Source organism: Bacillus sp. NP157 (assembly GCA_018889975.1).
Lineage (GTDB): Bacteria > Pseudomonadota > Gammaproteobacteria > Xanthomonadales > Rhodanobacteraceae > Luteibacter.
On sequence record CP076546.1, the window covers coordinates 169,007 to 226,677 of the forward strand.

The window sequence follows — 57,671 nt, forward strand, 5'->3', positions numbered from 1 at the left end:
TGGCATGGGTCGTGCTTGAAGTGTCGGTAAGACGAATACGCGTTGGAAAACCGTCATGACCACGATCGACGTCAACAGCCTCCTGCTCCAGATGCGCCGCATCAGCGCGCAGACCGAAATGCCCGCCATCCGCGGCGTGGGCGAAACCGCCCCCGCGCAGAAGGGCGCGTTCGGTGACCTGCTCAAGCAGTCGATCGACGGCGTCAACGAAACACAGGCGAAGGCCGGCCAGCTGTCCACGGCCTTCGAGCGCGGCGACCCGGGCGTGGACCTTGCCCAGGTGATGATCCAGGGCCAGAAAGCCGACCTCTCGTTCCGCGCGATGACCGAAGTGCGCAACAAGATGGTCGATGCGTACAAAGAAATCATGAACATGTCGATCTGATCGACCTGACACGAATCACAGGACTGAACACCGACCATGGCTGATAACGGCGTTGCCAATACGGACAGCAGCACGGCCTCGCGCATGCACTCGCTGAAGTCGCTGTCGCAGACGCCTGCGGCGCGCCAGCTGATGATGCTCGCGGGCATCGCAGGCGCCGTCGCCATCGGCATCGCCGCGGTGATGTGGTCGCGTGCACCGAACTACGGCCTGCTCTATGGTGGCCTGGAACAGAAGGACGCAGCCGCCGTGACCCAGGCGCTGCAGACCCAGAACGAACCGTACACGCTGAGCAACGACGGCAGCTCGATCTTCGTGCCGGTGGCCGACGTGGCCGCGGTGCGCCTGAAGCTGGCGGGGCAGGGCTTGCCGCAGGGCACGGCCAACGCACAGCCGCAGTCCGATTCGCCGTTCGGCATGAGCGATATGGCCGAGCGTTCGCGCTACCAGTCCGCACTCGAAGCCGATCTCGGCAACACCATCGCCGGCCTGCAGTCGGTGCGTGCCGCACGCGTCCACCTTGCGCTGCCGAAGCCGTCCGCCTTCATCCGCGACAACAAGCCGGCCAGTGCGTCGGTCGTCGTCACGCTTTACCCGGGTCGCACGCTCGACCAGGGCCAGGTCGCCGCCATCGTCCACCTGATCGCCGCCAGCGTGCCGGAGCTCGACACGCGCCAGGTCTCGGTGATCGACCAGACCGGCAACCTGCTGACCCAGAACGATCCGGATAGCCCGGCCGCCATCGGCGACAACCGCCTGCGCCTGTCCAACCGCATCGAAGCCACCTACACGCAGCGCGTGGAAGACCTGCTCTCGCCGCTCGTCGGCGCCGGCAAGGTGCGCGCACAGGTGTTCGCCGACCTCGACTTCTCGTCCACCGAGAAGGCCAGCGAAACCTTCAACCACGACAACCCGGCGCTGCGCAGCGAGCAGACCAGCAGCGACACGCGTACCGATCCGGCCACCAACGGTGGCGTCCCGGGCGCGCTGAGCAACCAGCCGCCGAACGCGGGTGGCAACGCCACCGCCGCCAACCCGGCCGCCGGCAAGCCGGCCACGCCGGGCCAGGCGACCACGACGCAGACTGCGCAGAATCCGTCGCAGCAGACCCAGAGCGCCACGCGTAACTACGAACTCGACCGCACCGTCAGCCATGTCACCGACCCGGCCGGCAAGGTCGCGCGCCTCAGCGTCGCCGTCGTCGTCGACAACAAGACGGTCGCTGACAAGGACGGCAAGACCAAGAGCGTGCCGTTCACCAGCGAAGAGCTGCAGCGCCTGACCGAACTGACCAAGAACGCCGTCGGCTTCAGTGCCGCGCGTGGCGACAGCGTCAGCGTGATCAACGAGGCGTTCCACGGCGTGACCGCCGAGGACGCCCCGGAAAGCCCGGCATTCTGGGAGCGTCCGGGCATGCTCGACCTGATCAAGCAGGGGCTGGGCGTGATGGTCGCGCTGATCGTCGGCTTCTTCGTCCTCCGGCCAATGCTCAAGGGCCTGCTCAAGCCGGCCCCCTCGATGCAGCAGGGCATGGCCCTGGCCGGCCCGATGCCGACCGTGTCGGTGATGGTCGACGACAACGACATGACCCCGGATCGCGTCCATACGTCGTCCCAGCCGCAGCTCGGTTCGCCGGCGCTGCTGGCTTACGAACAGAAGGTCGGCCTTGCCAAGCGCATGGCTGCCGAGAATCCGAAACAGGTGGCGCAGGTCGTGAAGAGCTGGGTATCCGACGATGGCGGCTGAGCAGAAAGAAGCCCTGACGGGCGCGCAGAAAGCGGCCATCCTGCTGCTCACCCTGGGTGAGGAAGATGCCGCGTCGATCCTGAAGCACCTCGGCGCACGCGACGTGCAGGCCGTGGGCACGGCCATGGCCCAGCTGAAGAACGTCTCGAAGGAGCAGGTCGAGACGGTGCTGACCAAGCTGCAGGAAGATGTCGGTCAACACACCGCCATCGGCGTGGGCACCGAGGACTACATCCGCCGCATCCTGGTCAACGCACTGGGCGAGAACAAGGCCGGTGGCCTGATCGACCGGATCCTGCTGGGTCGCAGCAGCAAGGGCCTCGAGTCGCTGAAGTGGATGGAAAGCCGTGCCATCGGCGAGATGATCGGCCAGGAACACCCGCAGATCATCGCGCTGGTGCTGGCCCATCTCGAGCCGGACCAGGCCGCCGAAGTCATCGGTTACCTGCCGGCGCGCACGCGCAGCGACGTGGTCATGCGCATCGCCACGCTCGACGGCGTGCAGCCGCATGCCCTGAACGAGCTCGACGAAATCATGGAGCGCCAGTTCTCCGGCAACTCAAGCAAGCTCAAGTCGGCGACCGTGGGTGGCCTGAAGGCCGCGGCCGACATCCTCAACGCGATGGAAACCGCACGCGAAGCCGAGCTGATGGGCACCATCCGCGGCATCGACGCGGGCCTGGGCGAGCGCATCGAAGAATTGATGTTCGTGTTCGACGATCTTGCCGAACTCGACGACCGCAGCATGCAGGTGCTGCTGCGCGAAGTGCCGTCGGCACGCCTGATCACCGCACTGAAGGGTGCCGACGCGGCGATCCGCGAGAAGATTTTCGCCAACATGTCCAAGCGTGCGGCCGACATGCTGCGCGACGACCTGGAAGTGAAGGGTCCGGTCCGCCTCTCCGAGGTGGATGCGGCGCAGAAGGAAGTGCTGGCTACCGCGCGCCGCCTGGCTGACGCGGGCCAGATCAATCTCGCCGGTGGCGGGGAAGAATTCGTCTGATGAGCCTCACCTCGATCCTTGCCCGCGAGCGCGCCGACCAGTACCAGCGTTGGGAACTGCCCGTCGTGGGCGGCGTCGACCACGTGCAGGCCGACGAGGCCGAAGCCGACGACGTGCCGCATCGGCCCACCGTGGCCGAGCTGGAAGCGATCGAACGCCAGGCCCGCGAAGAAGGTTTCAATGCGGGCATGAACGAAGGCCGGGCGATGGCTAAACGCGAGCTCGCAGCGCAGGTGGCGCGGCTGGACGCGTTGTTTGCCGCCGTGGAGCGTCCGTTCGCCGAACTCGACAACGACGTGGCCGGCGATCTCGCGATGCTGGCGACGCTGATCGCCGAGCGCGTGCTCGGCTATGACATCGCCACCCGTCCGGAGCAGATCCTGGACGTGGTGCGCCAGGCCGTGGACGCCTTGCCGGCGGCTTCGCGCCATTTGAAAATCCATCTGAATCCCGCCGATGCCGCGCTGGTTCGCGAGCATCGTTCGGGGCAGGATCACGAAGGCACCGTCGTCGACGACGCATCGCTGGAACGCGGCGACGTGCGCCTGGAAAGCGAGCACTCGCGCCTCGACGCGCGCGTCCGCACCCGCCTTGCGGCGGTCGTCGACAGCGTGCTGCAGGGGCAGGGCGCCGTCGATGCCGACGATGCCGGTGAGCCCGACGCCTCGTGAACGCGGATTCGCACAAGGCGGCGCGTGACGCGCACTGGCGCGACACCCTGGCGGTACAGCGCGCCAACGTCGAGCGCGTGCGTCCCCTGCAGGCCGAAGGCAAGTTGCGCCGCGTAGTCGGCCTTACGCTCGAAGCCGTTGGCTGCGAAGCGCCAGTCGGCTCGCGCTGCATGGTGGCCGGCGCCGACGGCAAACAGCTTGAGACCGAGGTCGTCGGCTTTTCCGACGGCCGCCTGTTGCTGATGCCTACCGGCGAAATGCACGGTGTGTTGCCGAATGCCCGGGTCACCCCGGTTGCTTCGGTGTCGGGCGTTCCCGTCGGCGACGCCCTGCTCGGCCGCGTGATCGGTCCGGACGGCGTGCCACTCGATGGCATGGGCCCGCTGCTCACCCGCGACCGTGCACCGCTGCGTCGCGATCCGATCAACCCGATGCTGCGCCAGCCGATCGACACCCCGCTCGATACCGGCGTGCGCGCCATCAATTCCCTGCTCACCGTGGGTCGCGGCCAGCGCATCGGCCTGTTCGCGGGCTCCGGCGTCGGCAAGTCGACGCTGATGGGCATGATGACCCGCTTCACCAATGCGGATGTCGTCGTCGTCGGCCTGATCGGTGAGCGCGGCCGCGAAGTGAAGGAATTCGTCGACCACACGCTGGGCGAAGAGGGCCGTCGCCGCGCCGTGGTCATCGCCGCACCGGCCGACGCGCCGCCGTTGTCGCGCCTGCGTGGTGCGCAGGTCGCCACGGCCGTGGCCGAACATTTCCGCGACCAGGGCAAGCGCGTCCTGCTGCTGATGGATTCGCTGACCCGCTACGCCCAGGCCCAGCGTGAGATCGCGCTGGCCATCGGCGAGCCGCCGGCCACGAAGGGTTATCCGCCGTCCGTATTCGCGATGCTGCCGGCCCTGGTCGAGCGCGCCGGCAACGATGCCGAAGGCCGCGGTTCGATTACCGCCTTCTACACCGTGCTGACCGAGGGTGACGATTACCGCCATGACCCGATCGCCGATGCGGCGCGTGCCATCCTCGATGGCCACATCGTGCTGTCGCGCGACCTGGCCGAGGCCGGGCATTACCCGGCGATCGACATCGAAGCGTCGATCAGCCGCGTCATGCACTCGGTGGTCAGCAAGGAGCACATGCGTTCCGCGCAGCGTTTCCGCCAGGTCTATTCGGCGTATCGCCAGCAGCGTGACCTGATTGCCGTGGGCGCCTACCAGAAGGGTAGCGATCCGCGTACCGACGAAGCGATTGCGCTGTACCCGAAGCTGTCGGCCTTCCTCCAGCAGGAAACGGATACGCCGGTCTTCCTCGACGAAGCGGAAGCCGGCCTGGCTGACGCGGCGAAGGCCGGCTGATGCCGTCCCGCGCCGATCGCCTGCAGCCGGTGGTGGACCTCGCGGCCGACAAGGCCGAGGAGGCCACCCGTGCGCTGGCCACGCACCAGCGTGCCGTGGTCGAGGCCGGGCACCAGCTCGACGAGCTGCGCCGCTATCGCAACGAATACGCCGAGATGCCCAACGGCATCAGCGTGGCCGAATTGCTCAATCGCCAGCAGTTCCTGCAGAAGGTCGACATGGCCATCGTGCAGCAGCTGGGCGAAGTGCAGCGCCGCGAGCGCGCGCTGGAGCGTGCCCGCACGGATTGGGCGGATGCACGTGGCCGCGCGAAAGCACTGGATTCCGTGACCGCGAAATACCGCGAACAGGAACGCAAATCGCAGGATCGGCGCGAGCAGGAGCAGGCCGACGAGCGCTCGCAATACCGTCGTACACCAAGGCACGAGGCTTAGGGGCTTTCACCCATGTCGCGCGCCGGTCGAAACCATCGAGTCCATGCCATGAATAACGCTTCGCTTCTCCTCAATGCAGCCCGCCCGGCTACGAAGGCGGCCACGCCCGAGCCGGCCTCGGGCGGCCATGACGACACGCGCTCGACGCAGTTCAGCACGGCGATGGATGCCGCGCACGCCACGGCACGCCACGCCAGCAGCGCGTCGAAAGATTCGGCGCCGACGATGTCGGCGCGCCCGGTAGCGAAGAAGCCTGAGGGCGTCGCGCACACGCACGACACCACCCACGGCAAGGCGAAGGCGGCGGACGACACCTCGTCGTCCTCGTCGACGGCGTCCGGCAGCGCATCCGCCTCGTCGGATACCGGCGCGGATGCGAAGGACGATGCCACGGCCAAAGCGAAGGACGCCGACCAGGATGCCGGCAAGGCTGGCGCGAGCCAGGGCGACGATACGTCGCTGGCTGCGTCAGTGCTTGCGCTGATCGGCGTGCCGACCGCGGTGACCCAGGTTGCCGCGAAGGCGCTTGGCGCGGCGAAGGATGCACTTACCGGACAGACCGGCGATGCCGTCGGCGGCCTCGCCGCGGCGAAGGACGCCGGGCTGAACGCACTTGGCCTCAATGCCACGGCGTCGACCGACACTGCGGCACCCACAACGGGCCTCGGCTCGCCGTTCGCCGCGCTGCTCGCCACGCCGGCGGCGGGCGATGGCAAGGACCGTACGGCCGGCGTCGACCTCGGCAGTACCAGCCCGATGCCGTTCGCCCACGCACAGCTGCAAGGCCAGGACGGCACGACGATGCAATTGCAGTCCACCCAGGCGGCGACCTCGCCGCAGTTCGCCCAGGAGCTGGGCGAGCAGATCGCGTGGATGGGGTCGGCGGCCGGATCGGTCAAGGAAGCGCGTATCAAGCTGCACCCGGAAGAACTGGGCAGCATGGACGTGCGCGTAAGCATGGACGGCGGCAAGGTCAACGTGGCCATCATGGCCCAGCACCCCGCCGCGGTTCACGCCGTGCAGCAGACCTTGTCCAACCTCGACAGCATGCTGGCCCACCACGGCCTCTCGCTGGGCCAGGCTTCGGTGAACCAGGGGAATGCGCAGCAGAACGGCAGCGGCCAGGCCCAGGGCCAAACCGGGCAGGGCAGCGATGCCGACGCCGGCAGCGACGCCGTGGCCACCGTGGCGACCTCGTCCGTGTCGCGCGGCCTGCTCAACGAAGTCGCCTGATCGCCTTGACCGGACGCGTGACGTACTGACGTCACGCGTCAATTTTCCGCCTGTCGCGTCATAAGCCGCCCAAGGCCGGAAACCGCTTGAAACAAGGGCTCTGAAACGTCGATTGCCACCGTGCGAGATGGCACGCCGCTTGCAACAATACCAGCGGGGCCCGCGTGGGCCAGACCATTCCGCATCCGCATTACAGAGGTTCCACCTGCATGGCCACCGCGAAGAACGAAGCCGCCGAAGGCGCCCCGAAGAAGAAAGGCAAGGGCAAGCTGCTGCTGATCATCGCCGTGCTCGTGCTGGCCGCCGGTGGTGGCGGTGCCTTTTTCCTGCTCAAGGGCAAGCATCCGAAGAGCGCCGAACAGGCCGCCGCGGAAGCCGCCAAGGCCAAGCCGGCCGTTTACCTGCAGCTGGACCCGGCGTTCGTCGTTAACTTCCAGGACGAGACCGCGCTGCGGTTCCTCCAGGTGGGCGTCAACGTGATGTCGCACGATCCGGAGGCGATCACCGCCGCCAAGGAAGCCGATCCGGAGATCCGCAATGCCCTGCTCATGCTGTTTTCGGCGCAGGACGTGAAGTCGCTGTCCGACGTGCAGGGCAAGCAGAAGCTGCAGGCCGCGGCCCTGGCCGAGGTGCAGCGCGTGCTGAAGGAAAAGATCGGCCGTCCGGGCGTCGACGCCCTGTATTTCACCAGCTTCATCATGCAGTGACGGGAGCCGTCCGGCCATGAGCGACATTCTCACCCAGGAAGAAATCGACGCCCTGCTCGCAGGCGTGGAAGGCGGCTCGGTGGAAACCGAGATCGAGCCCCCGCCGCTGCCGGGCTCCGTGCTGGACTATGACTTCACCCAGCAGGACCGCATCGTCCGCGGCCGCCTGCCGACGCTGGAGATGGTCAACGACCGCTTTGCCCGTTATTTCCGCGCCAACCTGTTCAACGTGCTGCGCAAGTCCTGCGAAGTGTCGGTGCTCGGCGTGAAGATGACCAAGTTCAACGAGTACGTCCATTCGCTGGCCGTGCCGAGCAACCTGAACCTGATCCGGATCAAGCCCTTGCGCGGCACCGCGCTGATGGTCTTCGAGCCGCGCCTGGTGTTCACGGTGATCGACAATTTCTTCGGGGGCGACGGCCGTTTCCATGCCCGCATCGAAGGCCGGGATTTCACCCCGACGGAAAACCGGGTCATCCAGATCGTGCTGGCCGAGGCGTTCTCGTCCATGGCCGAAGCCTGGGCGCCGGTGCTGAAGATGCAGTTCGAGTTCCTGAACTCGGAGATCAATCCGCAGTTCGCCAATATCGTCAGCCCAACGGAAACCGTGGTGGTCTCGCGCTTCCACGTCGAGCTCGATGGCGGCGGTGGGGAAATCCACCTGACCCTGCCGTATTCCATGGTCGAGCCGATCCGTGAACTGCTCGACGCCGGCGTGCAGAGCGACCGGGCCGAGCGTGACGAGCGCTGGATCCAGAACCTGCACGAGGAAATCCTCGACGCGGAAGTGGAAGTCACCTCCATGCTCGCCGAGGCGCGCCTGACCATCGGCGACTTCCTGCACCTGCGCAAGGGTGACGTCATCCCGATCAACCTGCCCGACCTGGCCACGGTGTTCGCCGAAGACGTGCCCATTTTCCGCGGACGCATGGCCAACGCCGCCGGCAACAAGGCCGTGCAGTTCGAAGGCCACATGCGCCGCCCGTCGCTCCGCCAGGCCCCGCCACCCCCCGTCCTCACCGAACCCGTGTAGGAGCGCGCCCGCGCGCGATTGGGGGGGGCAGGGGGCCACCACCCACCCGGTACTATCAACCGGGTGCTCTGAACCCGGTACTCTCAACCCGGTACTCTCAACCCGGTACTCGATACGCTCTTTCGCATTCCCCAATCGCGCGCAGGCGCGCTCCTACACGGTTCACGTCCAGCGGCCGGGGATGCCCACGTTCCGGCCAATGCCCCGCGCGCTCTTGCCGCCTTTGCGCATGTACCGTAGTGACGTCAACTGACCGCCGCGGTGACTAACTGCCGTCGAGCGTCAGCTTTCCGTCCAGGCCACCTGGAACGCCCTGGCCGCACCTCGCAAGCCCCCGGCTAACCCACGGAAAAACCTTCGAAAAACGTTCTTCCGTCGCCTGCCAAAAGCATGGCACGCCGTTTGCTTCACTGGATCGTCATCCCAGTAACGCTTCCGGACCCTTCGCCATGAACGAACCCACCATCCTCGAACCCGTCGACGGCGCCGCCGATCTCACCAAGTCCATGGGCCTGGGTAGCGACGTGAACCTCGACGTCATCCTCGACGTGCCGGTCACCATGGCCATGGAAGTGGGCCGGACCAAGATCAGCATCCGCAACCTCCTGCAGCTCAACCAGGGCTCGGTGGTGGAACTGGATCGCGCCGCCGGCGAGCCGCTCGACGTCTTCGTCAACGGCACCCTGGTCGCCCATGGCGAAGTCGTGGTGATCAACGAGAAGTTCGGCATCCGCCTGACCGACGTGATCAGCCCGGCCGAACGCGTCCGCAAGCTTCGTTGAGGCCTCCCATGCGCCGTATCGCCGCTGCCCTCGTGGGTGGCTTCCTCCCCTGTGCCTTGCTGGCGGCCCCGGTGGCCGCGCCGATCGCTGCCCCGGCAGTGGATTCCGGCGCGGAAATCGTCCGCGTGCTGGTCAGCCTGTTCGGCGTCGTTGCGCTGATCTTCTTCGTCGGCTGGCTCAGCCGCCGCGCCCAGGCGCGGATCCGCCCCGGTGGCCGGAAGATCCGCATCATCGAATCGCTGCCGGTCGGCATCAAGGAGAAGGTCATGCTGATCGAGGTGGGCGGCAAGCAGTTGCTGGTAGGCGCATCGCCCACCGGCGGCCTGCGCACGCTGCACGTCCTCGACACCCCGGTGCAGGACGACGGCACGCCGTCGGACGGCCCGGCGCTGCGCGGTTTTCGCGACATCCTTTCCCAGTGGAAGCGTCCATGAAGTACCTGAAGTGGGCCGTCTTCCTGGCCTTGCTGCTCAGCCCCTTCGCGGTGTTCGCCGCGGAGCCGCCGGGCATTCCCCTGGTGAACGTGCAGCCGGGTAGCAACGGCGGCCAGCAGTGGTCGCTGTCGATCCAGATGCTGGCGCTGATGACCGCGCTGACGGTGCTGCCGGCCATCCTGCTGATGATGACCTCGTTCACCCGGATCATCATCGTGCTGGGCTTCCTGCGGCAGGCGCTGGGCACCAACAGCACGCCGCCGAACCAGGTCATCCTCGGCCTGTCGCTGTTCCTCACCCTGTTCGTCATGTCGCCTGTGTTGAACAAGGCCTACGACGCCGGGCTCAAGCCCTACATGGACGGCCAGATGAGCGTGCAGGACGCACTGCCGGCCGCCGCCGCGCCGTTCAAGCACTTCATGCTCGAGCAGACCCGCGAGCCCGATTTGCAGCTGTTCACCAAGCTGGCCGGCGAGCAGCCGTACGCCGACCGCGACGCCGTGCCTTACCGCGTCGCGCTGCCCGCGTTCGTCACCAGTGAGCTCAAGACCGCCTTCCAGATGGGCTTCCTGCTGTTCATCCCGTTCCTGATCATCGACCTTGTCGTCGCCTCCGTGCTGATGTCCATGGGCATGATGATGGTCTCGCCGATGATCATCTCCCTGCCGTTCAAGATCATGCTGTTCGTGCTGGTCGACGGGTGGACCCTGCTGCTGGGTACGCTGGCCGGGAGCTTCTACCAATGACGCCCGAATCGGTCATCGGCTTCGGCCAGCAGGCCCTGCACATCGCCATGCTGATCGGTGCGCCGTTGCTGCTCACCGCGCTGGCGGTAGGCCTGATCGTCGGCATGATCCAGGCCGCGACGCAGATCAACGAACAGACCCTCAGCTTCATCCCGAAGCTGATCTGCATGGCCCTGGTCGCGATCATCACCGGCCCGTGGATGCTGCGCACCATGGTCGACTTCACCCGCTCGCTCATCGAATCGCTGCCCCAGGCCGTGCGCTGATGCCACTCGACCTCGGCCAGCTCGAGGGTTGGGTCGGCAGCGCCTGCTGGGCGCTCGCCCGCATCACCGGCCTGATGCTCGTGGCGCCCGTGCTGGGCGCCACGGTCATTCCCGTGCGCATCCGGCTGGCCCTCACCATCATGCTGACCGTGGTGCTGGCGCCGCTGGCGCCGCTCGACGTGCGCCCGCTGTCGGCCCAGGGCATCGCTACGATGGCCCAGCAGGTGCTGGTCGGCGCGGCGATCGGTTTCATCCTGAAGCTGGTCTTCGAAGCCGTGTCGTTCGGCGGCCAGTTCGTATCCCAGGCGATGAGCCTGGGCTTCGCCGAAGTGGTCAACCCCGGCGTCGGCGGCACCACGCCGGTGCTCAGCCAGTTCTACACGATGCTGGTGACCCTGCTGTTCCTCACCCTGAATGGCCACCTGCAGCTGATCGACCTGCTGGCCGAGAGCTTCCGCAGCCTGCCGGTGGGCGGCGAGGGCATCGGCACCAACGGCATCTGGGGCGTGCTGACCTTTGCCAGCCACCTGTTCGCCGGCGCCGTGCGCGTCGCCTTGCCGGCGCTGACCGCCCTGCTGGTGGTCAACCTCGGGTTCGGCGCCATCAGCCGCTCCGCGCCGTCGATGAACCTGTTCGCGGTCGGCTTCCCGATCACCATCTGCCTCGGCATGGTCGCGGTGTGGCTGGCCCTGCGCGGCCTGCCGAGCGCCTTCGACTCGCTCTCCACGGATGCATGGCAAGCCATGCGCCAGCTCATCGGGAGGTAGGCCATGAGCGAGGAGAGCGACAAGGAAGACCGCACCGAATCACCTAGTGACAAACGCCTTCGCGAAGCCCGTGAAAAGGGCGACCTGCCGCGTTCGCGCGACCTGTCGACCGCCGTGGTGGTGTTCGCCGGCGTGGCCATGCTGATCGCCTCGCGCGAGCAGATCGCCCTGCATGCCGCCAACATCATGCACGTGGGGCTCAGCTACGGCCGCGAAGACCTGTTCGCCGCCAACGGCCTCAGCCGTGCGCTGATGACCGCCGTGCTGGAAGCCCTGCGCATGCTCGGCCCGGTGTTCGCCGTGACCATGGCCGCCGCCGTGGCCGCGCCGGCGCTGATGGGCGGCCTGAACTTCTCCTTCGAGGCGCTGGTGCCGAAGTTCGACCGGCTGAACCCGATCCAGGGCTTCTCGCGGCTGGTCTCGAAGAACGGCCTGGTCGAGCTGGGCAAGTCCATCCTGAAGCTGCTGCTGATCGGCGCCGCCCTGGTCTGGTACCTGCGCAAGAGCACCAACGAGATGTACGCGGTCGGATCCGGCCCGGTGAAGGAGGGCATCGCCCACGCCTTTGGCATGTTCGGCAGCGCCTCGCTTATCTTCGCCCTGGCGCTGGGCGCGATCGGCCTGATCGATGCGCCGTGGCAGAAGTACAGCTTCACCACGAAGATGAAGATGACCAAGCAGGAAGTGAAGGACGAGCACAAGGAAAGCGAGGGCTCGCCGGAGCTGAAGTCAAAAATCCGCCAGATGCAGCACCAGATGGCACGCCGCCGGATGATGGAAGACGTGCCCACGGCGGACGTCATCGTCGCCAACCCCACGCACTTCTCGGTGGCGCTGAAATACGACGAAAACCGCATGGGAGCGCCGCGCGTGGTGGCCAAGGGCATGGACGTCATCGCCCTGCAGATCCGCCAGCTGGGCACCGAATCGAAGGTTCCCGTGGTGGAAGCGGCCCCGTTGGCACGAGCCTTGTATCACTCGACGGAAATCGGACGCGAAATCCCCTCGGCCCTGTACGTGGCCGTGGCCCAGATCCTGGCCTACGTGTTCCGACTCAAGCAGGCGATCGCCACCGGCGACCTCCCGCCCGACATGCCCCGGCAAGAGATCGACCCGGAGCTGATGGGCCCCTACCGCATGGATAAGTGACTTAGATGGCAGCCTCGACCAACCTGATGGGCACCTTCCGGCAGATCGGCCGTCGCGGCGTCGCGGCCCCGGTGGCGATGCTGATCATGCTCGGCATGATGATGCTGCCGCTGCCGCCCTTCATGCTGGACCTGCTGTTCACGTTCAACATCGCGCTGTCGCTGGTGATCCTGCTGGCCACCATGTACGTGATGCGCCCGCTGGAGCTGGCCTCGTTCCCGACCGTGGTGCTGTTCGCCACCCTGCTGCGCCTGGCGCTGAACATCGCCTCCACCCGCGTCGTCCTGCTGCACGGCCACAATGGCCCGGGCGCGGCCGGCAAGGTGATCGAGGCGTTCGCCGAATTCGTCATCGGCGGCAACTTCGCCGTCGGCTTCGTGGTGTTCGCGATCCTCACCATCATCAACTTCGTGGTGGTGACCAAGGGCGCCACCCGCGTGTCCGAAGTCACCGCACGCTTCACCCTCGATGCCATGCCCGGCAAGCAGATGGCGATCGACGCCGACCTCAATGCCGGCCTGCTCACCCAGGAACAGGCCCGCGAGCGTCGCCAGGAAGTCCGCGAGGAAGCCGACTTCTACGGTTCGATGGACGGTGCCTCGAAGTTCGTCCGCGGCGACGCCACCGCCGGCATCCTCATCCTCGTCATCAACATGCTGGGTGGCTTCTTCATCGGCATGTTCCAGCACGGCCTGTCGGCCGGCGAAGCCGCGCGCACCTACACGCTGCTGACCATCGGTGACGGCCTGGTCGCCCAGGTCCCCGGCCTGATGCTGTCGATCGCCACCGCGGTGATCGTCACCCGCGTGTCCAAGTCGCAGGAGATGGGCAAGCAGGTGTTCGGCCAGCTGTTCGGCCAGCCGAAGGCGCTGGCCGTGGCCGCCGCCGTGCTCGGCACCATGGGCCTGATCCCGGGCATGCCGAACATCCCGTTCCTGCTGCTGGCCGGCATCGCCGGCTTCGGCGCCTACAAGCTGCACCTTCGCAAGCAGGCACCGGCCCCGGCCGCCGGCATGCCGGGCGCGCCGGGCACCGACCTGGCTGCGATGGAAGCGGCGCCGCCCGCCGAACGCCTCGAGCTGTCGTGGGAGGACGTGGCCCAGGTCGACACCGTCGGCCTCGAAGTCGGCTATCGCCTGATCCCGCTGGTGGACAAGGCGCAGGGTGGCGAGCTGATGGCCCGGATCAAGTCGGTGCGCCGCAAGCTGTCGCAGGAACTCGGCTTCCTGGTCCCGTCGGTGCACATCCGCGACAACCTCGACCTCGCTCCGCATGGCTATCGCATTTCGCTGATGGGCGTGCCCATGGGCGAGGCGGAAATCCACACCGAGCGCATGCTCGCGATCGACCCGGGCCGCGTGCACGGCACCATCAACGGCATCGCCACGCGCGACCCGGCCTTCGGCCTGGACGCGGTGTGGATCGAACCGGGCCTGCGCGAACACGCACAGACGCTGGGCTACACCGTGGTCGATCCGGCCACCGTCATCGCCACGCACCTGTCGCACATCCTGCAGAACCACGCCCACGAGCTCATCGGCCACCAGGACGTCCAGCAGCTGCTCGACCGGCTGGCCCAGCAGACCCCGAAGCTGGTCGAAGACCTGGTGCCCAAGCGCCTGTCGCTCGGCGCCGTGGTCAAGGTGTTGCAGAACCTGCTCGCCGAGCGCGTGCCCATCCGCAACTTCCGCGGCATCGTGGAATCGCTGGCCGAGCATGCCGGCCAGAGCCAGGATCCGGGCGTGCTCGCCGCCGCCGTGCGCGTCACCCTGGGTCGCCAGATCGTCCAGGAAATCGCCGGCCTCGGCAGCGAAGTGCCTGTCATTACTTTGGCGCCGGAACTGGAACAGATCTTGCTCCAATCCCTGCAGGGTGGTGGTCCCGCTGGCGCGGCCGTTGAGCCGGGCCTGGCGGATCGCCTGCAGAAGAGTGTCGGCGATGCGGCACGACGCCAGGAAGCAGCCGGTGAACCGGCCGTGCTGCTCGTTTCGCCGGCACTTCGTCCATGGTTGTCGCGCTTCACGCGTCATGTGGCCCAGAACCTGCATGTACTTGCGTACAACGAGGTTCCGGACAACCGCCGCGTCAAGCTGGTGACGGCCCTCGGGCGATAGGCACAAGACGATTAAGACAGGATCGAACGCATGAAAATCAAACGATTCGTTGCTTCCGACATGCGCCAGGCCATGCGCCAGGTGCGCGATGAGCAGGGTCCGGACGCCGTGATCCTGTCCACGCGTCGGATGGACGACGGCATCGAGATCATCGCCGCGCTCGATTACGACGAGGCGCTGGTCCGCGAAGCCGGGTTCGCGTTCGAACCGCCGGCGGAAGACGACAAGGCCACCGCGATCCGCGCTACCCGCGACCACCGCGAAGCCGAGCGCGTCGCCCGCATCGACCAGGCCCGCGCCGCGACGGCCGCCGCCGTGGAGCGCGCCGCCCGCGGCACCCCGGCGCAGGCTGGCAACACCAACACCAATGCGCCGCAGCGCCAGTCGTCCGCCGCGCTGGCCGCCAGCGTTGCCGACGTGGTGCGCGCCGCCACCGTGAACCCGGTGCAGGACAACACCGCGGTGAACGGCATGCGTGCCGAGATCAATAACCTGCGCGAGATGCTGGAAGTGCAGCTCTCCGCGCTGGCCTGGAACCAGATGGATCGCGAGCAGCCGCTGCGTGCCCGCGTGCTGCGCGAAGTCACCCGCCTGGGCATCGATGGCGACGTGGCCCGTGCGCTGTGCGCCGAACTGCCGGCGGGGATGACCGCCGAGCAGGCGCGTTACCTGCCGCTGGGCATCCTCTCGCGCAACATCCGCACCACCGGCCGCAACTTCGACACCGTCGGCGGTGGCATCGTCGCCTTCGTCGGCACCACCGGCGTCGGCAAGACCACCTCGATCGCCAAGCTGGCCGCGCGTGCGGTGCTGCGCCACGGCGCCAACAACGTGGCGCTGATCAGCGCCGACCAGTACCGCATCGGTGCCGGTGCCCAGCTCGAACATTACGGCCGCCTGCTCGGCGTGCGCGTCTACAACGCCCACGACGCCCAGGGCCTGCGCAACGTGCTGATGCAGCTGCGCGGCAAGCACACGGTGTTGATCGACACGGCCGGCCTCGCCGGCAACGACCCGAAGCTGGAGCAGCAGTTCGAAACGCTGCGCGCCATGGCCGACGTGCGCGTCTGCCTGGTGCTGGCGGCGAACGCCCAGGCCCAGGCCATCGACAACGCGGTGCGCGCCTATGCACCGCTGAAGCCGCAGAGCGCCATCCTTACCAAGCTCGACGAAGCGCCGCTCCTGGGTGGCGCGCTGTCGGCACTGATCCGGCATGGACTGCCGCTGGACTACACCACGGATGGCCAGCGCGTGCCCGAGGACATCGCCTCCGCCGACGCGCGCAAGCTGGTCTGCCTCGCAGCCCAGATGCTCAAGCAGCGTAACGACGAGCCGGATGACGCCATACTTGCCGATCGCTTCGGCTTCGCGGCATCCCCGGCATTGGCCTGATCCAGCAGAACCCGACGAACGTGACCCCGGCAAACGCATCCGCAACTTCTTTCACGGCAGTGAACTCCTTCATGACCACACACGTCGACAACTCCCAGGCCGCCGGTCTCAACTGGATCGCCGACCGTCGTCCCACCCGTAGCATCGCCGTCGCAGGCGGCAAGGGCGGCGTGGGCAAGACCACGGTGGCCGTGAACCTCGGCATGGCGCTCGCGATGGGTGGCCGCGACGTGCTGCTGCTGGACGCCGACCTCGGCATGGCCAACATCGACGTGCTGCTCGGCCTGCAGCCCACGCGCCACCTCGGCCACATGCTGGAAGGTGCCTGCGGCATCGAAGACGTGGTGTTGCCCTCGGCCCACGGCCTCAAGGTGATCCCGGCCACGTCCGGCACGCGCCGCATGGCCCAGCTGCCGAACATCGAACACGCCGCGATCATCCGCGCGTTCGACGAATACCCGCTGGCCCCCGAATACCTCATCGTCGACACCGCCGCCGGCATCTCCGACAGCGTGACGATGTTCGCGGCCGCCTCCGACGAGGTGGTGGTCGTGGTCTGCGACGAACCCGCCTCGCTCACCGACGCCTACGCGCTGATCAAGGTGATGTCGCGCGAGTTCGCGGTCAACCGCTTCCGGATCGTGGCCAACATGGTCCGCCATGCACAGGAAGGCCGCCAGCTGTTCGAAAAACTCTCGCGGGTGACGAACCGGTTCCTCGACGTCTCCCTCGATTTCATGGGCATGGTGCCGCACGACGAGTACCTGCGCCAGGCGATCCGCCGCCAGTCGGCGGTGGTCGATGCCTGGCCGAGCAGCCGTTCGGCGGTGGGATTCAAGAATCTGGCCAGGTCGGTCGATACATGGGGGGAACCCGAACCCCGTGGACAGGGTCGCATCGGCTTTTTTGCCGGGCGTGAGCACGTGGGGGGAGGGCTGCCGTTGTGAGTGTCGCGAGCGAATACCTTGAAATCACTAAGGTTCCGGCCGATCAACTGGTAAGAACGCACGCGCCGCTGGTGCGCCGGATCGCCTATCACCTGATGGGCCGCCTGCCGCCCAGCGTCGATGCAAACGACCTGATGCAGGCCGGCATGATCGGTTTGCTTGAGGCGGCAAGGAATTATTCGCCGACTCGCGCGGCCAGCTTCGAAACCTATGCGGGCATCCGCATTCGTGGCGCCATGCTGGACGAGCTGCGCAAGACGGACTGGACACCGAGGTCGGTGCACAGGAAGTTGCGCGAGGTGGCGGAAGTAACGAGGCAGATCGAGAACGAAACCGGCGGCGACGCCAACGACGTGGAAGTGATGAAGCGTCTTGGCATCGATGCCATGGAGTACAACCAGATCCTGGCGGACGCGGCGAGTGCGCGGTTGCTGAGCCTGACGGCGCCCGAAGGCGACGAAGGTTCCGCCATCGATGTCGCCGATCCGGATGCCGCGGGTCCGGAAGGGCTCTTCGAACAGGCCGGCCTGCGCGGTGCGCTTGCCGAGTCCATCGATGGCCTGCCGGAGCGCGAAAAGCTGGTGATGTCGCTGTACTACGATGAAGAACTCAACCTGAAGGAAATCGGTGCGGTGTTGGGGGTTAGCGAATCGCGCGTGTGCCAGATCCATGGCCAGGCCCTGATCCGCCTCCGCGCGCGCATGTCGGGTTGGAAAGACAAACACTAAGAACGACGCGGCTGTAAGGCGGAGAAAGCTTTGGACAAGAACATGAAAATCCTGGTGGTGGACGATTTCTCCACCATGCGGCGCATCGTCCGCAACCTGCTGGTCGAGCTGGGTTTCACCAACACGCTCATCCAGGAGGCCGAGGACGGCAATGCCGCGCTGGCGCTGTTGCGCGCGCAGCCGATCGACCTGGTGGTGACCGACTGGAACATGCCGAACATGACCGGCATCGAGCTGTTGCGCGCCATCCGCGCCGACGCCGCCCTGAAGTCGTTGCCCGTGCTGATGGTGACGGCCGAGAACAACCGCGACCAGATCATCGCCGCCGCGCAGAGCGGCGTGAACGGCTACGTGGTGAAGCCGTTCACGGCGGTCACGCTGAAGGAAAAGCTCGACAAGATCTTTGAACGACTCGCCGCGGCCGCGGGCTAAGGGACTGAGCATGAACATGACGATTACCGCCGGCCACGAGGTCGCTCCCGAGTTGCGCGAGCTGTTCGACGCTGACGACAGCACCGCGTTCGAACAGGCGCTGGACCGACTCATCCGCAGCCGTGAACAGCACCTGTTCATGGCCTTGGGCCACCTTGCGCGCGACCTGCACGAATCCGCCCGCCGCCTCGCGGTCGATATCTCCAGCGATGGCATCCCGGGCAACATGGGCGACGCCCGCAAGCACCTGCGCGACGTGCTCGAAATGAGCGCGCAGGCCGCCCATCGCACGCTGGACTTCAGCGAACGCCTGCGTCCGCAGGCGCAGGCGCTGGCGAAGCAGGCCGACGAGCTGCTCGTGCTCGACCAGGCCGATCCGGGCTTTGGCTCCAACGCGACGGCGCTGGCCGTGCGCGTGGGCGACTTTGCGCAGAACTGCGACATCGGCCTGGGTGAAATGGTCGAGGCGCAGTCCTGGCAGGACCTGTCCGGCCAGCGCGTGGCCAAGGTCGAGGCCTTCATGGCCAAGGTCGAATCTTCGCTGGTGGAGCTGGTTCGCCTCACGGGTTCGCTGGCGGGTGCGAACGCGCCGGTCGCGGACAAGGTCAGCCAGGACGAAGTGGATCGCCTCCTTAGCGAATTCGGCTTCTGAGGCCGGAATGAGCGTCGAGCTGGACAACGAGCTGCTCAACGTCTTCCTGATCGAAGCGCGCGAACTGCTGGAGACCCTGGGCGAACAGCTCGTGGACCTCGAAGCGTCGCCGGAAGACGTCGAGCTCCTGAACGCGGTGTTCCGTGCGTTCCATACCGTAAAGGGCGGTGCGGGCTTCCTTGGCCTGAACGCCATGGTGGAACTCTGCCACCGCGCGGAAGACTTGCTCAACGAAGCGCGCAATGGCGCGCTGCTCCTCAATGCGGCCCTGATGGACGCGTTGCTGGAGTCGCTCGACCTGCTCAACGACATGATGCGCGCGGCCGATGCCGGCGTTCCGATCGAGCCCGCGCCGCGTTCGCTGCTCGATCGCCTGCTGATCCCCGGCCGTGCCGCGTCGGTCGCACCGGTGGCGCTTGCCGTGCCGGTGCGCGCGTCGGCCGCGGCAGCGGCCCCGGCGGCGCCGAGCGCACCGGCGAAGCCGTACGACCCGATCGAAGACGAATTCGAGGCCATGCTCGACGCGGCGCGCGCCGACCGTGAGCCCACGCCCGCCTCCAACGGCACCATCTCCGACGACGAATTCGAAGCCCTGCTGGATTCGCTGTACGGCACGGGTGCGCCCGGTGCCGACGCGGCGGGCGACGAGCCGGCGGATGGCATGGACCTCAATGCGGCCTCGCTGGCCAGTACGCCCGCGCCGGCCACCGCCGCGCCGGCCGACACCAGCATCAGCGACGACGAATTCGAAGCCCTGCTCGACCAGCTCTACGGCACCGGCGCCCCCGGCGCCACCACCACTGCCCCTGTAGGAGCGGCCCCGGCCGCGACCGCAGCCGCGACACCGTCTGCACCATTACCGGCACCGTCGCCGACCGCACCCCCGGCACCACTTAAAAGCGCCACCCCCAAACCCGCCACCCCCAACGACAAGCGCCAGCCCAGCGCTGCCGCCGACGCCACCGTTCGCGTCGACACGCATCGCCTGGACAGCCTCGTCGATGCCGCGGGCGAACTGGTACTGGTACGCAACCGTCTTACCAACCTCGCGCCGCGCGGTACCAACGACCCGATGGAACGCGCCATCGGTGAACTGGAGCGCGTGGCGGAAGACCTGCAGAACGCCGTGCTGCGCATGCGCATGCAGCCGGTCGGCAAGCTGTTCTCGCGATTCCCGCGCATCGTGCGCGACCTCGCCCGCCAGCTTGGCAAAGAGATCGAACTGGTTACCGAAGGCGAAGACACCGACATCGACCGCAGCGTGGTCGAGGCACTCGCCGATCCGCTGGTGCACCTGCTGCGCAATGCCGTCGACCATGGCATCGAGATGCCGGACGTGCGTGCGCGCGATGCGAAGCCACGCGTCGGCACCGTGCGCCTGGCCGCGGGCCAGTTCGGCGACCGCATCGTCATCACCGTCACCGACGACGGCAAGGGCATGGACCCGGAAGTCCTGCGTCGCAAAGCCGTCGAAAAGGGCCTGATGGACGAAGAGCAGGCCGCTCGGCTGGACGAGCGCGAGTGCTACGAAATCGTCTTCCGCCCGGGGTTCTCCACGGCCAGCGAGGTCTCCGACATCTCCGGCCGCGGCGTCGGCATGGACGTGGTGAAGACAAAGATCGTCGAACTGGGTGGTACCCTGTCGATCGATTCGCGAGTCGGCCACGGCAGCACGGTGCGTTTGTCGGTGCCGCTGACGCTGGCGATCCTGCGCGTGCTCATGGTGCGCGTGGGCAACCGTTTGCTGAGTCTTCCGATGTCCAACGTCGCCGAAGTATTCGAGCTTTCGCCCGGCCAGGTGCAGGAACTGGACGGCCGCATCGTGGCGTCGCATCGCCAGCGCGCGCTGCCGCTTGCCGACCTCGGCAACTGGGCCGGCGCGCAGGGCAGGGGCGGACACGTGGTGGTCGTGCAGATCGGCCACCAGACACTGGGCTGCCTCGTCGACGAAGTGCTCGGCCGCGAAGATGTCATGGCCAAGCCGCTCGGCCCCTTCCTCAAGGACGTGCCTGGCGTTGCCGGCGCCACCATCACCGGTGACGGCCGCATTTCGCTCGTGCTCGACCTTGCCGGCCTGGCCGATGACAGCGGGCAGGTGTTGCCCAGCCTGAGGATGGCTGTCTGACATGGATATCGTGAGCGTCGTCGGCACGATCCTGGCCTTCCTGGTCATTATCGTGGGGACCATCCTCAAGGGCTCGAGCCTCGACGCCCTGTGGAACCCGGCCGCCTTCGTCATCGTGTTCCTCGGCACCTTCGCCGCCTTGCTCGTACAGACCCCCGGCCCCGTGCTCAAGCGCGCGTGGGCCATGTTGCCGTGGGTGTACCGGCCACCCGACATCGAATCGGAAAACCTGGTCAGCCGCATCGTCGGCTGGAGTGAAATCTCTCGCCGGACGGGCCTGCTGGGCCTCGAGCCGGCGATCGAGCGTGAGCAGGATCCGTTTATCCGCAAGGGCCTGCAGCTGCTCGTCGACGGCACCGAGCCCGACGCGATGCGCTCGGTGCTGGAAGTGGAAGTATTTACCCGCGAGCACAGCGACATCGAAGCCGCCAAGGTGTTCGAGAACGCCGGTGCGTACTCGCCGACCATGGGCATCATCGGCGCCGTGATGGGCCTGATGGCCGTGATGCAGAACCTCGCCGATCCGAGCAAGCTCGGCCATGGGATCGCCGCGGCGTTCGTCGCCACGATCTACGGCATCGGCCTGGCCAACCTGCTGGCGCTGCCGATGGCAGCGCGCCTGAAGGGCCTGGCCCGGCAGCGTTCGCAGATGCGCGAGATCCTCGTCGAAGGCCTGGTCTCGATTGCGCAGGGCGACAACCCGCGGCATATCGAAAGCAAGCTGCAGGGGTTCCTGCCGTGAAGCGCCGCCATCACGAAGAGCATATCAACCACGAACGCTGGGCGATCCCCTACGGCGACCTCATCACATTGCTGCTGGCGCTGTTCGTGGTGATGTACGCCGTATCCGCGGTGAACGAAACCAAGTTCAGGGTCATGGCGGCATCGATCAACGAAGCCTTCAATGGCACCGGCAAGGTGATCGAGCCGGTGCAGGCCACCGCGCCTGCCGTGCAGGTGCCGCTGCCGAACCAGTCGCGCGCGCCATCGGCCAGCCCGATCGCGAAGATCGACGTGCCGCTGCCGCCACGCAACCTGCCGTTGCCTGGCCACGAAGGCGCTGCTGCCGAGGCCCAGCCGGGCGACAAGAAGCAGTCGGCACCGGCCGACAACGCCACCGTGGGCAAGGTTGAGCAGCCGAACCTCAGCCAGATTTCCGACGAAGTGCAGCGTGCGATGAAGCCGCTGATCGACAAGAGCCTGGTCAGCGTCCGCCAGACGCCCGACTGGCTCGAGATCGAAGTGCGTACCGACATCCTGTTCCCGGTCGGCGTGGCGAAGCTGCAGCCTGCCGCCGAAGACGTGCTGCGCAAGCTCGCCGGCATCCTCGCGCCGTTCCCGAACGGGATGCGCGTCGAGGGCTATACCGACAACACACCCATCGCCACGGCGACGTTCCCGTCGAACTGGGAACTGTCCGCCGCGCGTGCCGCCACGGTGGCCCGCCTGATCACCGAACAAGGCGTGGATCCCCACCGCGTCGGGATCATGGGCTGGGGCGAATTCCGCCCAGTGGTCGCGAATACGTCGGACGATGGTCGTAACCGAAACCGCCGCGTGGTGATCGTGGTGATGAGTGACAAGGCCGCGCCGGACACACCGGGTGCGGCCCTCGCTCGCTTCCAGCCGGATGGAGGAAACCGCTGATGCGCGTCTGGGCGATTTCAAACCAGAAGGGTGGCGTGGGCAAGACCACGACCGCGGTGTCGCTCGGCAGCCTGCTTGCCGCGAGCGGCAAGCGCACCTTGCTGGTCGACATGGATCCGCATGCATCGCTGTCGGGTTACATCGGCGTCGAAGCCGGCGCGCACGGCAGTGTCTACGATCTGTTCGGACTCGGCGCGACGCCACTGCCTGTGCGTACCCTGGTCCACGCCACGGCGTGGGACCGGCTCAGCGTGCTGCCGGCCTCGGCGGCGATGATCACGCTGGATCGCCAGCTCGGCACGCGACCGGGCATGGGCCTGGTGCTCACCCAGGCGCTCGCCGACCTCGCGCCCGACTTCGACCATGTCTTGCTCGACTGCCCGCCGACGCTCGGCGTGCTGATGGTCAACGCGCTGGCGGCGAGCGATCGCCTGCTGGTGCCGACCCAGACCGAAGCGCTCGCGCTGGCTGGCCTGGAACGCATGCTGCGCAGCCTGTCGATGATCGAGCGTTCGCGTGGCAAGCCGATGCCGCGGACGATCGTGCCGACGCTGTTCGATGCACGGACGCACGCATCGCGCGCCTGCCTCGACCAGCTGCGCGAGAAATACGGCGACGACGTCAGCCAGGCGGTGATCCCGACCGACACGCAGATTCGCGAAGCCAGCGCGGCGGGCGTACCGCTCGCATCGTGGCCCGCGGCCCGTCGCGGTGGTCTTGCCTATCGGCAGTTGCTCGAAGAGTTGCTGGAGAAATCCAGCCCGACCGTCGAGGATGCGGCCGCGTGATCGGCAACATGAACGAGGCCGAGCAGATCGTCGCGGGTTACCTCGCGGAACTGCTCACGCCCGCACCGGTCACCGTCGAGCCGGTGCCGGCCGAGGTCAAGGTGGTTACGATCGAATCGTGGCGTAACGTGGCGCCGTCGCCCGAGCCTGCACCGGCCGAGCGCGCACCGCGCTACCTGCTGTGCGTCGCGGCGGGGGTCAAGGTCGCCGTGCCGATGGCCGACGTGACCCACATGCTGCCGATGCCGCCGCTCAGCCCGCCGCACCATGCCAACCCCATTTGCCTCGGACGCTGGCGCCATCCCAGCGGCGAAGCGCGCGTGGCCGACCTGGCCGCGATCCTTTCGCCCGACATGGCCGGCGCGCATGCACCGACGCTGGTGCTGCTCGGTGACCGGCGTTGGGCCCTGGCCTGCGAGGTCACAGACGAGCCAGTCGAAATCGACATGGCCGGCGTGCAATGGCGCGCCGGCGCGGCGACCCGGCCCTGGCTTGCCGGCATGTCGCGCGAACCCCGTTGCGGCGTGATCGGCACGGCAGAACTTATCCATTGGCTGGAACAGGAGCTCGGCGCGTGACCGATCCACAACGCGAGGGCCGTGATCTGTGGCTCGGTTTCACCCTGAAAGGACAGCGCTACGCGGTGTCGCTTGCCACCGTGCGCGAAGTGATCCGCCCGGGTGACATCACGCCCGTGCCTGGCGCACCCAGCGACGTGCTCGGCATCGTCAACCTGCGTGGGCAGATCGTGCCCGTGCTGGACGGTCGCCGCCGCTTTGGCCTGGAAGGCGAGGTCAGCGCCAGCGAAGCCGACATGCAGCGCGTGATCGTGTTCGACGACGCCGGCACCACGGTCGGCCTGCGCATCGACGTCATCGGCGACATGCTCCAGTTCGACCCCTCCGACGTGGCCCCGCCACCGCCCGGCCGCGCCACCCGCCGCGACGACCCCGTCAGCGGCGTCATCACCCGCGACGACAGCTTCATCGCCCTCGTCGACGTCCCCCGTCTCTGCCGCGCCTGACCAACTGCCCCGTGTAGGAGCGCGCCCGCGCGCGACCCCCTCCGATCGCAATACCCGCAATACCCGCAATACCCGCAATACCCACCCCACCCAAGATTCCTAACCGCCCCCCAAATGCGCTACCGTGACCCGGCCTCAACCGGAGCCCCGCCCGCATGACCGCCGACGCCCTTGGCTACGTCCTCATCGCACTAGCCGTCCTCAACCTCGTCGGCCTCCTGCTCGTGTTCAAGCGCCTCGGCAACACCCCCGCGCCCGTTCCAGCCGCCGCCCCCGAAGCCGCCGCCAGCGAACCAGCCGCCTCGCCGCTCGCACCCGCCATCGAACCCGACCAGCTCGCCGGCATGCTGCGCCGCCTCGAGAACCGCCTCGGCGACATCGAAGACCAGGTTCGCCGTGGCCCCAACGTCGCGCTGTCGTCCGAGCCCGGTGGCACCAGCGACCGATCGCTCGCACTGGCACAGCGCCTCGCACGCCAGGGCGCTTCGCCGAAAGACATCGCCGAGACCTGCGGCATTTCGTTGACCGAGGCCGAACTGCTGCATCGGTTGCACTCGGGGCGCTGATCGGCCGGGCAGGGAGATCGCGCGCAGGCGCACTCCTACACTGGGCGGGGTGAACGGATTTTGCGACGCGGGTCACATGTTCGTTCGGTCGCAGGAAAACTCAGAATTCTTCTATTCCAGGGCCATCGCGCCCACCGCTAACGTCTGCACCCCCTCACGCGGAGTGCTACATGACGACAACATCAGGCGGGTTTTTCCAACGCACATCCTGGTCGCTCCCATGGCGATCGCTGGCGCTGGTTGCGTGCTGCACGGTGCCTCAACTGGCAAACGCGACGCAGCAGATCGACGTCCAGCTCAGCTCACCCTACCTCTACGACAAACAGCGCGCCTCGATCATCCACGTGGAAATCGCGAACGTGGGAGACGAAGACGTCTCGCTCCTTCTGTGGGACACCCCCTTCGCCAAGGCCGCAGGCAGGCTTCCCAAGCCCCTGTTCGACGTTACCGATATCCACGGGAAGGAGCTTCGTTATGCCGGTCGCTGGGTAAATATAGGGCGCTTACATCTCGACGACTTTGTCGTGCTCCATCCGGGCGAGCGTCGCTCGGGCGATGTAGATCTGCGTCCTGAATATGACTTCGGCAACGGCGGCGCGTTCGCCGTGCGCTACACGCTTCCCCTCGGTCGTGAGCCTGATCCCAGCAACGTGACTCCGGAGCAGTATGCAGCCTTCCGGCGCAATACCCTGAGCGAAGTAACGTCGAACGAAACGCTGATTCTCATCGATGGTCCCGTTATCCGGTCCGCTGCTGTCAACGATAACGAGTGCCGCCAAGACCAACTCGATGTCATCTACTCGGCGAAGAGCCTCGCCTTTCAACGCACCTACGACGCGTCGGCTTACATGCACAGCCGCTACCCGTACGTAAAAGGCAGCGACGGTAAATACCACACCGTATTCGAGCCCCATCCACGCTACGAGCGTTGGTTCGGCTCACACGGCGAAGGTCCCGTACCAGGTGATGAAGATTGGAAGGACAGCGACAATGGACATGCGTACATAGCGCTAGACCGAATCTGGAGTCGCATGCTCGGTGGCGGCGGTAGTCAGTTCAAACCGCAGTGTGGATGTCCCGGATATCCCCCCAATTCAACCGCATGGGCGGAGGAGGATTCTCGTTACACCGTCCATTTCTGCGATCTCTTTTTCAAGTTGCCAGAGAAGGGCTGGCCTGCGTCTCGAATGGGTGTCGTAGCCCATGAATTTTCGCATTTCACCGATGGATATAGCGCGAAAGACTACGAATACGGAGTGCGAGACGTCGAAGAGCTGGCGAAAAAAGATCGATGGAAAACTGTCCGCAATGCAGACTCGTTTGAGTTCTTCATCATGGACACTACGCCGTACGACGAGCCGCAGCCTGACGCAGGAACACAGCAGGCATCGGACGCGGGAGTGGAGGCAGAGTCACCGGCTCTGGATTAACCAGGTCATTTCTTTCAGGGGATCCTCAGTCACGTGAGGATCCCTAATTCATTCAAGGTGCCGCGGCTGGACTACGGCCAAACGGAGTCGCTCACACGCGGTAGAGGGCGGCTTACCGCTCAGTTCGTCGTTGTTGCGTAAGCAAGAAGCTCCGAATCCTTCCATTTCGAAGAACATGTTTCGAAAGTAAGGTATGCACCCATCCAGGGAAGGCGACATGAGTAACGTGCCAAGAATTTTTTCGATCCACGGCTTGCTGATTAACGCTTTTCGGGCGGTCGTCGTGGTGGCATTCTGCACCGTGCCGCACATGGCGCACGCCGGCCAGCGGCTCGACGTACGAATCAGCTCACCGTATCTCCACGACAGGCAGCGTGCGTCGATCATCCACGTTGAATTAGCCAACGTTGGTGACGAGGATATCTCGATCTTCTTGTGGGAGACCCCGTTCGTACAGATCCCTAAAGGTCTGGCCCGGCCCTTGTTCGACATCACCGACAGCGTCGGAAAGAGGGTTGACTACATAGGCCGATCCGTCAGCGTCAAAAGGGTCGACCTGACGTCGTTCATTACGTTGCATCCCGGCGAGATCCGTTCGCGGGACGTCGACCTTCGCCACGAATACGACTTCGGCAACGGCGGCGCTTTCGCTGTCCGCTACACGGTGCGCCTGACGCACGAGCCCGACCTCGACGTGGTCGGGCCGGAGGCGTTCGCGGCGTTTCACCGAAACACCCTTGAGGAAGCCACGTCCAACGAAACCATCATCCTCATCGACGGCCCCGTCGCACGCCCCGCGCCCCCACCCCTGTAGGAGCGCGCCCGCGCGCGACCCAGTCCCGCCGCAGGCCAGCCCCAGCGCCGCCTACCGCTCCAGCCGATAATTCAAACTGGCCCGGCTGAAGTCCGTCGCGTTCTGCGCTTCGAAGTTCCAGCGATGGCTGAACAGATAGCGCAGCGTAATCACCTGGCCCGGATCGAACAGGCCGACGCCGTAGCTCAGGTACAGGCGCGGCGAGAGGTATTTGCCGACGGTGAAGGCCGACGTGCCGCCGAGCGCATCGTTGTTGCTCACGCCGATGTCGTCCACGCCGATGCGCGAACCGACGCTCTTGGCCAGCAAGTCACCCGCCGCCGATCCGAGCGCCTGCGCGGCCGCGCCCACCATGTTGCCTTCGCCACCCTTCACCTGCGACAGCGGCTTGCCGGTGACGAGGTAGGAGAGGGCGTCGGACTGCTCCATCACCGGGTTGGAGAACACGGTGAGGATCGGACGGCGTGCGGTGCCGGACACATACAGGCCGACCTTCTGACCGTCGTCGATGGTCGCGTTCGGATTGAGCGTACGCGCTGCACGAATATTGATGGCGGGATTGTCGATCGGAGTGCTGGCGAACAACAGCTGGCCCGATTCGATCTTCAGGTCCTGCCCGTAGGCCTTGTAGGTACCGTCGACGCCGATCTGGCCCTGGCCCGTCGTCGCGCGGCCGGGCCGCTCGCGTACGTCGAGCTGGCCGGTGATGCGACCGTCGATGCCGAAGCCGACCAGATGGACCTTCTGGCCGAGGTCCACGCGGATGTCCGCGCTGATCGGCGAGGCTTCGGCGGCGGCTTCCTGCGCCTTGTCGTCGACGACGACGACATCGGACGAGGCCTTGGTGGCGCCCGCGCCCGGGAGCTTCTCGACGTTCACGTCGGCGAGGTCGATGCCGACCTTGCCGGTGACGTTCATGCCCTTCGCGTCCTGCACGATGGTGAGGTCGGGCGAGACGATCGCCTTGGCGGCCGGGATGTCGACCGCCGTGAACTTCGAGCCCTGGATGCCCAGGCGCATCTGCGCACCGGCGCCAAGCGCCGCGGTGCCCTTGATCCCCAGCGTGCCCTCGCCCGAGGCGATGGTGCCGTCGACCGCGTAGTTGGTGGCATCGGTGGTGCTGACGCTGAAGCGGCCGTCGTGCAGTTTCAGTCCAGCGCTCGGCACTTCGCCAGCGAAGCCAGCGACCACGGCCTGGCCAGTGATCGCCGGCGTCGCCACGGTGCCACCGAGGTTGAAGCTGGCATCGAGGCCGCCCTTCACCGAGGCCAGCTCGGTGGTGAACAGCTCGATCACCGACAGGTTCTTCAGGTGCAGTGCGATGTTGCCGCCCAGTGCCTGCTGGGCACCGGTGACCGATACGTTGCCGGCAAGCGTGCCGCCATCGTTGAGCGACGCGTTGACCGTCACGCGCTGGCTATCCGGTGCCAGCTGCGCATTCACCGCCAGGTTGTCGTACACCAGCAGCGGCTGGTCGCTGCGGTCCGGGTAGACCACGCTGCCATGCGGCGAGGCCAGGCTAGCCTGGCCGGAAAGCGCGCCGGCTGCCGTGCGTCGCACGCTGCCGTCGCCTTCGATGAAACCGTCCGCGCGCATCGGCGTGTTGCCGGCTTCCGCCGCCGTCATGAGCAGCGACAGCGGCACGCGACGCAGCCGGTAATTCGCATCGAGGTTGCCGGCCTTGTCCTGCTTCGCCGCGACGCAGAGCAGGGGATCGCCCGCGGTGAGGCAAAGGTCGCTCATGCTCGCGGCGCCATCCTTGAAGGCAAGCTGGCTGGCGTTCTGCAGGCGCCAGCGCGGCAGGCCCTGGAAATCGATATTTAGCGAGGACAGCGTGCCGTTCCACCCGTTGTCCTTGTACGAGCCCGACAGCTGCAGGTCCGTGCTGAGCGGCTTGCCCTTCGCGTCGATCGATAGCTGGTGGCGCTCCTGCGTGCCGTTGGCGTTGACGGCGATGCGCTCGAAAACCATGCCACCGGCGTTGGCGCCCGTGGCCACCACGTCGAACTTGCCACCCGGCGCGCTGACATCCGGGATGTCGGCATTGACGGTCAGGGCATCCACTTTCTGCCCCGCATAGACGATCGCGTTGCCGCGCAGGTCGGCTTTCACGGCGAGTTTGGGTACGTTGCCCTTCGCATTGATCGTGCCCTGCAGGCGACCGCCGGCATCCGGCAACCAGTCACCGAGCGAGGCGATGGCCAGCTTCAGCTGCGCGTCGTTCGACGTATCGCCCTTCGCATCGAGGCTGATGGTGCTGCCGCCCGAGGCGAGGTCCAGCGTACCGTTCACCACCTGGCGTGGCTTGAGCTCGAGCTTGCCGTTGCCGCGTAGCGGACGCTGGCGCAGCGTGCCATCGAGCTTACGCAGCTCCAGGGTGCCGAGCGGCTCGTCGTTGACGAGGCGGCCCTCGGTGGAAAGGTCGAGGTTGAGCGCGCCGCCCCACGCGGCCAGCAGCTGGCCGGGATCGAAGCGATCGCCCTTCATGTCGAGCTTCCAGGCGATGCCCGGCTTCAGCGTGACTGTGCCGCTGGCGGCGAGCACGCCGTTCGGCTGTTTCAGTTCAAGCGTGTGGATGTCGATGACGTCGGGTTTGCCGTTGACGTCCAGGGTGAACTTGCCGAGGTGGTCGGGCGGGCCGATGTCGACGTCGCCCAGCGCGTGGTAACTCTCGTCGCCGCCCTGGAAGCTCAGCTTACCGTTGCTGGCGAGCACCTGGCCGGCGACGTCCTCGGGCACGACCACGTCTTTCCAGGCCAGCGACAGGTCGGCGGTGAGCGGGTTGGCCGCGATCTCGACGGTGCCCTTCGCGGTCAGCGAACCCTTCACCTGCGGCGAGCCGACGGTGAGCTCGTTGAGGGTCAGGCGCTTGTAGTCGTGGTCGAACGCGGCGTCGATCGGCGCCAGGTGCACGCGGTAATCGTTGAGGTCGACGTCGCCATCGAGCTTCGCGCCGTAGCGGTCGCCCGAGCCCTTCAGCGCGAGGCCGAGCGCGATGAGGCTGCTGTCGCCGATCAGCGGTTTCGGGTTGAACGCGGGCGCATCGATCGAGCCGGTCCACGCGTAATCGCCGCTCTGCACGAGGTTGGCGTCGACCTGGGCCACGAAGGGCAGGCGCAGCCGGACGATGGTGTGGGCCTTCGCGCCATCGCTATGCGCCTCGAGGTCGCCCGCGTACTCCACCTCGCCGACCTTCCACTGGAAGCTGGCCTTGCCGTCGCCCATGTAGCCCTTGCCCACGGCAAGGTTGCCGGCGAGGTCGGCCTGGCCATCCGGTGCGCGCAACGCGAGCTTGCCCACGGCGATGCCCTTGCCGGTCCACGAGGCGGCGAGGTCGAGCGAGTTCGACTCGAACAACGGCTGGCCGGCCTGGCTTACCTTCACGTGGCCGATCTTCGCATCGTCGATCACGATGTCGAGCGGCGGCTTCAGCGTGAACGGTTCGGAGGGCTCGTTGGTGTCGGGCTGGCTGGGCGGCAACGCCACGTCGACGTCGCCGACGACGAGGCTGTAGACGTGCGCCGACTTGTGCAGCAAGGCGCCGAACGAAAAATCGACGTGCGCCTTCGCCACGCGCACGTCCATGCCCTTGCCGTCCTTGTAACGCACGCCGGCGAGGTCGAGCGGGCCGGCGAGGCGGCCCTCGGCACGGTCGACGGTGAGCGCGTTGTCCGTGAAACCCTGGGCGCGGGTGAGGGCGAAGCGCAGGCCCGCGGCGGTACCGACCAGCCACCAGACGCCGAGCGCCACGATCAACACCAGGGCGCCGAGCGCGATGCCGGTACGGATCAACCACTTCATGCCGGCGCTCCTCACAGGTCGGGCCCGATGACGACATGCAGGTGGATGCCATGTTCGGTCTTGTCGTGGACCGGCACGGCGACGTCGACGCGGATCATGCCCACCGGCGACAGCCAGCGCACGCCCAGGCCGGTGCCGATCTTCGGCTTGTAATCCGTGCCGGCGAACGCGTTGCCGGCGTCGACGAACGCGGCCATGCCCCAGTTGCGGGTGAAGTAGTGCTCGACCTCGGTGCTGCCCACGAGCAGGTTCTCGCCACCGACCACGCGGCCGTAGGCGTTGCGCGGGCCGATGCTTTCGAAGTCGTAGCCGCGCACGCTGCGGTCGCCACCGGCGAAGAAGCGCAGCTGAGGCGGCAGGGCGCTGAAGTCGTCGGTCCAGGTCTTGCCCGCCGTGCCGCGCAGGATCAGGCGATCGCGGCCCCAGAACGACTGGATCCATTTCGCGTCGGCCATCACGGTCGAGAACCGCGCGTCCGACAAGAGCGTGCCCACCGTGCTGCGCGCGGTCATGGTCAGCGACCAGCCGCTGCGTACGAAGGTGGGGTTGTCGCCCTTTTTCTTGCTGAGCGTGATCTCGGGATAGAGCAGGGTGCTACGGCCGTGCTCGAGGCCCTCGGCGTTGTCGCCTTCGCCGCCGCGCTTGCCGACGGTGAAGGTGCCGGTGAGGGCGTTCATGCCGATGGTGCGGGTCCAGCCGTGCCACAGGCGGGTTTCGTTGGCGACCAGCTGCAGCGTGCGCGACTTCGAGGTGACGGTGTTCGCGTCACGGTAGTTCGCGCCGAAGTTGAAGCTGCGCTGGTTCGGGCCCGGCATGGGGATCTGGTACAGCGTCGACAGCGTTTTCAGGCGCTGCGCCACCACCAGCTCGTTCTTCCACTTGTGCCCGCGGTCGTTGATCCAGCGCTTCTCGATGCCACCGCGCAGGCCGGGGCCGGTGTCGGTGCCGAAGAACGGCCCGCCGGTGTAGATGGTGCGCTTGGCCGGCGCGAGTTCCACGTTGATATCGACGGTGCCGTCCTTCGCGTTGTCGGTATCCGGGATGACGTTGACCACGGCGAAGTAGTCCGCGCCGTTCAACGCCTGCTGCAGCTGGAGCAACTGGTCCTGGGCGAAGTAATCGCCGCTCTTGAAGGGCAGGTAGCGATCGAGGAAGCCGTCGCGGAACTGCGAGTTCTTGAAATTGACGTGGCCGTAGCGGAAACGCTGGCCAGCCTCCCACTTCAGCTCGACCGTGGCGCTGTGCTCGGCGCGGTTCACTTCCACGCGATGGGTCACCAGCTTGGCGTCGAGGAAGCCCGTGGCGGTCAGGGCGCCGCTCACCGCATCGCGCGCGGCGTCGTACTGGCCGTCGTTCATCGGCTTGTCTTTCATGTTCTGCACGCCGCGCAGCGCACGGCGCACGGCCGGCACCTTGCCTGCGTCGCCTTCGAGCGAGACGTTCACCGTCTTCACCGTGACCGGCGTGCCGGGCACCACGTGCAACGTCACCTGCCAGTTATTGCCCACCTGCTTCAGGTCGCCGGTGGCGGTGGCCTCGTAGTAGCCATAGGGGCGCAGCGCGGCCTGGACCTGGTCGGGCGCATTGGCGTAAAGGCGGCGCACCTGCGCGTCGGTAACGTCGCGCGCGGTGTACTGGCTGAGCTCGACGCCCGCGACGACCGCGTTCTTCAGGTTTTCGTCCACGCCGTCCACGTTCAGGACGACGCCCGCGTGCGCGGCGGCAGGGAAGAAGAACCACGGCAGAAGCAGCAGTCCATGGCGTCTTGTGAGGCGCATGAGCGTCCTTCAGGTCGTGGTCCAGGGCCATGCGGGCGGCATGGCTGCCCGTAGAGCGCAATCCGGGCGCTCCGCATGGGCCGTAACTTACCGCGAGGTGGCGTGTAGGTCGAGCGAACGGCTCGACAAAAGTGAACGAGGCGTCAGCCTGCCTCGTCACCCGACTGGTGCGCGATCCATGCGCCGACCATGGCCGACACGTACGGAATCGACTGCGCGGCCAGGATGAACATCCATAGCGTGCTCTCGACATACTGAGTGCCGTAGTGCGTGGCCATGCCGATGATCGCAAGCAACAGCGCGACCGCCATGAGCACTTCCTCACGAACGGGCGAGAAAGCGGCGAAACCGCTGCCACCCATGCGCCGGCTCTTGGCGGTCACCACGAAGGCGGTCTTCTCGCGGGTCAGGCCATGCAGGATGCCGCGCGCGATGGCGTGCGAAAGGCCCATGCTGGCCACCGACGCCATCAGCGTGTCGTACCAGCTACACGGTACGCGTGCGCGGTAGAGCACCACGCCGAAGATGGCCTTGGCGAAGAAGAACCCGATCACCGGGATCATGAACAGCTGCATGGGCAGGTTGAAGTAGTCCGGCGCGGCGATCATGCCGGCGGTCCACAACAGGCCCATCATCGTGAAGATGTAATGCAGCGCGTCGGCAAACCAGCTGAACCAGCCGGTGAGGAAGTGGAAGCGCTGTCCCGCGGTGAGCGGTCCCTTGCGCGTCATCCAGTGCCAGCGCCCCTTGAGGATCTGCATCGCGCCGAAGGCCCAGCGGTAACGCTGGCTCTTGTACGCCTTGAAGTCGGCCGGGGTGAGGCCCTTGCCCATCAGTTCGTCGACGTAGACCAGCTCGTAGCCGGCGTGCATCAGGCGCAGGCCGAGCTCGGCGTCCTCGCAGATCGTCCATTCCGACCAGCCGCCCGTGCCTTCCAGCGCCGAGCGACGGACCATGGTCATGGTGCCGTGCTGGATGATCGCGTTGCGTTCGTTGCGGTGGTGCATGCCGATGCGGAAGAAGCCGTCGTACTCCCATGCCGTCATGCGGCGGAAGCGGTTCTTCTCGAATTCGCGATGGGCCTGCGGGCACTGCACCACGGCCACTTTGGCGTCGTGGAAATAGCCGGTCAGCGTGGACAGCCAGTCTTCGCGCACGGCGTAGTCGGCATCGATGACGGCGACCACGTCGGCACGTTCGTCGGTGACGGTCAGGCCGAAGTTCAGCGCGCCTGCCTTGTAGCCGGGCCACGGCTCCAGGTGGAAGAAGCGGAACTTCGCGCCTAGCTTTTCGCAATATTCTTCGACCGGCTTCCACACCGCCGGATCCTTGGTGTTGTTGTCGAGCACCAGGACTTCGAAGTTCTCGTAATCGAGCGCGGCCAGCGAATCCAGGGTGAGCTGGACCATTTCCGGCGGCTCGTTGTGGCAGGCCAGGTGGATCGACACGAACGGCTGTCGCTCCACCGGGTCGGGCGGCAGCATGCCGGCGTAGCGCACCCATTCGCGCCGCCACAGCACCTCGGTGAACTCGAAGCCGTTGATCAGCAGGATGCCGAGGATGGCGATCTGTGCCGGGAACAACAGGATCAGCATGGCCCAGTCGAAGGGGCCGAGGTAGAAGTTGAAGGGCAGGGTGGCCGACCAGACGATCAGGCCGCAGGCGAGCTGCACCAGCGCCATGAAGAACAGGAGGCCGCCAAGCTTGAAGCGGCGGAACGCGATGCCGAACCACAGCATGGGGATGAAGGCGAGCGCCGAGGCGGCGATGGCCTTCCACGGCCAGTGCACGTCCTCGGTGACCGGGCCGGTGAAGGGGAACTTCAGCTGGCGGTCCGCGTTGAACATGCCCCAGTAGGCGCCGGTGCGGCCCTCGCCGAGGTTTTCCTTCCACGGCTGGTCGATCGCTTCCAGCACGTAGTAGTCGTCGATGCCGTTCCGCTTGGCCTCGTTGAAGAACGAGCGCAGGAAGATGGCTTCGTTGGACACGCTGGGATAGGCCGCCTTGAAGCGGTCGCCGTTGGACGGCCAGCCGATTTCGCCGACGACGATGTGCTTGCCCGGGAATCGCGCGGCCAGGCTCTGGTAGCTGCCGATGGCGTCGCCCACGCCCGCACGGGCGGTGATGCCGTTCCAGTAAGGGAACAGATGGACGGTGATGAAGTCGACGTGGTTGGCCAGTTCCGGGTTCTGCATCCAGACGTGGAACGGCTCGGCCACCGAGACCGGCTGCTGCACGGCGGCGCGCACGCGGTCGAGGTAGCCCATGACCTGCTCGGGCTTGAGGTCGCCGCGGAACAGCACTTCGTTGCCGACGATGACCCGGGTGATGGTTTTCGGATAGCGCCGGGCCTGGGCGATCAGCGCATCGATCTCGCGCTCGTTGTTGTCCAGGCGGGTGTCGATCAGCGCGCCGGCCATCAGGTCCAGGCCTTCCTTGTCGGCAAGGCGGGCCACCTGCGGGTTTTCCAGCATCGAGTAGGTGCGGATACGCGGCGAGTAGCGCTTGATCAGGCGCAGGTCGCTGTCGATCTCCGGATCCGTGGAGACGTCGCCTTTCATCGGGTTCTGGTAGCGCTGGTAGGCCGTGAAGGCGAAACCGGGCACCGGGGCCTTCCAGTCGTCAGGTCCGTTGGGCAGGTTGGCAACCAGCCACAGGCCGATGTTCAGGCCGGCGACGGCGATCGCCAGGATCACCGCGACAAGGATGGGATGCTTTCGGTCGGTCGTGCTGGTAGCGCTCAAAACATTCCCCGGACCGATTGGCCCCCAAGTGGCATCAATGTGAGGTAACCCGGGGAGCTTAACGAACGGTGGGGTATGGCTCAACGCCGGGCTGAACGGCTGGTCAGGCTGGCGACAGAGAAAAGCGGGAGTTGGGGGGTGGGAAGTGGGCGCGTAGCGTCGCGCACCGGGCTTGCGCCCTCACTTCCCACCCCCAACCCCCGCTTTCACACGCTTCTAACTATCAGCGCAGCAGCGAGCGCAGCATCCAGGCGGTCTTCTCGTGCTCCTTCAGGCGGCCCGTGACCATGTCCGCGCTGCCTTCGTCGCCGGCTTCGTCGGCGGCCTTTATCACTTCGCGCGACGTGGCCGCGGCGATTTCATGGCCTTCGACCAGTTGGGCGACCATGTCCTTCCAGTCCGGCACGCCGGATTCTTCCTTGATCGAGGTCAGCTTGGCGAACTGGCTGTAGGAGCCCGGGGCGAACACGTCGAGGATGCGGATGCGCTCGGCGATCTCATCGGCGGCGGTCCACAGCTCGTTGTATTGCACCTCGAACATGTTGTGCAGGCTGTTGAACTGCGGGCCGGTGATGTTCCAGTGGAAGCTGTGCGTCTTCAGGTACAGCGAATAGGTGTCCGCGAGCAGCTTGGACAGCTGCTTTGCAACCGCTTCGCGGTCTTTCTTGGCGATACCGATGTCGATGGCCATGCTGCGACTCTCCTTGGTTTAGCGTTCTGGGATGGAATGTTAACGAGCGCCGGCGTGGGCGTGAAATGAAACGTTCCGATCCCGATGATAGGCACACGCTATCATTGGCGTTCCCATGAGTACCCCGACAACCCCAGCTCGCCATCCACCTGCCGATCCACGCCTGAAAGAGCTGCGTGACGCCCTCTCGCGCGTATCCAGCCGCGATTTCGGCCGCCTGCTCGGCCGCTGGCGCAACCTGTCGCGCAAGCCCGACACCGGCCGCATCGATGCCCTGGCCCAGGACATCGCCACCTCGATGGCCCGGCGTGCCGCGCGTGCCGCGGCCAAGCCGGCGATCTCGGTGGACGCCTCCCTGCCGATCGCCGCACGCGCCGACGACATCATCAAGCTGATCCGCGAGAACCAGGTCGTGGTGCTGGCCGGTGAAACCGGCTCGGGCAAGACCACCCAGTTGCCGAAGCTATGCCTGGCCGCGGGCCGCGGCGAAGCCGGCCTGGTCGGCTGCACCCAGCCGCGCCGGCTGGCGGCACGTTCCGTGGCCGCGCGCGTCGCCGAGGAGCTTGGCACCCCGCTGGGCGACAAGGTCGGTTTCCAGGTGCGTTTCAGCGAGAAGGTCTCCGACCAGGCACTGGTCAAGTTCATGACCGACGGCATCCTGCTGGCCGAAACCCAGTCCGACCCGTGGCTGTCGGCATACGACACGATCATCATCGACGAGGCCCACGAACGCAGCCTCAACATCGATTTCCTGCTCGGTTACCTGAAGCGGCTGTGCGAGCGCCGTCCCGACCTGAAGGTGATCGTCACCTCGGCGACCATCGATACCGAACGCTTCGCGGCCCATTTCGGCGATGCGCCGGTGGTCGAGGTGGAAGGGCGTACCTATCCGGTCGAGGTGCGCTATCGCCCGCCGGGCGAGCGGGGCGAAGGCAACGTGTCGCAGCAGGTGGCCGATGTCATGGACGAGATCACCCGCGAGGATCCGCGCGGCGACGTGCTGGTCTTCCTCCCGGGCGAGCGCGAAATCCGCGACACCCACCTACTGCTCTCGCGCAAGCAGTACCGGGAGACCGAAGTGCTGGCGCTGTACGCCCGCCTGTCGGCGAGCGAGCAGGACCGCGTCTTCCGGCCCGGCCCGAAGCGGCGCATCGTGCTGGCCACCAACGTGGCGGAAACCTCGCTGACGGTGCCGCGCATCCGCTACGTGGTCGATCCCGGAACCGCGCGGGTCAAGCGCTACAGCCAGCGCGGACAGCTCGAACGCCTGCACATCGAGCCGATCTCGCAGGCCGCCGCCAACCAGCGCAAGGGTCGCTGCGGCCGCGTCGGCCCTGGCATCTGCTATCGCCTGTACGAAGAGCAGGATTTCAACCTGCGGCCCGAGTTCACCGACCCCGAGTTGCTGCGTTCGTCGCTGGCCAACGTCATCCTGCGCATGCTGGCGCTGGACCTGGGCGAGGTGGAGGACTTCCCGTTCCTCGAAGCGCCGGATCCGCGCGTCGTCGCCGATGGCTACCGGCGCCTGGCCGAGATCGGCGCGATCGGCGACGACCGCCGCCTGACCGAGATCGGCCGCACGGTCGCGCGCCTGCCGATCGACGTACAGCTGGCGCGCATGCTGGTGGAAGCGCGCCGCCTCGGCAGCCTTGCCGACCTGACGACCATCGTCGCGTTCCTGTCGATCCAGGATCCGCGCGAGCGGCCACCCGAGGCCCGCGGCCAGGCCGACGCGGCACACGCGCAGTTCGCGGATCCGAGGTCCGACTTCGTCGGTGTCATCAACCTGTGGAAGGCACACCTTGCCGCCGCGGAAGAGCTCACCTCGTCCAAATTGCGCGACTGGTGCTCGCGTCACTTCCTCAGCTTCATGCGCATGCGCGAATGGCGCGAGCTGCACCGCCAGCTGGTGCTGGTCATCCGCGAACTCGGCTGGCGCGACGCCCCCGCCGCTCCCGCTGCCCCTGTAGGAGCGCGCCCTGCGCGCGATGCCGCGACCGCGGCACCCGCCTCACACACGCTCAACCCCGACGCCCACTTCGAGGCGATCCACCGCAGCCTGCTTGCCGGCCTGCCTACCCAGGTCGGCCACAAGGACGAGAAGGGCATCTTCCGCGGTACCCGCGAGCGGCGCTTCCAGGTCTTTCCCGGCTCCGCGCTGGCCAAGGCCCCGCCGGCGTGGATCTTCGCGGCGCAGATCCTCGATATCGGCGGCCGCGTGTGGGCGATGATGAATGCCCGCGTCGACCCCGCATGGATCGAGTCCCAAGCCATCCACCTGGTGCGCGCCACGGCGCGCGATGCCCACTGGTCGCGCAAGCGCGGCACGGTGGTGGCTTACGAACAGGTCACCCTGTTCGGCCTGGTGCTGGTCGAGCGCCGCCCCGTGACCTTCCACAAGCAGGATCCGCGGCTGGCCCACGAGATCTTCCTGCGCGAGGCGCTGGTCCGCGGTGAACTGGACAGCCGCGCCGACTTTGTTCGTGCGAACACGCGCGTGCTGGAGCAGGCCCACGACATCGAGGCGAAGCAGCGTCGTGCCGGGCTGTTGCGTTCGGATGACGAACTGGCCGCCTTCTTCGAAGGCAAGCTGCCCGAATCGATCGCCGATACCCGTGCCCTCGACGCCTGGTATCGCAAGGCCGCGCCGGGCGAGCAGGCTGCGCTGCGCTGGACGCTGGCCGACGTGATGGACACTGGCGCCGGCCTGGATCCCAAGGCCTTCCCGGCCTCGCTCGACATCGGCCAGCATCGCTATCGGCTGGAATACCGCTTCGTGCCCGGCGATCCCGCCGACGGCGTCACCCTCAACGTCCCGCTGGCCTTCCTCAATGCGGTGCCGTCGGCACGTGGCGAATGGCTGGTGGGTGGCCTGTTGGCCGACAAGGTGGCCGAGCTCATCCGTGGCCTGCCCAAGCCGCTGCGCCGCAACTTCGTCCCCGCACCGGACTTCGCGCGTGCGTTCGCCGAGGCCGAAAGCGCGCGCGATGAGCCCCTGGCGAAGGCGCTGGCGGCGTTCCTCAAGCGAACCACCGGCGTCGATGTCGATGCCGGTGCCTTCGCCGGGATCGAGCTGCCGGTGCATTTGCAGATGCGCTACCGCGTGCACGACGAAAACGGCCGCACGGTAGCCGAGGGCCGCGACCTGGCTGCGATCCGTGCCCAATGGGAAGGCAAGGCGCGCGAGGCGTTCTCGCGCAAGACCGACATCGAGCTGACCCGCGAAGACATCCTCACCTGGGATTTCGAATCGATCCCGCGCGAGGTCCAGTCGGAAGCCGGCCTGAAGGCGTATCCGGCGCTGGTCGATCTCGGCGAAGCGGTGGCCCTGCGCGTGTTCGAACGCGCCGACGAAGCTGCGCTAGCCCACGTCGGCGGCGTCGAGCGGTTGCTGCGGGGTGCGCTGGCGCCCGAGTTCAAGCGTGCGCGCCGCCAGTTGCCGATCAGCAATTCGCTGTCGCTCAAGTACGCGCCGCTCGGCAGCGTTGATGGCCTACGCGACGACCTGGTCGAAGGTGGCTTCGACGACCTGCTGGCCGACGCATCGCTCAATGTGCGCACACTGGCTGACTTCGAGCACCTCAAGGGCGAGATGGGCCGTGCGCTGTTCGGCGCCGCCATGGCGCGGCAGAAGCTGGCCGAGCCGATCATCGAGGCCCAGGCCGAACTCAAGCCGTGGATGGAGCCGCCCCTGATGGGCTTCGCCAAGGCCAGCTACGACGACCTGCGCGAACAGCTGGCCGGCCTGATGCAGCCGGGCTTCCTGCGCGAGCTGCCGCTGTCGCGGCTGGCGCACATCCCGCGATACCTCAAGGCGATGCGCCTGCGCGCGGAGCGCCTGCGCCAGGATCCGCAGCGTGACCAGTCGCGTATGCTGCAGGTGCTGCCGTATTGGCGCGCCCTGCTCAATGCAGGTGGCACCGCGCTGGATGCGACGGCCTGGGCCGAACTGCGCTGGCTGGCCGAGGAATGGCGCGTTTCGCTGTTCGCCCAGGAATTGAAGACGGCCGAGCCGGTTTCGGCCAAGCGCCTGGCCAGGGCGCTGGAATCCGCACAGGCAAGCACCGCATGAAGACGCCGCCACCCAGCGCAGGGCCCGAAAGCGCGCCGGACACCGCCCCGCGGCTGACGCTCACCGAGCGCGCTCGCGAGGCCTGCGCCGCGCTGCCCGCGACCGCGCGCGGCGAAGCGGAAACCATCATCGAGCTGCTCCGCCAACTCGGCTGCGACGACGAAACCTGCGCTTCGGCGCTGTGGTACACGCTGGCGCGCGGCGTGCCCGGCGGTGCCGACGAAGCCTCGCGCACGTGGCCCGCCTCGCTGAAGCGGCTGGTCGACGGGCAGGCCGAAGCGGAGAAAGTCTGGGCGCTGCATGCGCAACGTGGGCCTGCCACGGGTTCGGAAGGCCTGCGCCGGCTGTTGCTGGCGATCATCCGCGACCTGCGCGTGGTCTTCGTGTTGCTGGCCCGCCAGCTCGCCACCATGCGCACGGCGATGGCCTTGCCCGATGCCGAGCGCCGCGAACTGGCCCAGCTCACCGCCGACATCCATGCGCCGCTGGCGAACCGGCTGGGTATCTGGCAGCTCAAGTGGGAGCTGGAAGACCTCGCCTTCCGCTACCTCGAACCCGATACCTACCGGCGCATCGCACGCTTGCTCGACGAGCGGCGCACCGACCGCGAGCGTTTCATCGCCACCAGCCTCGCCGAATTGCACGCGGTGCTGGACGGCGCGGGCATCCCGGCCGACCTTGCCGGCCGGCCCAAGCACATCTTCTCCATCTGGAAGAAGATGAAGAAGAAGGGGCTGGAGTTCTCCGATCTCTACGATATCCGCGCCGTGCGCATCCTCGTCGACAACGTCGCGGATTGTTATGCGGCGCTGGGCCTGGTCCACAGCCTCTGGCCGCACCTGCCCGGCGAGTTCGACGATTACGTCGCGCGGCCGAAGGGCAACGGCTATCGCTCGCTGCATACCGCCGTGATCGGCCCGGAAGGCAAGACGCTGGAAGTGCAGATCCGCACCCATGAGATGCATCGCGCCAACGAGCTGGGCGTGGCCGCGCACTGGCGATACAAGGAAGGCGGCGGCGCGGACGCGGAATTCGAGGCGAAGATCGCCTGGATGCGCAAGTTGCTCGAACCGCGCGGCGAAGACGATGCCGAGCTCGTCGCGGGCTTCGAAACGGAGTTGATGGAAGACCGCGTGTACGTGCTTTCGCCCAAGGGCGAAGTGATCGACATGCCGCGCGGTGCGACCGTGCTGGATTTCGCGTACCACATCCATACCGAGGTGGGGCATCGCTGCCGCGGTGCGAAGCTCAACGGCCGCATCGTGCCGTTGACCACGCATCCGCGCAGCGGCGATCGTGTCGAGATCCTCACCACCAAGGTGTCCGAGCCGAGCCGCGACTGGCTGTCCGCGCATCATGGCTACCTGGTGACCTCGCGTGCGAAGGAGAAGGTGCGGGCGTGGTTCCGCCGCGAAGCGCACGAGGCGAACATCATCGCCGGCAAGGCGACGCTGGAGAAGGAGCTGCGCCGGCTGGCGGTGGACGACGTGGATCTCGCGGCGCTGGCCACGCATTTCCGCCTGAAGGGCACTGAGGATCTGTTCGTGACGGTGGCGCTGGGCGAGATTTCGCTTGGCCAGATCGCCCGTCACCTGCAGCAGCCGGACGAGCCGGCGTTCACCCAGTCCACCGCGCCGGTCGGTTCGCGCGCGGCGCAGCACGACCGGGGTGCGCTGTCGATCGAGGGCATCGGCAACCTGCTGACCACGCTGGCGCGTTGCTGCCAGCCGTTGCCGGGCGATCCGGTGCGCGGGTTCATTACGCGTGGCCGTGGCGTGTCGGTGCACCGCGCGGATTGCCCGGCGCTGTCGCGGCTGGCGCGGAAGGATCCGGACCGGGTGATCGAGGTGAGCTGGGGCAGGGTGGAGGTGCAGAACTACGAGGTGGATATCGAGCTGCGTGGTTACGACCGGAAGGGTTTGCAGAAGGACGTGGCGACGACGATCAATAACATCGGGCCGCATATCGTGGCCTCGTCGAGCCGGGTGAATACGCGGACGAGCGAGGTGGACATGCGGTTTACCCTGCGTGTCCGCGATTACGAGCAGCTGTCGATGTTGCTGGGTCGCCTCTCGGCGTTGCCAAACGTGACCGACGCCCGCCGCCTCGGCGGCCGCTGAAGCGGTTGCCGCTGGCGCGGCCATGCCGGGCGGCCTCCGGCCGAACCCCCGCCCTGTAGGAGCGCGCCTGCGCGCGATTGCCGTCCGCGCGGCGCTCGGGCTCGGTCGCAGGACAGCCCTCGGTGCCTACCCTCGCTGCTCAGACAGGTCCTCCGCGCTCGATAAGGTTGGCCGCAGCCGCGGCCCATGTACTTATTGCCCTACGGGCGCTCGCTTGTGCGGAACTCGCCTCGAGGGTAGGCACCGAGGGCTCTCTTCATCCGTGTCGCGAGCTGGGTGGGACGGCCACCACCGGCATCCCCGACGCAGCGATGGCTCGTGTAGGAGCGCGCCTGCGCGCGACCGGGTGCGCAATCGGGACATGGCTGTTGGTCCGCAGGCACCGGGGCAGGGTCTGATGAAGCGGCATGCCTGTACGAGCGCGTCTGTAGTGGCCGGGATTTCCTCGATGCCCCAGTAGATGCAAAATCTCCTGCGAGGTGATCCATGAGTTTCAAGATAACTTCCCCGGCCATCAAGGCCGAAGCCATTCGACTGGTGGTTGAGGCGGGCTACAGCTCGCCCCAGGCCGCGAAAATAGCCGGTGTCGGCCCCACGGCGCTGCGGCGTTGGGTCGAGGAGTGGCGGCAAGAACAAGCGGCGATACCGTCGACGACGGCCGCGCAGGCGCTCCTTATCGAGCAGCTCAAGGAGCGGCTGGCGGCTTCGGAAAGAGCGCGCGAGGTCCTGGCCGAAGAGCGTGATGTCCTAAAAAAACAGTTGCCCTCTCACCTCGAAAAAATCTTGAAGCCCCGCAGGTCATCAAAAAAGGTGAGAACGATACTGTCGAGCCAGCGCACCCCGGCAACGTTGGATTAGCCGCGTAGCAGCTACACCGTCTGACGGAGCGGCAACGCGGCAGGTACGCGCCTGCGTGCGAATAGCGGACATTCCGGAGATGACGGAACCTGTGTCACCGGCTCACACTTGCGCCTTTGAATCACATCGAAACGATGCCCTGAGCTTTGGCATTTGCCATTGTTCGGCACCATCCATTCGCGCGCAGGCGCGCTCCTACAGACGCCGCCGCTGGCGATGCTTTCCCACCCGTCGCGTGCGGCCGGCAAGAACAGCCCTCGGCGCCCACCCTCGAGGCGAGTTCCGCACAAGCGAGCGGCCGTAGGCCGATTAAATACACGGGCCGCGGCTGCGGCCAACCCTGTCGAGCGCGGAGGACCTGTTTGAGCAGCGAGGGTGGGCGCCGAGGGCTGGTCCTGCGGGCACGTTCGAGCGCCGCGGGGAGGTTCGATGGAACGGCGACCCCAATCGCGCGCAGGCGCGCTCCTACAGGCCCATGAGGAGGCGGCCGCCGAGGTCCTGGAGGGGCTGGGCGATGAGGATACGGGCCAGGAACAGGCCGAGCAGGACGACGGTCGGCGAGAAATCCAGGCCGCCCAGGGTCACCCGGCCGCGCAGCGGACGGACGAGCGGCTCGGCCAGCGCCGTCACGAAACGCGCCACCGGATGGTAGCGGTCCGTCGACAACATGCTCATCAGCGACCACGCGAACACCACGACGATCCAGGTCAGCAGCAGGAAATCCAGCAGCTCGGCGATGCCCAGCACAAGGATGCCCAGCGGCGACAGCGGCAAACCCGCCAACAGCACCACCAGGACCACCTTCACCCACTCGATCACCAGGGCGACCAGCACGGCGCCCGTATTGATCCGGCGAACGCTGGGCAGTGCCTTGCGCAGCGGGCGCAGCACCGGGTTGGTGAAGCGGTAGAGGAACTGGCAGATCGGGTTGTTGAAATCCGCGCGGTTCGCCTCGGCCAGCAGGCGCAGGACGAACAGGGCCACCAGGGCGCCGAAGATCACGTTGAGCAGCAGGCCGCCCGCGTTGGTCAGGTAATTCACGAGTTCTGTTCCATCTGTTCGGAGAGTTCAACACCGCGGCGGCGTGCCGCGTCGACGGCGCGTGCCACGATGGCGGGGAAATGGTCGTCGCGGAAGCTTTCCAGCGCGGCCTGGGTGGTGCCGTTGGGCGAGGTCACTTTTTGCCGCAGGCTGGCGGCGCTTTCGCCGCTTTCGATCAGCATGCGGCCCGCGCCGAGCGCGGTCTGCGCGGCCAGCGCCCGGGCGGTCTCGCGCGACATGCCCTGGGCGAAGGCGGCATTCTCCAGCGCCTCGACCAATAGGAAGAAGTAGGCCGGACCGGATCCGGAGAGGGCGGTGACGATGTCCAGCTGGTCCTCGTCAGGCACCCACACGGTGAGCCCGGCGGCATCCAGCACGTGCTGGGCCTCGGCGCGTTGCGGCGCGCTGACCCGGCCGTTGGCGTACAGGCCGGTGGCACCGGCGCCGAACATGGCCGGGGTGTTGGGCATGCAGCGAACGATGGGCAGGGCGGCGTCCAGCCAGCGCTCCAGCTGGGCGATGCGGATGCCCGCGGCGATGGAGACCACCATGGGCCGGTATTGCTGGACCACGCTGCGCAGGCCGCGGCAGACCTCGGCCATCATCTGCGGCTTCACGGCAAGGACCAGGATCGAAGCGCCTTCGGCAGCCGTGGCGTTGTCGGTGTAGGTCGCCACGCCATACTGGCGGGAGAGCTCCTGCAGGGGCTCGGCGCGTGGCTCGGCCACGGCGATGCCGCCGGGCTGGGCGCCATGGCGGACAAGGCCCGCGATCAGGGCCGTGGCCATGTTGCCGCCGCCGATGAAGGCGATCCGATTCATGCGTGGTCCACTCCGTTAGCGACGACGTTCACATACCCATAAAGCATATATGGTGTGCCGCCTTGCGCCGACCCCCGGGGCTGGTTACCTTTGGCCCACAAAGATAGGGGACCACAATGGATATCGCCGAACTCCTTGCCTTCTCAGTGAAGAACAAGGCCTCCGACCTGCACCTTTCCGCAGGCCTCCCGCCCATGATCCGCGTGGACGGTGACGTTCGACGCATCAATATCCCGCCCCTGGAGCACAAACAGGTCCATTCGCTGATCTACGACATCATGTCGGACAAGCAGCGCCGCGACTATGAGGAATTCCTTGAAGTCGACTTCTCGTTCGAGATTCCCGGCCTGGCCCGCTTCCGCGTCAACGCCTTCAACCACAACCGTGGCGCGGGCGGCGTGTTTCGTACCATTCCGTCCGAAGTGCTCACCCTGGAAGACTTGGGTGCGCCGAAGATCTTCCGTGAGCTGATCGAACAGCCGCAGGGCCTGATCCTGGTGACCGGTCCGACCGGCTCGGGCAAGTCGACGACCCTGGCGGCCATGGTCGACCACATCAACAAGAACGAATACGGCCACATCCTCACCGTCGAGGATCCGATCGAATTCGTGCATACCTCGCAGAAGTGCCTGGTCAACCAGCGTGAAGTCCATCGCGATACCCACGGCTTCAACGAGGCCCTGCGTTCCGCGTTGCGCGAAGATCCCGACTACGTGCTGGTCGGCGAGCTCCGCGACCTGGAAACCATCCGCCTGGCGCTGACCGCCGCGGAAACCGGCCACCTGGTGTTCGGCACCCTGCATACCTCCTCGGCCGCCAAGACCATCGACCGCATCATCGACGTGTTCCCCGCCGGTGAAAAGCCGATGGTCCGCTCGATGCTCTCCGAGTCCCTGCGCGCGGTGATTTCGCAGTCCCTGCTGAAGAAGGTCGGTGGCGGCCGTACGGCAGCCCACGAAATCATGGTCGGCATCCCGGCGATCCGTAACCTGATCCGCGAAGACAAGGTCGCCCAGATGTACTCGGCCATCCAGACCGGCCAGCAGTACGGCATGCAGACCCTGGACCAGAACCTCACTGACCTGGTCAAGCGCGGCCTGATCACCCGTCAGGAAGCGATGATGTATGCGAAGAACAAGGAAGGCTTCCGGTAAGGGAGTAGGAGCGTTTGGGGTTGGGAGTAAGGAGTTGAGGGTAGGAGCCGGGGTGGGCTGGCCCTGGGTCTGACTCGGTACTCTCAACCCGGTACTCGGTACGCTCTGTGCTCCGTGAAGCCGGTCGCTGCAAGCGTGCCAGCGCAGGTATATGATCGCCCTACAGGGGAGCCGGCCCGTTCCGGCAACGGGGATCCACGCCATGAGCGAGTTCGACTTCACCTCATTCCTCAAGCTGATGGTGCATAAGCAGGCGTCCGACCTGTTTATCACCGCTGGCGTCGCGCCTTCGATGAAAGTGCAGGGGCGGATCGTGCCGATCACCCAGAGCCCCCTGTCGGCGCAGCAGTCGCGCGACATGGTGCTGAACGTGATGACGCCGGCGCAGCGCGAAGAGTTTGAAAAAACCCACGAATGCCAGTTCGCCATCAGCGCCTCGGGCGTGGGCCGGTTCCGTGTCTCGTGCTTCTACCAGCGTAACTGCGTGGGCATGGTGCTGCGCCGGATCGAGTCGAAGATCCCGACGCCGGAAGAGCTGAACCTGCCGCCGATCATCAAGCAGCTGGCGATGACCAAGCGCGGCATCATCATCTTCGTGGGCGGCACGGGTACCGGTAAGTCGACCTCGCTGGCGTCGATGATCGGCTACCGCAACCAGAATTCCACCGGGCACATCATCACGATCGAAGACCCGATCGAGTATGTGCATCGCCACGAAGGCTGCATCATTACCCAGCGCGAGCTCGGCATCGATACCGATACCTGGGAAAACGCGCTGAAGAACACGCTGCGCCAGGCGCCCGACGTGATCATGATCGGCGAAGTGCGTACCCGCGAAACGATGGAACACGCCATCAACTTCTCGGAAACCGGCCATCTTTGCCTTTGCACGCTGCACGCGAACAACGCCAACCAGGCCCTGGATCGCATCCTGCACTTCTTCCCGGAAGACCGTCGCAGCGCGCTGCTGATGGATCTGTCGCTGAACCTGAAGGGCATCGTGGCGCAGCAGCTGATCCCCACGCCGGATGGCAAGGCGCGTCGCGTGGCGGTCGAAGTCATGCTCGGCACGCCGCTGGCGCAGGACTACATCCGCCAGGGCGAGATCCACAAGCTCAAGGAACTGATGCGCGATTCCAACCAGCTGGGCATGCGTACCTTCGACCAGAGCCTGGTCGAGCTCTACCACGCTGGCGAGATCTCGTACGAAGACGCGCTTCGCCATGCCGACAGCTCGAACGAAGTCCGCCTGCGCATCAAGCTGGCCCAGGGCGGCGACGCCCATACGCTGTCGCAAGGCCTGGACGGCGTCGAGATCGACAAGCCACAGGACCGCAACAGCTTCGGCGGCATGCTCCAGCGCTAACGCCGCCCGTCCCGTTGCTGTAGGAGCGCGCCTGCGCGCGAGACAGGTGCCCCACCGCCAGCGAACGCACGAAAAAAGGGAGCCTTTCGGCTCCCTTTTCATGCCATTTCGAACGTATTACTTGGCAGCAGCCGAGACGGTCACGCCGCTGGCATCGACGCTCTTCACGCCCTTGACCTTCTTGGCGATCGCTTCGGCGTGGCTCTTTTCCTTAGCCGTGGCGACGGTGCCGGTCAGGGTGACGACGCCTTCGGTCGTGCTGACCGAGATGTCGGTGCCCTTGACGCTCTTGTTGGCAGCGAACTCGGACTTCACCTTGGTGGTGATCCACGTATCGTCGGCCTTGCCGGCGACCGTCTGGTTGTCACCCTTCGAAGCGGCCGCGGCGGAGTCCTGGGCATACGCCTGTGCGAACGGCACCGAGCCGAGACCGGCAACGAGGGCGGCAGCGAACAGGGCCTTGCGGATATTGGCGTTCATCATGGGGAACTCCTTCTACTCTGGAATGGGGCGGCGGGCGCCACGCACTGTGGCTGCCTCGGTCGCGGGGCCAATCTGACCAGCGCACCCGTGAACGATTCGTGGGTGGAAATCGGGGTGGTTCAGGTTTGCCGATTTCGTTTTCACGGTTGGGAGTGGGGCGAGCTTTATCGCGGGCAAAAAAAAGGGACGCCTGGTGGCGTCCCCTTTTCGCGCGCGGGCGCGCTCCTACATGTGCACGTTTATTTGTATTCGACGGCACCGGAGATGACGAGGCCCTTTTCGTCGACGTGGGCTTCGCCACCGACCTGGACCACGCGTGCGGCCTGCGCCTTCATCGCATCGAACTGTGCCTTCGAACGCTGCGCGGCGGCCGTGTCGCTTGCCTGCGTGTCCGGGGCGCCGTCGGCGGTGGAAGCTTCGGCCATGGCGGTGGCGTACTGCTGGGCCTTGTCGGACATGACGTCGACCCACGTGCGGTACATATCGCCGTTGAGGTGCAGGCGGGCCATGCGGCCGGCATCGCCGGTGCTGCCCATCAACACGTCGTCGAGCTTGGCGTCTTCACCGGCGCCCAGGCCGATGGCGATGGCCTGGCCGTTCATGGCGGCCCATGCGGGCATGCCGAGCGACTGGGTCAGGTTGGCGGGCAGTGCGACCGGCTTGCCGTCGGCGGCGAGCTTGAAGTCACCGCCGAGCACGGCCTGGCCCATGGCGAGCAAGCCTGCCGGGTTGCGCGTGCCGAGCACGACGCGACCGGTGACCTGCGGCAGGGCCGCACCCGGTGCGCCGGGCTTGTAGGAGTCGACGATGATGCGCACGCCACGGATATCGCCGAACGGCGGGATCGCGGCCTGCTGCATCGTCGAACCCAGGCGGGTGAAGCTGTCGTTGAGGCTGGCGAAGGCCGGGCAGGTGAACGGCTTGGCCGCCACCGCGTCAGCCTGCGCGCTGAAGAACGTACGCAGCTGCTCGACCGGCAGGGCGAAGCTGGCTTCGAACGGACCGGTGGCATCGCTGCCCAGGCCCGGCAGTTCCACCTTCAGGCCGGAGAAGGCCGTGGTGATGTCGTTGGCCAGGGCCACGTCGACGCGCTGCTCGACGTGGTGCAGGTCGAGGCGGGTGTAGCCGAAGCTGAAGGACGGCACGCGCGATGCGACGCGGGTGGCCTCTTCCTGGCAGCTCGCCGGGATCTGCGGAGCGGGTTCGCCGGTCTTCTTCGACTGCTGCTTCATGAAGGTGGCGAACAGCGGATCCTTGCCGGCCGCGACCAGCGGCAGCAGGCGGGCGAGGTCGACCTGGCCGACCACGTAGTCCTTGTAACCCTTGGCCTTGGCGAGGTCGGCGAGGCGACCGTCGTCCTGCAGGTTCTTGTCCGGGCGGTCGACGCCCAGCGCCTGGCGCACGAGCGGCTCGGCGGCATCGCCCGGGAGCAGGGCGGCGACGGCCTGCTTGTCGACGGTGGCGATCACCAGCTGCACGCCGGAATCACCCAGCGCCACGTGGCGGTAGGCCTGGCCACCGGCGTTGGCGGTGTCCAGCTTCTTGCCGTAGGCGGTTTCGAGGCGGCCCACGAAGGCGTCCCACGCGGCCGGGTCGGCGAGCGCGGCACGTGCCACCGGGGACAGGCCGATGCCGTACACGGCCGAGCCGGTCTTGATGTCGACGCCGGTGCTCTTCAGCACGGTTTCGGCGTTCTTGCCATCCAGTTCGGTGACCAGGGCGCGCATCAGGCGGGCCGTGTCGACGTTGCCCTTGCCCTCGAACTCCTGGGCATAGGATTTCAGCTGCACGACCTGGCCGGGCAGTTCCGCATTGATCTGGGCGATCACCGCCTCGTAGGCGCTGTCGTCCAGCTTGTCGAGGCTTGCCACGACATACGGTGTATCGGCCGGCACGAAAGCCAGCGGGGCATCCTTGTCCTTGTGGCCGCAGGCCGCCAGCAGCACGCTGGCGACGCCGAGCGCGAGGAGTCGCTTCGTCGGTCGCATTCTCTATCCTGTTGATTGTTCCCTTGGAACCGCCATTATGCCGGATCGCGCGCCGCGGTGGCGGCCGGGCAGGGCGGCTTAGCGGCCGAGCACTTCACACAACACGGCCATGCGGACGAACACGCCGTTGCCGACCTGCTCGAGGATCCGCGACTGGGCGCCGTCGGCGACGTCCGAGGCGATCTCGATGCCGCGGTTGATCGGGCCCGGATGCATCACCAGGCAGCCCTTTGCCGCGCGGGCCAGCCGCCGGGTGTCCAGGCCGTAGCGCTCGAAATAGGCCGCTTCGTCGGGTAGGTCGGTCGACGCCATGCGCTCTTTCTGAAGGCGCAGCATGATCACGGCGTCGACCCCGGCAATGGCCTCGTCGAGATCCTCGTGGTAGGTCACGCCCTTCAGCTCGCCCTCGGTGGGCAGCAGGGCGGACGGCCCGACGATGCGAATGTCCTTGGCGCCGAGGGCGGCCAGCACGTGCACGTCGGAGCGGGCCACGCGCGAATGGCGCACGTCGCCGCAGATGGCGACCTTGACCTTGCGCATGTCCGGATGATGGTTGCGGATGGTCAGGGCGTCGAGCAGGCCCTGGGTCGGGTGGGCGCGGTTGCCGTCGCCCGCGTTGACCACGGAAACGCCGCTCATGGCGTGCTTGACCAGTTCCTCGGGCGTGCCCGAGACCTTGTGGCGGACGATGATCGCGTCCAGGTGCATGGCCTCGAGGGTGTGCAACGTATCGAACAGCTCCTCGCCCTTGCTGGTCGAGGACAGGCCGATGTCGAAGTTGATCACGTCGGCGCCGAGCCGGCGCGCCGCCAGTTCGAACGACGTGCGCGTGCGCGTAGACGGTTCGAAGAACAGGTTAAGCACGGTGCGCCCCGACAGGGTGTCGAGCTTGCGCGTGCCATGGGCACTGGCGTCGCGCATGGCGTTGGCTTTGTCGAGCAACCGCTCGATGGTCTCGCGCGGCAGGTTCTCGAGGGTGGTCAGGTGGCGCAGGCGATTTGACATGACGTCCTCAAGCTAACAAGGGAATCTTCGGGCTTACGATTGCAGAAGGTACGACTCGAGGATCACCGCGGCGGCTTCGGCATCGATGGATTTTGCATCCGATCGCTTACGCGTGCCTGCGGCGCGGCCCTCGGCGAAACGCCGGGCCGCCTCCTGCGAGGTCATGCGTTCATCGGCGAACGCCACGGCGATGCCGTAGCGCTCGGTAAGGCGCTGGGCGAACCGCCGCGCGGTGCGCGTCATCGGTTGCTCCTTGCCATCGTTGTCCAGTGGCAGCCCGACGACCAGTTCCGCGGGCAACCATTCGCGGCGCAGGTTATCCAGCGCCTGCCAGTCGGGCGCGCCGTCGCGCACGGGCAGGGTGGCCAGCGCACGCGCGGTGCCGGTGAGGCGGTTGCCCACGGCTACCCCGACGATCTTGGTGCCGACGTCGAATCCGAACAGACAGCTCATGGATCAGGCGTGCCCGGCGTAGCCGGCCAGCTGGGACGGGTCGCGCACGCCCATCTTGCGGGTGGCGGCGAACCAGCGTTCTTCGATCGGCGTGTCGAATACGATGTGCTCGTCTGCCCGGGTGGTGAGCCAGGCATTTTCCATCACTTCCTGTTCGAGCTGGCCGGCTTCCCAGCCGGCGTAGCCCAGCGTGACCATGGCGCGGCGCGGGCCTTCGCCATGCGCCATCGCCACGAGGATGTCGCGCGAGGTGGTGACCGACCAGTCGTCGTTGATCCGGTAGCTGGAATCCCAGTGGCCGTGATCGCGATGGAGCACGAAACCGCGCTCCTGCTGCACGGGGCCGCCAATCAACACGGGGTGGTCGGCGATCTCGATGTCTTCGCACGGCAGCTTCATCTGGGCGAGCACGTCGCCCAGGCGGTATTCGGACATCTGGTTGATGAGCAGGCCCACTGCACCGTCCTCGCCATGCTGGCAAAGGAAGGCAACCCCACGAGCGAACGGCGGCTCGGCGAGCGAGGGCATGGCGATGAGGAATTGCCCGGCGAAGGTGTTGGCGATACTCATGGCTCCATTGTAGCCGCAGGCGGCCGCCGCCGCGCGGAAATGTTCAGCCCGGATCGCGTAGCGTGTGGACCGGTTCACAAGGAGGCACGTCATGCCGAAGATGATGTTTGTAAAAGGTTTTATCGGCGTCTTCGCCGTGTGTTCGGCGTCCGCCGCGAGCGCCTCGACGCCCGCCGCCTGGAAGGACTATGACCAACGGGTAACCCAGGCATGCGTGGCCGCCAGCGGGCTGAAGGACGCGAAGCCGGTCGGCGGCCTGATCCAGTACGACGACCGGGTGCCGGTGACCGCGCTGGTGCTGGCCGGGCGTTATCCGCAGAAGCACATGAAAAACGCGCCGGGGCGCGAGCTGTGCGTGTGGGATAGGAAGGCGAACAAGGCGTACGTCAGCGAGGCGGACCAGCTGTTGAAGCCGTGAAGCAGTCGGCGATCGCGCGCAGGCGCGCTCCTACACGCGATCCCGCGCCTCAATACGTCCCCAACACATCACCCTGCTTGAACTGCCACGTCCGCGTGACGTAAAGCTCGTCCACCTTCTCTTTCGGATCTTTCGGAACCGCGGGGAACGGTGCCGCCAGCTTCACGATCTTCTGCGCGGCCAGGTCGAGCACCTCGGAGCCCGAACTCTTGACCACTTCCATGCTCTTCACCGTGCCATCCCGGTTCAGGCAGACGGTAAGGATCAGCTGGCCGTGGATCCCGCCGCGGCGGGCCGCGTCCGGGTAATTCAGGTTACCGACCCGCTCCACCCGGCTCACCCAGCCCTTCATGTAGGCGGCGTAGGCGTATTCGCGCGTGTTCGAGGAGATGTATTTCTTCTTCGGCCGCTTCGCGTAGGCCTCGGATTCGTCGCGGACCTCGGCCGCCAGCCGGGCCATTTCGAGCTTGCGCTGCACGTCCTTGTCGGAGGGCGGCAGCGGTGTTTCCTTCTGCTCGGTCTGGGCCTGGGTGGTGTCGACGCGGAAGGCGGTCTGCCCGGCCGTGGTCAGGACCTGGTCGGGCGTGGCTTCGCGCGGCGTGGGCGCCTGCGCTTCCTGGGTCTCGGCCACCACGCCCTGGTTTTTCGTGGGCAGGGGCCCGCTCACACGCTCGGACGGACGCGAGGCCTTGTCACGGTCGCCGCCGCCCGAATTGTTGGCCTGGGCCAGGAAGTCGGCCTTGTCGGGCTGTTCCTGGTTAGCGACGTCGACCAGCGTCACGTCCAGCGTGGGCACGCTGGGCGCGGGTTTTTCCGCCTGGAAGGTGACCCCAAGGATCAGCACGCCATGCAGCATCAAAGAAAACAGCAGGGTCGCGCCGATCAGGTCGGCGCCGGTGGTACGGGTCGTCATCGGGCCTCGATCGCGTCGAACAGCAGCCCCGCGATGTTAAGCCCGAACTGGGCGTCCAGCTCGCGGATGCATGTCGGAGATGTGACGTTGATCTCGGTCAGGTAGTCGCCGATCACGTCCAGGCCAACGAAGCGCAGGCCCCGGCGGACCAGCTCCGGCCCGACCTGGGCGGCGATCCAGCGGTCGCGATCGGAGAGCGGAATGCCCTCGCCACGGCCGCCGGCGGCCAGGTTGCCGCGGAATTCGTCGCCCTGCGGGATCCGGGCCAGGGCGTAGGGCACCGGCTCGCCGTCGACCAGCAGGATGCGCTTGTCGCCGGCGCTGATCTGCGGAATGTATTTCTGCGCGATGGCGAAGTGGCGATTGCCGTCGAGCAGGGTCTCCAGCATGGAATTCAGGTTGCTGTCGCCGACCTTCACCCGGAAGATGCCGCGCCCGCCCATTCCGTCCAGCGGTTTGAGGACCGCCTCGCCGTGCTCGGCCACGAAGGCCTTCAGCTCGGCGCGGTCGCGGGAAACGAGGGTAGGGGCCGTGCACTGGGGAAACTGCAGGGTGAACAGCTTTTCGTTGCAGTCACGCAGGCTGCGCGGGTCGTTGACCACCCGGCACCCGGCCTTCTGCGCCGCTTCCAGCACCATGGTGTCGTAGATGAACTGGGCATCGACCGGCGGATCCTTGCGCGCCAGCACCACGTCGACCTCGCCCAGCGGCCGCCACGACGGCTCGCCCAGGGTGAACCAGCCGTTCGGGTCTTCCTTCACGGTCAACGGCCGCAGCCGCGCCCACGCCTCGCCCCCACGCAAGGCCAGGTCGCCCTGCTCCATGTACAGCAACGCATGGCCACGGCGCTGGGCCTCCAGCAACATGGCGAACGTGGAGTCCTTGGCGATCTTGATCGCCCTGATCGGGTCCATGAGGACGGCGACGGAGAGGGGCATGGGGTGAGTTCCGGACGGAGAATGAGGCGAAGTTTAGCGGGAGACGGGGGAAGGGAAGTGGGGGCGCAACGTTGCGGATAGCCCCCAGGTCCGCTCGTGCGCCCCCATTTCCCATCTCCCGCCCCGCCTTTAAGAAGAATTCATCTTGACTCAACCACGTCCACCCATTAAACAGCCACACAAGGGCCGCCGCAGAGCGGTGACCGCTGCCCGGGGGGTAGCGGGCTTTACGACCTGGCGCACGGATGACCCGGCGATATCGGGCTATCCTGCTGCCGGGACTTGCAGTTTTTTCGTGTGACGGGGGCGCAGTGAACGACAACGGACGCGGTACGGACCTGGCCGGCCTGCGGGTCATGGTCATCGATGACTCGAAAACCATCCGGCGTACGGCGGAGACCCTGTTGAAGAAGGAAGGCTGCGACGTGCTGACCGCCGTCGACGGTTTCGAGGCGCTGGCCAAGATCTCGGACCAGAAGCCCAACATCATCTTCGTCGACATCATGATGCCGCGCCTGGACGGGTACCAGACCTGCGCGCTGATCAAGAACAATGCCCAGTTCCGCGGCACGCCCGTGATCATGCTGTCCTCCAAGGACGGCCTGTTCGACAAGGCGCGTGGTCGCATCGTGGGCGCGGAACAGTACCTCACCAAGCCGTTCACCCGCGACGAGTTGCTCGGCGCGATCCATCGCTACGCGACGGCCGGCTGATCGACACACCCTTACACAAGCGTCCAGGGGGACGTGTGGCAAATATCCTAATCATCGACGACTCGCCGACCGACGTACGCGTGTTCACCACGCTGCTCGAAAAGGCGGGTTTTTCCGTCTCCAGCGTCGACAATGCCGAAGCTGGCATCGACCGCATCCGTGCCAGCAAGCCTGACCTGGTGATCATGGACGTGATCATGCCGGGCATGAATGGCTTCCAGGCCACGCGCACGCTCAGCCGCGACCCGGCCACCGCCGACGTCCCGGTCGTGATGATCACCACCAAATCGATGGAAACCGACCGCGTCTGGGGCTTGCGCCAGGGTGCCAAGGCGTTCATCACCAAGCCGGTGAACGAGAAGGAACTGCTCTCGACCATCGCTGACCTGTTGCCGAAGCAGAACTGAGGTCGTTATGAGCGAGAACGTGGCACTGACGCCCTTTGAACTGCTCGCCCATTACGAACGCGCCTGCCTCGTGCACTCGGCCGGTGCGCCCGAACGCGTGGAAAACGTCGGCCTGTGGCGTGGCATCGGCTTCCGCGTCGGCCGCCGCGCCTTCGTGAGCGGCATCGACGAAATCAACGAACTGCTGGCGGTGCCGGCCCTGACCAACGTGCCGGGCACCCAGCCCTGGCTGATGGGCGTGGCCAATGTCCGCGGCAACCTCGTCCCGGCGATCGACCTGGGGCGGTTCCTGTTCGACGAACGCACGCCGTCGTCCGAGCGCACCCGGTTGCTGCTGGTGCGCCAGCACGGCGGCACCGTGGGCCTGCTGGTCGACGAAGTGTTCGGCCAGCGCACCATGGACGACGAACAGCGCGGTGGCGGTGACGAAGAGCTCGATCCGCGCCTTGCGCGTTTCGTGACGGAGAACATCCAGCTCGGCGAGCAATCGTTCGGGCTGTTCAGCATGAACCGCCTGGTTCGTGCGCCGGACTTCCGGCAGGCGGCGCTGTAAGGCGCCCAGTAAGGGGGACGGGACGGCCGCAGGCCCTCCCGCAACAGGATACGCGGGGCAGGGCAACCGGTCGCGCGACGGGAACGAGGGGGCGGCCGTCAGAACGGTCGCTCGTCTGCCGGGGGCTGCCTAGCCCCGGTCAATGGCTTTGCCAGGTTTGGGTGAGGTGGATATGAGCAGTACAACAGGGGGCGTGGGCCGTGAAGGTGGGTACACGATGGTTATCGTGTTCCTGCTGCTATCCATTGGCCTGGCATCGGTGGACTTCTGGCTGTTGAACAGCAAGAACGGTGAAGACCGCGAAGCCATCGCACTGACGACGCAGGTGCAGGTGCTTTCGCAGCAGACTGCGAAGTACGCGCTGGAGGCGTCCGACGGCAATCGCGATTCGTTCCGCGAGCTGTCCGCCACGCGCAACACCATCGACTCGGCCGTGCAGCGACTGGTCGCCGGCGACGACAAGACCGGCATGCCGGCCTACGCGCAGCAGGCGGGTAACACCGGCCGCTCGATCGGTGCACTGGCGAATGCCTGGCACCAGCTGGACGCGGACATCGGCAAGATCCTCGGCAACAAGGAGCTGGTGCTCGCCTCGGGTGAGCGTGCCGACCTGTTCGCCAAGCAGATGCCGCTGCTGAACGCGCGCACGGACGAAGTGCTGAACATCGTGCAGCAGAAGAACGCCTCGGTGGAGCAGACCTTCACCATCGCGCGCTGGATGCTGATGGCTGACCGCATGATCCGCCGCGTGCAGGAAATCCTGCAGGGTGGCGACTCCGCACAGTCCGCCGCCGATGGCCTGTCCCGCGATGCCCAGCTGTACGGCTCGGTGCTCAAGGGCCTGGTCGAAGGCAACCCGGACGGTGGCGTGCGCGCCATCCCCGACGCCAACGCCCACAAGATCCTGGTCGACATGCAGACCTCGTGGGGCGACCTGGTCGACCCGGTCACCCAGTTGGTCTCGGCGTCGCCGAACCTGCAGGACGTGAAGCGCGCCGGCAACCAGGCGTCGCTGGACTCGCAGACGGTGCTGTTGCGCGCGAACGAATCCGCGGACCAGATCGCGAAGCTGCCGCTGACCCGCCTGTTCCCGAACGTGTGGGCCGGCTTGCTCGGTGCGATCGCCACGGTCGCCTTCGCCCTGGTCCTCGTCTTCAGCCTGGTCCGCGACCAGCGCCGCCGCCTGGAGACCACCAGCGAACTGAACCAGCGTAACCAGACCGCGATCATGCGGTTGCTGGACGAAATGGGCACGCTCGCCGAAGGCGACCTGACCATCAAGGCCACGGTGACCGAGGACATCACCGGCGCCATCGCGGACGCCATGAACTCCGCGGTGGACGAGATGCGCAACCTCGTCACCACGATCAACGAGACGGCGGTGCGCGTCTCGGCGGCAGCCCAGGAAACC

Annotated in this window: 53 protein-coding genes (1 of these 53 cut by a window edge); 40 read left to right on the top strand and 13 right to left on the bottom strand. The window is 66.6% G+C overall.

What is annotated here, in order from left to right; all coding sequences use genetic code 11:
- Positions 1–55: 55 nt before the first annotated feature.
- The 30 genes from fliE (at position 56) to KPL74_00995 (ending at position 27,373) form a co-directional block, all read left to right on the top strand.
- Positions 56–385 carry a flagellar hook-basal body complex protein FliE gene (gene fliE, locus KPL74_00850; protein ID QWT20574.1) on the top strand — a complete coding sequence of 110 codons (330 nt, stop codon included), beginning with the start codon at positions 56–58 and terminating at the stop codon, positions 383–385.
- A gap of 36 nt (positions 386–421) precedes the next feature.
- On the top strand, positions 422–2,131 hold the full coding sequence (gene fliF, locus KPL74_00855) for a flagellar M-ring protein FliF (GenBank protein ID QWT20575.1): 1,710 nt from the start codon (positions 422–424) through the stop codon (positions 2,129–2,131).
- Positions 2,121–3,134 carry a flagellar motor switch protein FliG gene (gene fliG, locus KPL74_00860; protein QWT20576.1) on the top strand — a complete coding sequence of 338 codons (1,014 nt, stop codon included), beginning with the start codon at positions 2,121–2,123 and terminating at the stop codon, positions 3,132–3,134. The genes fliF and fliG overlap by 11 nt, the downstream gene beginning before the upstream one ends.
- The gene (locus KPL74_00865) at positions 3,134–3,805 is read left to right on the top strand and encodes a flagellar assembly protein FliH (GenBank protein QWT20577.1); all 672 of its coding nucleotides are present in this window, start codon (positions 3,134–3,136) and stop codon (positions 3,803–3,805) included. The genes fliG and KPL74_00865 overlap by 1 nt, the downstream gene beginning before the upstream one ends.
- 47 nt (positions 3,806–3,852) lie before the next feature.
- The gene (gene fliI / locus KPL74_00870) at positions 3,853–5,163 is read left to right on the top strand and encodes a flagellar protein export ATPase FliI (protein QWT22557.1); all 1,311 of its coding nucleotides are present in this window, start codon (positions 3,853–3,855) and stop codon (positions 5,161–5,163) included.
- On the top strand, positions 5,163–5,597 hold the full coding sequence (fliJ, locus tag KPL74_00875) for a flagellar export protein FliJ (GenBank protein ID QWT20578.1): 435 nt from the start codon (positions 5,163–5,165) through the stop codon (positions 5,595–5,597). The genes fliI and fliJ overlap by 1 nt, the downstream gene beginning before the upstream one ends.
- A gap of 48 nt (positions 5,598–5,645) precedes the next feature.
- Positions 5,646–6,830, top strand: coding sequence for a flagellar hook-length control protein FliK (locus tag KPL74_00880; protein ID QWT20579.1), 1,185 nt, complete (start codon positions 5,646–5,648; stop codon positions 6,828–6,830).
- A gap of 209 nt (positions 6,831–7,039) precedes the next feature.
- The gene (locus KPL74_00885) at positions 7,040–7,537 is read left to right on the top strand and encodes a flagellar basal body-associated FliL family protein (GenBank protein QWT20580.1); all 498 of its coding nucleotides are present in this window, start codon (positions 7,040–7,042) and stop codon (positions 7,535–7,537) included.
- A 16-nt stretch (positions 7,538–7,553) separates the two neighbouring features.
- Positions 7,554–8,570: a flagellar motor switch protein FliM gene (gene fliM / locus KPL74_00890; protein ID QWT20581.1), complete on the top strand. Its 1,017-nt coding sequence runs from the start codon at positions 7,554–7,556 to the stop codon at positions 8,568–8,570.
- Positions 8,571–9,019: 449 nt separating this feature from the next.
- Complete coding sequence (gene fliN / locus KPL74_00895) at positions 9,020–9,352, top strand: flagellar motor switch protein FliN (GenBank protein ID QWT20582.1); 333 nt, start codon at positions 9,020–9,022, stop codon at positions 9,350–9,352.
- Positions 9,353–9,360: 8 nt separating this feature from the next.
- Positions 9,361–9,786: a flagellar biosynthetic protein FliO gene (fliO, locus tag KPL74_00900; protein ID QWT20583.1), complete on the top strand. Its 426-nt coding sequence runs from the start codon at positions 9,361–9,363 to the stop codon at positions 9,784–9,786.
- Between the two features lie 5 nt (positions 9,787–9,791).
- Positions 9,792–10,532, top strand: a complete 741-nt coding sequence (gene fliP, locus KPL74_00905; GenBank protein QWT22558.1) for a flagellar type III secretion system pore protein FliP — start codon at positions 9,792–9,794, stop codon at positions 10,530–10,532.
- Positions 10,529–10,798 carry a flagellar biosynthesis protein FliQ gene (fliQ, locus tag KPL74_00910; protein QWT20584.1) on the top strand — a complete coding sequence of 90 codons (270 nt, stop codon included), beginning with the start codon at positions 10,529–10,531 and terminating at the stop codon, positions 10,796–10,798. Before fliP ends, fliQ begins: the two co-directional genes overlap by 4 nt.
- A complete protein-coding gene (fliR, locus tag KPL74_00915) occupies positions 10,798–11,565 on the top strand; it encodes a flagellar biosynthetic protein FliR (GenBank protein QWT20585.1) in 768 nt (255 codons plus the stop codon). The genes fliQ and fliR overlap by 1 nt, the downstream gene beginning before the upstream one ends.
- A gap of 3 nt (positions 11,566–11,568) precedes the next feature.
- Positions 11,569–12,714 carry a flagellar biosynthesis protein FlhB gene (gene flhB, locus KPL74_00920; protein QWT20586.1) on the top strand — a complete coding sequence of 382 codons (1,146 nt, stop codon included), beginning with the start codon at positions 11,569–11,571 and terminating at the stop codon, positions 12,712–12,714.
- Positions 12,715–12,719: 5 nt separating this feature from the next.
- Positions 12,720–14,828 (top strand): flagellar biosynthesis protein FlhA, encoded by a 2,109-nt coding sequence (flhA, locus tag KPL74_00925; GenBank protein ID QWT20587.1) that lies wholly within the window; start codon positions 12,720–12,722, stop codon positions 14,826–14,828.
- 30 nt (positions 14,829–14,858) lie between these two features.
- Positions 14,859–16,220 (top strand): flagellar biosynthesis protein FlhF, encoded by a 1,362-nt coding sequence (gene flhF, locus KPL74_00930; protein QWT20588.1) that lies wholly within the window; start codon positions 14,859–14,861, stop codon positions 16,218–16,220.
- 71 nt (positions 16,221–16,291) lie between these two features.
- Positions 16,292–17,167 (top strand): P-loop NTPase, encoded by an 876-nt coding sequence (locus KPL74_00935; GenBank protein QWT20589.1) that lies wholly within the window; start codon positions 16,292–16,294, stop codon positions 17,165–17,167.
- Positions 17,168–17,190: 23 nt separating this feature from the next.
- On the top strand, positions 17,191–17,895 hold the full coding sequence (locus tag KPL74_00940) for an RNA polymerase sigma factor FliA (GenBank protein ID QWT22559.1): 705 nt from the start codon (positions 17,191–17,193) through the stop codon (positions 17,893–17,895).
- Positions 17,896–17,937: 42 nt separating this feature from the next.
- The gene (locus KPL74_00945; GenBank protein ID QWT20590.1) at positions 17,938–18,327 is read left to right on the top strand and encodes a chemotaxis response regulator CheY; all 390 of its coding nucleotides are present in this window, start codon (positions 17,938–17,940) and stop codon (positions 18,325–18,327) included.
- A 10-nt stretch (positions 18,328–18,337) separates the two neighbouring features.
- The gene (locus tag KPL74_00950) at positions 18,338–18,979 is read left to right on the top strand and encodes a protein phosphatase CheZ (protein ID QWT20591.1); all 642 of its coding nucleotides are present in this window, start codon (positions 18,338–18,340) and stop codon (positions 18,977–18,979) included.
- A 7-nt stretch (positions 18,980–18,986) separates the two neighbouring features.
- On the top strand, positions 18,987–21,104 hold the full coding sequence (locus KPL74_00955; GenBank protein ID QWT20592.1) for a chemotaxis protein CheA: 2,118 nt from the start codon (positions 18,987–18,989) through the stop codon (positions 21,102–21,104).
- 1 nt (position 21,105) lies between these two features.
- Positions 21,106–21,846, top strand: coding sequence for a flagellar motor protein (locus KPL74_00960; protein ID QWT20593.1), 741 nt, complete (start codon positions 21,106–21,108; stop codon positions 21,844–21,846).
- Positions 21,843–22,751, top strand: coding sequence for a flagellar motor protein MotD (gene motD, locus KPL74_00965; GenBank protein ID QWT20594.1), 909 nt, complete (start codon positions 21,843–21,845; stop codon positions 22,749–22,751). The genes KPL74_00960 and motD overlap by 4 nt, the downstream gene beginning before the upstream one ends.
- The gene (locus KPL74_00970) at positions 22,751–23,539 is read left to right on the top strand and encodes a ParA family protein (GenBank protein QWT20595.1); all 789 of its coding nucleotides are present in this window, start codon (positions 22,751–22,753) and stop codon (positions 23,537–23,539) included. The genes motD and KPL74_00970 overlap by 1 nt, the downstream gene beginning before the upstream one ends.
- Positions 23,536–24,117, top strand: coding sequence for a hypothetical protein (locus KPL74_00975; GenBank protein QWT20596.1), 582 nt, complete (start codon positions 23,536–23,538; stop codon positions 24,115–24,117). The genes KPL74_00970 and KPL74_00975 overlap by 4 nt, the downstream gene beginning before the upstream one ends.
- Positions 24,114–24,563 carry a chemotaxis protein CheW gene (locus KPL74_00980; GenBank protein ID QWT20597.1) on the top strand — a complete coding sequence of 150 codons (450 nt, stop codon included), beginning with the start codon at positions 24,114–24,116 and terminating at the stop codon, positions 24,561–24,563. The genes KPL74_00975 and KPL74_00980 overlap by 4 nt, the downstream gene beginning before the upstream one ends.
- Before the next feature lie 155 nt (positions 24,564–24,718).
- Positions 24,719–25,129 (top strand): DUF2802 domain-containing protein, encoded by a 411-nt coding sequence (locus KPL74_00985; protein ID QWT20598.1) that lies wholly within the window; start codon positions 24,719–24,721, stop codon positions 25,127–25,129.
- Positions 25,130–25,299: 170 nt separating this feature from the next.
- On the top strand, positions 25,300–26,559 hold the full coding sequence (locus KPL74_00990) for a hypothetical protein (GenBank protein QWT20599.1): 1,260 nt from the start codon (positions 25,300–25,302) through the stop codon (positions 26,557–26,559).
- Positions 26,560–26,776: 217 nt separating this feature from the next.
- The gene (locus KPL74_00995; GenBank protein ID QWT20600.1) at positions 26,777–27,373 is read left to right on the top strand and encodes a hypothetical protein; all 597 of its coding nucleotides are present in this window, start codon (positions 26,777–26,779) and stop codon (positions 27,371–27,373) included.
- A gap of 51 nt (positions 27,374–27,424) precedes the next feature.
- Here the strand turns inward: KPL74_00995 and KPL74_01000 are convergent, their stop codons facing one another.
- From KPL74_01000 to KPL74_01015, 4 genes are all read right to left on the bottom strand, one after another.
- Positions 27,425–31,174, bottom strand: coding sequence for a translocation/assembly module TamB domain-containing protein (locus tag KPL74_01000; GenBank protein ID QWT20601.1), 3,750 nt, complete (start codon positions 31,172–31,174; stop codon positions 27,425–27,427).
- An 11-nt stretch (positions 31,175–31,185) separates the two neighbouring features.
- Entirely contained in the window at positions 31,186–32,952 is a 1,767-nt protein-coding gene (locus KPL74_01005; protein QWT20602.1) for an autotransporter assembly complex protein TamA, read from the bottom strand.
- Between the two features lie 143 nt (positions 32,953–33,095).
- The gene (locus KPL74_01010) at positions 33,096–35,696 is read right to left on the bottom strand and encodes a glycosyltransferase (GenBank protein QWT20603.1); all 2,601 of its coding nucleotides are present in this window, start codon (positions 35,694–35,696) and stop codon (positions 33,096–33,098) included.
- A gap of 223 nt (positions 35,697–35,919) precedes the next feature.
- Positions 35,920–36,387 (bottom strand): DNA starvation/stationary phase protection protein, encoded by a 468-nt coding sequence (locus tag KPL74_01015; protein QWT20604.1) that lies wholly within the window; start codon positions 36,385–36,387, stop codon positions 35,920–35,922.
- A 115-nt stretch (positions 36,388–36,502) separates the two neighbouring features.
- Here KPL74_01015 and hrpA point away from each other — a divergent pair, with 115 nt between their 5' ends.
- The 3 genes from hrpA to KPL74_01030 all read left to right on the top strand — a co-directional run bounded on the left by hrpA (position 36,503) and on the right by KPL74_01030 (position 43,437).
- Positions 36,503–40,459 carry an ATP-dependent RNA helicase HrpA gene (hrpA, locus tag KPL74_01020; protein QWT20605.1) on the top strand — a complete coding sequence of 1,319 codons (3,957 nt, stop codon included), beginning with the start codon at positions 36,503–36,505 and terminating at the stop codon, positions 40,457–40,459.
- The gene (locus tag KPL74_01025) at positions 40,456–42,579 is read left to right on the top strand and encodes a bifunctional (p)ppGpp synthetase/guanosine-3',5'-bis(diphosphate) 3'-pyrophosphohydrolase (GenBank protein QWT20606.1); all 2,124 of its coding nucleotides are present in this window, start codon (positions 40,456–40,458) and stop codon (positions 42,577–42,579) included. The genes hrpA and KPL74_01025 overlap by 4 nt, the downstream gene beginning before the upstream one ends.
- 486 nt (positions 42,580–43,065) lie before the next feature.
- Entirely contained in the window at positions 43,066–43,437 is a 372-nt protein-coding gene (locus KPL74_01030; protein QWT20607.1) for a transposase, read from the top strand.
- Positions 43,438–43,902: 465 nt separating this feature from the next.
- On the opposite strand, the gene KPL74_01035 is transcribed toward KPL74_01030, so the two are convergent.
- Together KPL74_01035 and KPL74_01040 are read right to left on the bottom strand one after the other, a co-directional pair.
- Positions 43,903–44,478 (bottom strand): YggT family protein, encoded by a 576-nt coding sequence (locus tag KPL74_01035; protein ID QWT20608.1) that lies wholly within the window; start codon positions 44,476–44,478, stop codon positions 43,903–43,905.
- Positions 44,475–45,299, bottom strand: coding sequence for a pyrroline-5-carboxylate reductase (locus KPL74_01040; protein ID QWT20609.1), 825 nt, complete (start codon positions 45,297–45,299; stop codon positions 44,475–44,477). Before KPL74_01040 ends, KPL74_01035 begins: the two co-directional genes overlap by 4 nt.
- 116 nt (positions 45,300–45,415) lie before the next feature.
- On the opposite strand from KPL74_01040, the gene KPL74_01045 reads away from it, so the two are divergent.
- Both KPL74_01045 and KPL74_01050 read left to right on the top strand, forming a co-directional pair.
- A complete protein-coding gene (locus KPL74_01045) occupies positions 45,416–46,453 on the top strand; it encodes a type IV pilus twitching motility protein PilT (GenBank protein QWT20610.1) in 1,038 nt (345 codons plus the stop codon).
- Positions 46,454–46,655: 202 nt separating this feature from the next.
- A complete protein-coding gene (locus tag KPL74_01050) occupies positions 46,656–47,819 on the top strand; it encodes a PilT/PilU family type 4a pilus ATPase (GenBank protein ID QWT20611.1) in 1,164 nt (387 codons plus the stop codon).
- 117 nt (positions 47,820–47,936) lie between these two features.
- On the opposite strand, the gene KPL74_01055 is transcribed toward KPL74_01050, so the two are convergent.
- The 5 genes from KPL74_01055 to KPL74_01075 form a co-directional block, all read right to left on the bottom strand.
- A complete protein-coding gene (locus KPL74_01055; GenBank protein ID QWT20612.1) occupies positions 47,937–48,302 on the bottom strand; it encodes a BON domain-containing protein in 366 nt (121 codons plus the stop codon).
- 239 nt (positions 48,303–48,541) lie between these two features.
- Positions 48,542–50,290, bottom strand: a complete 1,749-nt coding sequence (locus KPL74_01060) for a hypothetical protein (protein QWT20613.1) — start codon at positions 50,288–50,290, stop codon at positions 48,542–48,544.
- Positions 50,291–50,368: 78 nt separating this feature from the next.
- Positions 50,369–51,295 carry an aspartate carbamoyltransferase catalytic subunit gene (locus KPL74_01065; protein QWT20614.1) on the bottom strand — a complete coding sequence of 309 codons (927 nt, stop codon included), beginning with the start codon at positions 51,293–51,295 and terminating at the stop codon, positions 50,369–50,371.
- Positions 51,296–51,328: 33 nt separating this feature from the next.
- Positions 51,329–51,748: a Holliday junction resolvase RuvX gene (gene ruvX, locus KPL74_01070; GenBank protein ID QWT20615.1), complete on the bottom strand. Its 420-nt coding sequence runs from the start codon at positions 51,746–51,748 to the stop codon at positions 51,329–51,331.
- A 3-nt stretch (positions 51,749–51,751) separates the two neighbouring features.
- Positions 51,752–52,318 (bottom strand): YqgE/AlgH family protein, encoded by a 567-nt coding sequence (locus KPL74_01075; GenBank protein QWT20616.1) that lies wholly within the window; start codon positions 52,316–52,318, stop codon positions 51,752–51,754.
- A gap of 91 nt (positions 52,319–52,409) precedes the next feature.
- On the opposite strand from KPL74_01075, the gene KPL74_01080 reads away from it, so the two are divergent.
- Complete coding sequence (locus tag KPL74_01080) at positions 52,410–52,736, top strand: hypothetical protein (GenBank protein QWT20617.1); 327 nt, start codon at positions 52,410–52,412, stop codon at positions 52,734–52,736.
- A 49-nt stretch (positions 52,737–52,785) separates the two neighbouring features.
- Here the strand turns inward: KPL74_01080 and KPL74_01085 are convergent, their stop codons facing one another.
- Entirely contained in the window at positions 52,786–53,649 is an 864-nt protein-coding gene (locus KPL74_01085; protein QWT20618.1) for an energy transducer TonB, read from the bottom strand.
- Positions 53,646–54,587 carry a glutathione synthase gene (gshB, locus tag KPL74_01090; GenBank protein QWT20619.1) on the bottom strand — a complete coding sequence of 314 codons (942 nt, stop codon included), beginning with the start codon at positions 54,585–54,587 and terminating at the stop codon, positions 53,646–53,648. Before gshB ends, KPL74_01085 begins: the two co-directional genes overlap by 4 nt.
- 356 nt (positions 54,588–54,943) lie before the next feature.
- On the opposite strand from gshB, the gene pilG reads away from it, so the two are divergent.
- The 4 genes from pilG to KPL74_01110 all read left to right on the top strand — a co-directional run.
- A complete protein-coding gene (gene pilG, locus KPL74_01095) occupies positions 54,944–55,300 on the top strand; it encodes a twitching motility response regulator PilG (protein ID QWT22560.1) in 357 nt (118 codons plus the stop codon).
- 35 nt (positions 55,301–55,335) lie between these two features.
- Entirely contained in the window at positions 55,336–55,707 is a 372-nt protein-coding gene (locus KPL74_01100; GenBank protein QWT20620.1) for a response regulator, read from the top strand.
- Between the two features lie 7 nt (positions 55,708–55,714).
- A complete protein-coding gene (locus tag KPL74_01105) occupies positions 55,715–56,260 on the top strand; it encodes a chemotaxis protein CheW (GenBank protein QWT20621.1) in 546 nt (181 codons plus the stop codon).
- A gap of 217 nt (positions 56,261–56,477) precedes the next feature.
- Positions 56,478–57,671, top strand: the 5' portion of a protein-coding gene (locus KPL74_01110) for a methyl-accepting chemotaxis protein (protein QWT20622.1). The gene runs 792 nt beyond the window's last position; only the first 1,194 of its 1,986 coding nucleotides appear in the window; the start codon lies at positions 56,478–56,480; the stop codon falls past the right edge of the window.

Bases quoted from the DNA above. Each gene is read 5' to 3' on its own strand.
- fliE (QWT20574.1), top strand. From the start codon at position 56: ATGACCACGATCGACGTCAACAGCCTCCTGCTCCAGATGCGCCGCATC.
- fliF (QWT20575.1), top strand. From the start codon at position 422: ATGGCTGATAACGGCGTTGCCAATACGGACAGCAGCACGGCCTCGCGC.
- fliG (QWT20576.1), top strand. From the start codon at position 2,121: ATGGCGGCTGAGCAGAAAGAAGCCCTGACGGGCGCGCAGAAAGCGGCC.
- KPL74_00865 (QWT20577.1), top strand. From the start codon at position 3,134: ATGAGCCTCACCTCGATCCTTGCCCGCGAGCGCGCCGACCAGTACCAG.
- fliJ (QWT20578.1), top strand. From the start codon at position 5,163: ATGCCGTCCCGCGCCGATCGCCTGCAGCCGGTGGTGGACCTCGCGGCC.
- KPL74_00880 (QWT20579.1), top strand. From the start codon at position 5,646: ATGAATAACGCTTCGCTTCTCCTCAATGCAGCCCGCCCGGCTACGAAG.
- KPL74_00885 (QWT20580.1), top strand. From the start codon at position 7,040: ATGGCCACCGCGAAGAACGAAGCCGCCGAAGGCGCCCCGAAGAAGAAA.
- fliM (QWT20581.1), top strand. From the start codon at position 7,554: ATGAGCGACATTCTCACCCAGGAAGAAATCGACGCCCTGCTCGCAGGC.
- fliN (QWT20582.1), top strand. From the start codon at position 9,020: ATGAACGAACCCACCATCCTCGAACCCGTCGACGGCGCCGCCGATCTC.
- fliO (QWT20583.1), top strand. From the start codon at position 9,361: ATGCGCCGTATCGCCGCTGCCCTCGTGGGTGGCTTCCTCCCCTGTGCC.
- fliQ (QWT20584.1), top strand. From the start codon at position 10,529: ATGACGCCCGAATCGGTCATCGGCTTCGGCCAGCAGGCCCTGCACATC.
- fliR (QWT20585.1), top strand. From the start codon at position 10,798: ATGCCACTCGACCTCGGCCAGCTCGAGGGTTGGGTCGGCAGCGCCTGC.
- flhB (QWT20586.1), top strand. From the start codon at position 11,569: ATGAGCGAGGAGAGCGACAAGGAAGACCGCACCGAATCACCTAGTGAC.
- flhA (QWT20587.1), top strand. From the start codon at position 12,720: ATGGCAGCCTCGACCAACCTGATGGGCACCTTCCGGCAGATCGGCCGT.
- flhF (QWT20588.1), top strand. From the start codon at position 14,859: ATGAAAATCAAACGATTCGTTGCTTCCGACATGCGCCAGGCCATGCGC.
- KPL74_00935 (QWT20589.1), top strand. From the start codon at position 16,292: ATGACCACACACGTCGACAACTCCCAGGCCGCCGGTCTCAACTGGATC.
- KPL74_00945 (QWT20590.1), top strand. From the start codon at position 17,938: ATGAAAATCCTGGTGGTGGACGATTTCTCCACCATGCGGCGCATCGTC.
- KPL74_00950 (QWT20591.1), top strand. From the start codon at position 18,338: ATGAACATGACGATTACCGCCGGCCACGAGGTCGCTCCCGAGTTGCGC.
- KPL74_00955 (QWT20592.1), top strand. From the start codon at position 18,987: ATGAGCGTCGAGCTGGACAACGAGCTGCTCAACGTCTTCCTGATCGAA.
- KPL74_00960 (QWT20593.1), top strand. From the start codon at position 21,106: ATGGATATCGTGAGCGTCGTCGGCACGATCCTGGCCTTCCTGGTCATT.
- KPL74_00970 (QWT20595.1), top strand. From the start codon at position 22,751: ATGCGCGTCTGGGCGATTTCAAACCAGAAGGGTGGCGTGGGCAAGACC.
- KPL74_00985 (QWT20598.1), top strand. From the start codon at position 24,719: ATGACCGCCGACGCCCTTGGCTACGTCCTCATCGCACTAGCCGTCCTC.
- KPL74_00990 (QWT20599.1), top strand. From the start codon at position 25,300: ATGACGACAACATCAGGCGGGTTTTTCCAACGCACATCCTGGTCGCTC.
- KPL74_00995 (QWT20600.1), top strand. From the start codon at position 26,777: ATGAGTAACGTGCCAAGAATTTTTTCGATCCACGGCTTGCTGATTAAC.
- KPL74_01000 (QWT20601.1), bottom strand. From the start codon at position 31,174: ATGAAGTGGTTGATCCGTACCGGCATCGCGCTCGGCGCCCTGGTGTTG.
- KPL74_01005 (QWT20602.1), bottom strand. From the start codon at position 32,952: ATGCGCCTCACAAGACGCCATGGACTGCTGCTTCTGCCGTGGTTCTTC.
- KPL74_01015 (QWT20604.1), bottom strand. From the start codon at position 36,387: ATGGCCATCGACATCGGTATCGCCAAGAAAGACCGCGAAGCGGTTGCA.
- hrpA (QWT20605.1), top strand. From the start codon at position 36,503: ATGAGTACCCCGACAACCCCAGCTCGCCATCCACCTGCCGATCCACGC.
- KPL74_01025 (QWT20606.1), top strand. From the start codon at position 40,456: ATGAAGACGCCGCCACCCAGCGCAGGGCCCGAAAGCGCGCCGGACACC.
- KPL74_01030 (QWT20607.1), top strand. From the start codon at position 43,066: ATGAGTTTCAAGATAACTTCCCCGGCCATCAAGGCCGAAGCCATTCGA.
- KPL74_01040 (QWT20609.1), bottom strand. From the start codon at position 45,299: ATGAATCGGATCGCCTTCATCGGCGGCGGCAACATGGCCACGGCCCTG.
- KPL74_01045 (QWT20610.1), top strand. From the start codon at position 45,416: ATGGATATCGCCGAACTCCTTGCCTTCTCAGTGAAGAACAAGGCCTCC.
- KPL74_01050 (QWT20611.1), top strand. From the start codon at position 46,656: ATGAGCGAGTTCGACTTCACCTCATTCCTCAAGCTGATGGTGCATAAG.
- KPL74_01055 (QWT20612.1), bottom strand. From the start codon at position 48,302: ATGATGAACGCCAATATCCGCAAGGCCCTGTTCGCTGCCGCCCTCGTT.
- KPL74_01060 (QWT20613.1), bottom strand. From the start codon at position 50,290: ATGCGACCGACGAAGCGACTCCTCGCGCTCGGCGTCGCCAGCGTGCTG.
- KPL74_01065 (QWT20614.1), bottom strand. From the start codon at position 51,295: ATGTCAAATCGCCTGCGCCACCTGACCACCCTCGAGAACCTGCCGCGC.
- ruvX (QWT20615.1), bottom strand. From the start codon at position 51,748: ATGAGCTGTCTGTTCGGATTCGACGTCGGCACCAAGATCGTCGGGGTA.
- KPL74_01075 (QWT20616.1), bottom strand. From the start codon at position 52,318: ATGAGTATCGCCAACACCTTCGCCGGGCAATTCCTCATCGCCATGCCC.
- KPL74_01080 (QWT20617.1), top strand. From the start codon at position 52,410: ATGCCGAAGATGATGTTTGTAAAAGGTTTTATCGGCGTCTTCGCCGTG.
- KPL74_01085 (QWT20618.1), bottom strand. From the start codon at position 53,649: ATGACGACCCGTACCACCGGCGCCGACCTGATCGGCGCGACCCTGCTG.
- gshB (QWT20619.1), bottom strand. From the start codon at position 54,587: ATGCCCCTCTCCGTCGCCGTCCTCATGGACCCGATCAGGGCGATCAAG.
- pilG (QWT22560.1), top strand. From the start codon at position 54,944: ATGGTCATCGATGACTCGAAAACCATCCGGCGTACGGCGGAGACCCTG.
- KPL74_01105 (QWT20621.1), top strand. From the start codon at position 55,715: ATGAGCGAGAACGTGGCACTGACGCCCTTTGAACTGCTCGCCCATTAC.